Annotated in this window: 50 protein-coding genes (1 of these 50 running past the window's edge); 36 read left to right on the top strand and 14 right to left on the bottom strand. The window is 35.7% G+C overall.

The features are described 5' to 3' along the window. A protein-coding gene (gene treP / locus ACTQ54_RS10530; protein ID WP_441756671.1) for a PTS system trehalose-specific EIIBC component crosses the window boundary here: on the bottom strand, positions 1–1,231 show its 5' portion. Its footprint begins 302 nt before the window's first position; 1,231 of the gene's 1,533 nt are visible here — the first part of the coding sequence; the start codon lies at positions 1,229–1,231; its stop codon lies off the left edge, out of view. Between the two features lie 350 nt (positions 1,232–1,581). On the opposite strand from treP, the gene ACTQ54_RS10525 reads away from it, so the two are divergent. From ACTQ54_RS10525 to ACTQ54_RS10495, 7 genes are all read left to right on the top strand, one after another. Continuing rightward, entirely contained in the window at positions 1,582–3,834 is a 2,253-nt protein-coding gene (locus tag ACTQ54_RS10525; RefSeq protein ID WP_441756669.1) for a helix-turn-helix domain-containing protein, read from the top strand. A gap of 277 nt (positions 3,835–4,111) precedes the next feature. Beyond that, on the top strand, positions 4,112–5,476 hold the full coding sequence (locus ACTQ54_RS10520; RefSeq protein WP_441756667.1) for an alpha-L-fucosidase: 1,365 nt from the start codon (positions 4,112–4,114) through the stop codon (positions 5,474–5,476). Positions 5,477–5,494: 18 nt separating this feature from the next. Continuing rightward, complete coding sequence (locus tag ACTQ54_RS10515) at positions 5,495–6,439, top strand: ABC transporter permease (RefSeq protein WP_441756665.1); 945 nt, start codon at positions 5,495–5,497, stop codon at positions 6,437–6,439. Positions 6,440–6,452: 13 nt separating this feature from the next. Beyond that, positions 6,453–7,361 (top strand): carbohydrate ABC transporter permease, encoded by a 909-nt coding sequence (locus ACTQ54_RS10510; RefSeq protein ID WP_441756663.1) that lies wholly within the window; start codon positions 6,453–6,455, stop codon positions 7,359–7,361. Positions 7,362–7,400: 39 nt separating this feature from the next. Further along, positions 7,401–9,035, top strand: coding sequence for an extracellular solute-binding protein (locus ACTQ54_RS10505; protein ID WP_441756661.1), 1,635 nt, complete (start codon positions 7,401–7,403; stop codon positions 9,033–9,035). Between the two features lie 143 nt (positions 9,036–9,178). Further along, positions 9,179–12,259: an alpha-mannosidase gene (locus ACTQ54_RS10500; protein WP_441756659.1), complete on the top strand. Its 3,081-nt coding sequence runs from the start codon at positions 9,179–9,181 to the stop codon at positions 12,257–12,259. Positions 12,260–12,280: 21 nt separating this feature from the next. Next, entirely contained in the window at positions 12,281–14,524 is a 2,244-nt protein-coding gene (locus ACTQ54_RS10495) for a glycoside hydrolase family 3 N-terminal domain-containing protein (RefSeq protein WP_441756657.1), read from the top strand. 55 nt (positions 14,525–14,579) lie between these two features. Here the strand turns inward: ACTQ54_RS10495 and jag are convergent, their stop codons facing one another. The 4 genes from jag to rpmH form a co-directional block, all read right to left on the bottom strand. Further along, the gene (jag, locus tag ACTQ54_RS10490; RefSeq protein ID WP_441756655.1) at positions 14,580–15,530 is read right to left on the bottom strand and encodes an RNA-binding cell elongation regulator Jag/EloR; all 951 of its coding nucleotides are present in this window, start codon (positions 15,528–15,530) and stop codon (positions 14,580–14,582) included. Between the two features lie 24 nt (positions 15,531–15,554). After that, on the bottom strand, positions 15,555–16,385 hold the full coding sequence (gene yidC, locus ACTQ54_RS10485) for a membrane protein insertase YidC (protein WP_441756653.1): 831 nt from the start codon (positions 16,383–16,385) through the stop codon (positions 15,555–15,557). Positions 16,386–16,401: 16 nt separating this feature from the next. Further along, the gene (gene rnpA / locus ACTQ54_RS10480; RefSeq protein ID WP_441756651.1) at positions 16,402–16,755 is read right to left on the bottom strand and encodes a ribonuclease P protein component; all 354 of its coding nucleotides are present in this window, start codon (positions 16,753–16,755) and stop codon (positions 16,402–16,404) included. 203 nt (positions 16,756–16,958) lie between these two features. After that, entirely contained in the window at positions 16,959–17,093 is a 135-nt protein-coding gene (gene rpmH, locus ACTQ54_RS10475; protein ID WP_313792573.1) for a 50S ribosomal protein L34, read from the bottom strand. Between the two features lie 462 nt (positions 17,094–17,555). On the opposite strand from rpmH, the gene dnaA reads away from it, so the two are divergent. The 6 genes from dnaA (at position 17,556) to gyrA (ending at position 26,348) form a co-directional block, all read left to right on the top strand. Then, entirely contained in the window at positions 17,556–18,896 is a 1,341-nt protein-coding gene (gene dnaA, locus ACTQ54_RS10470) for a chromosomal replication initiator protein DnaA (RefSeq protein WP_441756649.1), read from the top strand. A 185-nt stretch (positions 18,897–19,081) separates the two neighbouring features. Next, complete coding sequence (dnaN, locus tag ACTQ54_RS10465; RefSeq protein ID WP_441756647.1) at positions 19,082–20,236, top strand: DNA polymerase III subunit beta; 1,155 nt, start codon at positions 19,082–19,084, stop codon at positions 20,234–20,236. Positions 20,237–20,403: 167 nt separating this feature from the next. After that, positions 20,404–20,652, top strand: coding sequence for a S4 domain-containing protein YaaA (yaaA, locus tag ACTQ54_RS10460; RefSeq protein ID WP_441756645.1), 249 nt, complete (start codon positions 20,404–20,406; stop codon positions 20,650–20,652). Continuing rightward, entirely contained in the window at positions 20,642–21,757 is a 1,116-nt protein-coding gene (gene recF / locus ACTQ54_RS10455) for a DNA replication/repair protein RecF (RefSeq protein ID WP_441756643.1), read from the top strand. The genes yaaA and recF overlap by 11 nt, the downstream gene beginning before the upstream one ends. A gap of 29 nt (positions 21,758–21,786) precedes the next feature. After that, positions 21,787–23,706 (top strand): DNA topoisomerase (ATP-hydrolyzing) subunit B, encoded by a 1,920-nt coding sequence (gyrB, locus tag ACTQ54_RS10450; protein WP_441756641.1) that lies wholly within the window; start codon positions 21,787–21,789, stop codon positions 23,704–23,706. Positions 23,707–23,738: 32 nt separating this feature from the next. Further along, positions 23,739–26,348 carry a DNA gyrase subunit A gene (gene gyrA, locus ACTQ54_RS10445; protein WP_441756639.1) on the top strand — a complete coding sequence of 870 codons (2,610 nt, stop codon included), beginning with the start codon at positions 23,739–23,741 and terminating at the stop codon, positions 26,346–26,348. 117 nt (positions 26,349–26,465) lie between these two features. Here the strand turns inward: gyrA and ACTQ54_RS10440 are convergent, their stop codons facing one another. Together ACTQ54_RS10440 and proB are read right to left on the bottom strand one after the other, a co-directional pair. Continuing rightward, positions 26,466–27,713 carry a glutamate-5-semialdehyde dehydrogenase gene (locus ACTQ54_RS10440; RefSeq protein WP_441756637.1) on the bottom strand — a complete coding sequence of 416 codons (1,248 nt, stop codon included), beginning with the start codon at positions 27,711–27,713 and terminating at the stop codon, positions 26,466–26,468. A gap of 10 nt (positions 27,714–27,723) precedes the next feature. Then, the gene (proB, locus tag ACTQ54_RS10435; protein WP_441756635.1) at positions 27,724–28,536 is read right to left on the bottom strand and encodes a glutamate 5-kinase; all 813 of its coding nucleotides are present in this window, start codon (positions 28,534–28,536) and stop codon (positions 27,724–27,726) included. 510 nt (positions 28,537–29,046) lie between these two features. On the opposite strand from proB, the gene ACTQ54_RS10430 reads away from it, so the two are divergent. The 10 genes from ACTQ54_RS10430 to dnaB all read left to right on the top strand — a co-directional run bounded on the left by ACTQ54_RS10430 (position 29,047) and on the right by dnaB (position 37,901). Then, entirely contained in the window at positions 29,047–29,766 is a 720-nt protein-coding gene (locus ACTQ54_RS10430; protein ID WP_441756715.1) for an amino acid ABC transporter ATP-binding protein, read from the top strand. A gap of 17 nt (positions 29,767–29,783) precedes the next feature. Then, positions 29,784–30,626: a transporter substrate-binding domain-containing protein gene (locus ACTQ54_RS10425; RefSeq protein ID WP_441756633.1), complete on the top strand. Its 843-nt coding sequence runs from the start codon at positions 29,784–29,786 to the stop codon at positions 30,624–30,626. A gap of 39 nt (positions 30,627–30,665) precedes the next feature. Beyond that, a complete protein-coding gene (locus ACTQ54_RS10420) occupies positions 30,666–31,373 on the top strand; it encodes an amino acid ABC transporter permease (RefSeq protein ID WP_441756632.1) in 708 nt (235 codons plus the stop codon). A 12-nt stretch (positions 31,374–31,385) separates the two neighbouring features. After that, positions 31,386–32,051 carry an amino acid ABC transporter permease gene (locus ACTQ54_RS10415; protein ID WP_441756630.1) on the top strand — a complete coding sequence of 222 codons (666 nt, stop codon included), beginning with the start codon at positions 31,386–31,388 and terminating at the stop codon, positions 32,049–32,051. Positions 32,052–32,596: 545 nt separating this feature from the next. Next, positions 32,597–32,896 carry a 30S ribosomal protein S6 gene (rpsF, locus tag ACTQ54_RS10410; protein WP_441756628.1) on the top strand — a complete coding sequence of 100 codons (300 nt, stop codon included), beginning with the start codon at positions 32,597–32,599 and terminating at the stop codon, positions 32,894–32,896. Between the two features lie 38 nt (positions 32,897–32,934). After that, the gene (gene ssb, locus ACTQ54_RS10405) at positions 32,935–33,483 is read left to right on the top strand and encodes a single-stranded DNA-binding protein (protein WP_441756626.1); all 549 of its coding nucleotides are present in this window, start codon (positions 32,935–32,937) and stop codon (positions 33,481–33,483) included. 25 nt (positions 33,484–33,508) lie between these two features. Then, on the top strand, positions 33,509–33,742 hold the full coding sequence (gene rpsR, locus ACTQ54_RS10400) for a 30S ribosomal protein S18 (RefSeq protein WP_441756624.1): 234 nt from the start codon (positions 33,509–33,511) through the stop codon (positions 33,740–33,742). Positions 33,743–33,978: 236 nt separating this feature from the next. Then, the gene (locus ACTQ54_RS10395) at positions 33,979–35,982 is read left to right on the top strand and encodes a DHH family phosphoesterase (protein ID WP_441756623.1); all 2,004 of its coding nucleotides are present in this window, start codon (positions 33,979–33,981) and stop codon (positions 35,980–35,982) included. 2 nt (positions 35,983–35,984) lie between these two features. Beyond that, positions 35,985–36,437 (top strand): 50S ribosomal protein L9, encoded by a 453-nt coding sequence (gene rplI / locus ACTQ54_RS10390; RefSeq protein ID WP_441756713.1) that lies wholly within the window; start codon positions 35,985–35,987, stop codon positions 36,435–36,437. 84 nt (positions 36,438–36,521) lie between these two features. Further along, positions 36,522–37,901, top strand: a complete 1,380-nt coding sequence (dnaB, locus tag ACTQ54_RS10385; RefSeq protein WP_441756621.1) for a replicative DNA helicase — start codon at positions 36,522–36,524, stop codon at positions 37,899–37,901. A gap of 58 nt (positions 37,902–37,959) precedes the next feature. Here the strand turns inward: dnaB and ACTQ54_RS10380 are convergent, their stop codons facing one another. The 4 genes from ACTQ54_RS10380 to ACTQ54_RS10365 form a co-directional block, all read right to left on the bottom strand. Further along, positions 37,960–39,252 (bottom strand): adenylosuccinate synthase, encoded by a 1,293-nt coding sequence (locus ACTQ54_RS10380; protein ID WP_441756619.1) that lies wholly within the window; start codon positions 39,250–39,252, stop codon positions 37,960–37,962. Positions 39,253–39,279: 27 nt separating this feature from the next. Beyond that, positions 39,280–40,164, bottom strand: coding sequence for a cation diffusion facilitator family transporter (locus tag ACTQ54_RS10375; protein WP_441756617.1), 885 nt, complete (start codon positions 40,162–40,164; stop codon positions 39,280–39,282). Between the two features lie 19 nt (positions 40,165–40,183). Continuing rightward, entirely contained in the window at positions 40,184–41,134 is a 951-nt protein-coding gene (locus ACTQ54_RS10370; protein ID WP_441756615.1) for a C39 family peptidase, read from the bottom strand. A 336-nt stretch (positions 41,135–41,470) separates the two neighbouring features. Continuing rightward, the gene (locus ACTQ54_RS10365) at positions 41,471–41,620 is read right to left on the bottom strand and encodes a hypothetical protein (RefSeq protein WP_441756613.1); all 150 of its coding nucleotides are present in this window, start codon (positions 41,618–41,620) and stop codon (positions 41,471–41,473) included. Positions 41,621–41,759: 139 nt separating this feature from the next. On the opposite strand from ACTQ54_RS10365, the gene ACTQ54_RS10360 reads away from it, so the two are divergent. From ACTQ54_RS10360 to ACTQ54_RS10345, 4 genes are all read left to right on the top strand, one after another. Beyond that, positions 41,760–42,245, top strand: coding sequence for a DUF1275 family protein (locus tag ACTQ54_RS10360; RefSeq protein WP_441756611.1), 486 nt, complete (start codon positions 41,760–41,762; stop codon positions 42,243–42,245). A gap of 272 nt (positions 42,246–42,517) precedes the next feature. Continuing rightward, entirely contained in the window at positions 42,518–42,856 is a 339-nt protein-coding gene (locus ACTQ54_RS10355) for a MerR family transcriptional regulator (protein ID WP_441756609.1), read from the top strand. A 24-nt stretch (positions 42,857–42,880) separates the two neighbouring features. Then, complete coding sequence (gene glnA, locus ACTQ54_RS10350) at positions 42,881–44,218, top strand: type I glutamate--ammonia ligase (RefSeq protein WP_441756608.1); 1,338 nt, start codon at positions 42,881–42,883, stop codon at positions 44,216–44,218. Between the two features lie 113 nt (positions 44,219–44,331). Continuing rightward, entirely contained in the window at positions 44,332–45,795 is a 1,464-nt protein-coding gene (locus ACTQ54_RS10345) for an alpha-amylase (protein WP_441756606.1), read from the top strand. A 626-nt stretch (positions 45,796–46,421) separates the two neighbouring features. Here ACTQ54_RS10345 and ACTQ54_RS10340 read toward each other — a convergent pair. The 3 genes from ACTQ54_RS10340 to ACTQ54_RS10330 form a co-directional block, all read right to left on the bottom strand. Further along, positions 46,422–46,667 (bottom strand): FAD-dependent monooxygenase, encoded by a 246-nt coding sequence (locus tag ACTQ54_RS10340; protein ID WP_441756604.1) that lies wholly within the window; start codon positions 46,665–46,667, stop codon positions 46,422–46,424. Between the two features lie 62 nt (positions 46,668–46,729). Next, the gene (locus tag ACTQ54_RS10335) at positions 46,730–47,599 is read right to left on the bottom strand and encodes an acetamidase/formamidase family protein (protein ID WP_441756602.1); all 870 of its coding nucleotides are present in this window, start codon (positions 47,597–47,599) and stop codon (positions 46,730–46,732) included. A 96-nt stretch (positions 47,600–47,695) separates the two neighbouring features. Then, positions 47,696–48,856, bottom strand: coding sequence for an ABC transporter ATP-binding protein (locus ACTQ54_RS10330; RefSeq protein ID WP_441756600.1), 1,161 nt, complete (start codon positions 48,854–48,856; stop codon positions 47,696–47,698). Positions 48,857–49,043: 187 nt separating this feature from the next. Here ACTQ54_RS10330 and ACTQ54_RS10325 point away from each other — a divergent pair, with 187 nt between their 5' ends. From ACTQ54_RS10325 to ACTQ54_RS10285, 9 genes are all read left to right on the top strand, one after another. Beyond that, complete coding sequence (locus ACTQ54_RS10325) at positions 49,044–49,565, top strand: dUTP diphosphatase (RefSeq protein WP_441756598.1); 522 nt, start codon at positions 49,044–49,046, stop codon at positions 49,563–49,565. 29 nt (positions 49,566–49,594) lie between these two features. Then, a complete protein-coding gene (gene radA / locus ACTQ54_RS10320; RefSeq protein ID WP_441756596.1) occupies positions 49,595–50,977 on the top strand; it encodes a DNA repair protein RadA in 1,383 nt (460 codons plus the stop codon). A gap of 79 nt (positions 50,978–51,056) precedes the next feature. Continuing rightward, on the top strand, positions 51,057–52,181 hold the full coding sequence (locus tag ACTQ54_RS10315; RefSeq protein WP_441756595.1) for a PIN/TRAM domain-containing protein: 1,125 nt from the start codon (positions 51,057–51,059) through the stop codon (positions 52,179–52,181). Positions 52,182–52,211: 30 nt separating this feature from the next. Next, positions 52,212–53,696 (top strand): glutamate--tRNA ligase, encoded by a 1,485-nt coding sequence (gene gltX / locus ACTQ54_RS10310; RefSeq protein ID WP_441756593.1) that lies wholly within the window; start codon positions 52,212–52,214, stop codon positions 53,694–53,696. 113 nt (positions 53,697–53,809) lie between these two features. Further along, positions 53,810–55,237, top strand: a complete 1,428-nt coding sequence (gene cysS, locus ACTQ54_RS10305; protein ID WP_441756591.1) for a cysteine--tRNA ligase — start codon at positions 53,810–53,812, stop codon at positions 55,235–55,237. Next, positions 55,237–55,650: a Mini-ribonuclease 3 gene (locus ACTQ54_RS10300; RefSeq protein ID WP_441756711.1), complete on the top strand. Its 414-nt coding sequence runs from the start codon at positions 55,237–55,239 to the stop codon at positions 55,648–55,650. Before cysS ends, ACTQ54_RS10300 begins: the two co-directional genes overlap by 1 nt. After that, complete coding sequence (gene rlmB / locus ACTQ54_RS10295) at positions 55,634–56,482, top strand: 23S rRNA (guanosine(2251)-2'-O)-methyltransferase RlmB (protein WP_441756589.1); 849 nt, start codon at positions 55,634–55,636, stop codon at positions 56,480–56,482. Before ACTQ54_RS10300 ends, rlmB begins: the two co-directional genes overlap by 17 nt. A 10-nt stretch (positions 56,483–56,492) precedes the next feature. Continuing rightward, on the top strand, positions 56,493–57,032 hold the full coding sequence (locus tag ACTQ54_RS10290) for an NYN domain-containing protein (protein WP_441756587.1): 540 nt from the start codon (positions 56,493–56,495) through the stop codon (positions 57,030–57,032). A gap of 49 nt (positions 57,033–57,081) precedes the next feature. Next, the coding region (locus ACTQ54_RS10285) for a sigma-70 family RNA polymerase sigma factor (RefSeq protein ID WP_441756585.1) at positions 57,082–57,671 on the top strand (590 nt) is incomplete at its 3' end.

The raw sequence follows: 57,671 nt of genomic DNA, 5'->3' as shown, positions 1-57,671 counted from the left end.
ACATAGCCGGTTCTGTAACACCTAGGTAAGCAGAAACAGCCGATGGAATCGTAATTTGAGACTCTTCCTCATCTCTACGTGTTAACCACCAAACAGCTAAAACGGCTGAACCTTGTGCCATATTTGAAAGAGCGATCATTGGCCATAAACCTGTTGAATGTGTATCAGCAATCAATTGAGAGTCGATTGCATTTGTCATATGGTGTAATCCTGTAATAACAAGTGGAGAGTAAAGTGCTCCAAAAAGTAATCCAAATAACCAGCTTAACGGTCCTTCTAATCCTGCTAAAACAACATCAGAAATCAGACTACCTAACCACCAACCGATTGGTCCTAAAACAGTATGTGCTAAAATTACAGCAGGTAAAAGTGATAAGAATGGAACTAAAATCATTGAAACCATCTCTGGAACGACACGACGCCAGAATTTTTCTAGATAAGATAAAGCAATTCCCGCAAACATCGCTGGTAACACTTGAGCTTGGTAACCAATCATATCAAGTTGGAAGATACCGAAGTCCCATTGTGGAACTGTCCCATCTGCCAAAGCACCTGCAGCACCATAAGCATTTAATAATTGTGGGGATACTAAGGTAAGTCCTAAAACGATCCCTAAAATTTGTGTTGTACCTAATTTACGTGTAACCGACCATGTAATCCCAACAGGTAAGAAGTGGAAAATCGCTTCTCCTGGTAACCATAAGAAGTGGTTAACCCCATTCCAGAATGGACTTACATTCACAATTGTATTATAGATAGGTGACCCATCAGCCGTAACCTCAGGTACACCATCAACCACCATTTGACCTAAAGCTGAAAATCCAACACCTTCTAAAATATTACGAAAACCTAAAATAAGTCCCCCAACAATAATTGCCGGAATAATTGGTGCAAAAACTTCTGCTAAAAATGTCATTAAACGTTGCCACCATACTTGGTTAGCTTCTGATGCTTGTTTAACATCTGCCTTACTTGCTTCCTGTACACCTGAAATAGCCGCAAAATCTTTGTAAAATTCTGAAACATTGTTTCCGATAATTACTTGAAATTGTCCTGCCTGTGTAAAACTACCTTTTACCGAAGGAATCTCTTCAATTGCCTTCACATCTGCTTTTGCCGGATCTTTCAATGCAAAACGCATACGCGTTGCACAGTGCGTTGCTGCACTAATATTTTCTGATCCACCAATATGTTCCAAGAGCGCCTTTGCATCTTGTTCAAACTTAGCCATATCCTGACCTCCTTAAATTAGTTGTCTATACAACTTTATTTCATTTTAGTTTGTCTAGGATTATTATGCAATTATTTAGATTAAAATAAATAAAACTTAATCTATTCTTATGCTTTTGTTTGGTCTTTTGGCGAACGGAGGGTTAAATACTAGTTTTTAGTTATCTATTCTATCGGTTTTTTAATTATCCAATAAGAAGAAATACAGCTATATTATTAGCCAAAAAATCATACTTTTTGTCGTTTATTACTATCATTTTGAAATCGCTTGACTAAACGGTGTAGCAAGGTTATTCTTGATATATTAATTAATATTATAAATTAAAATTAACCTTTCTAAGAGGTGAGAGAATGTTTAAGGAATTGCACTATGAGACACTCGCTGATAGAAATATTCGGTCATTTTTTGTACCCTATTTATTAGTTTTTCTTTTACCGTTTTTAATCCTTTCATCTATTTTATTTTATTCATTTTTCAATAATACCCATATACAAATGAAAGAATTAGAATTAAATAAGCTTGAACAAGCAAATCTACAACTTAAAAATGTGAATGATTCATTGAATCAAATTTCATCTCAAATATCATATGATACTACTTTAACGGAAAATTATATTAGAACCCGTGCTGTTACAACTCAAACAAAAGATACCATTCAATCTCATATGAATTCTTTACCTTTTGTCGATGAAATTTTTATTTATTATCCAGAAAGTAGCCGTTTATATTCATCATTAGGACATTACACAGATGATGTTTTTATTTATTCAAAACTTAAATTATTTGATTTACCATTAGTAGAAGCTTTAATGCACTTTAAAGAAAATAGATCACATTTCTTTACATTAAAAAACAGCGATGATAAGAATTATCTCTTTTACTCAACTCCCATCTTGACTTCATCCAAGTCGCCGCATGGGTATCTTATTTATATGCTGAATAAAACCTATCTCGATTATTATTTATCGAGTTCTTCTGATACACAATTCATTTTAATGGATTCAAATAACCAAATTATCACTTACTTATCGGCTGACTTAGATGAAATGAGCAATCATCCTGAAAAGCTTGAGCAAATTGTCAATTTTTCAACTACTATGGACGACTCATATTTATTAGAGTTGAATTCAAATCATCCTTTCCGACTGATTTCTCTAGTTCCTATTTCAACTTTTAACAAACCGTTACGTCGAATGCTCATTGATTTCTTAATCATTGGATTAATTTTAGGTCTGATCGGTTTAATATTCTGTCTCTATTTTGCATTAAGACAATACTTACCGATTAAGAAAATGCGTGAAAAACTAGATGTTATCCCTTTATCATCTATTCAATCACCCGTTCAAACTAATATTGTCAATCAAATTCAATCAACGGTGAGTCGTTTGATAGAAATGAATACTCAGCTTAACGAGTCATTGTATTCTCAACAATACGCTTCAAAATTATCTTGGCTGTTACAGTTGACTGAAGGTAGAAAAATTTCACCTAAAGAATCTGAATTGTTAGCAGCCACCTTTGCTGATTATGATGATGTAGGATTCTTTACAATTTTAGTGGATTATGCATCTGAAAAATCAAAAAATAAAACTAACAATGATAAATCACTATTTGTTAATTCTTTTCCTATTCTTCACCCATCATATGAAGTCGATTGTTTAGAAGTAGAGAATATGAATGATTATTTTATCCTTATTTGCCACTATGATTTGACTCGCTTAGATTCAACAGATGTTGTTTATGGTGTTCAAAAATATATTGAATCCGTACTCAATCTGACATACCCTATTTATGTAGGGCAAACCGTTGAACTTTATGAAGATATCTACTCTTCTTTTACGGATGCTTTATTTTTAAAAGAATACCAACCGAGTGGAGACAAGGATTCTACTATCTTTGTCATGGATGATCAACAAAACATTCCATCTTTTGATTTTGATTATTTTTTTTCAAACCATTTTGTTAAAATTCAAAAATCATTAACTGACGGGAATACTGAACTTTGTCATAAATCACTCAATGAAATGATCGCTTATTTTGAAGAAAATCCGCACAATCGTTCAATGGCACATTTTTATCTATATGAAATCGTTAATTTGTGTCTAAAAGTAAGTAGTCAAATGAATATAACAGTTCCCATTAAGCTAATTAGTCCACTAGAGAGCTATACGCATTTTGATGTTTTTGTTGTAAACCTTAGAGATTTAGTTGACTGGCTATGTAACGCTGTTAATGATAAAAAAGAACAATCCATTTCTACAATGAAATTGAAATTGTTTGATCGTATTGAGGAGTCATTCAGTCAAATTGATTTTACATTGGAAATTTTAGCCATTGAATTTGACTATTCAACAACTTATTTAAATCGTATTATCAAAGATGAAACAGGTTTAACATTTAGTAAATACATTCAAAAATTACGACTTGATTATGTCAAACAAGAATTAATTGAAACAGATAAAACGGCTAAAGATATAATTTTAGAATCTGGTTATCAGGATGTCTCAAATTTTTTCCGCTACTTTAAAAAAACAGTAGGATGTACACCTGGTGACTATCGAATTTTACATCAAAATGCCGAATCTGAATTAAAACATACTTAAAACAAAACCATATTTTTTATTTGTCAGTTACGGATTGATATTTAAAAAATATGGTTTTTTCATTGATACTAAAACGCTCACAAAAAACACATCCTTCTTAAAAAAACATATCATAACAATTTAATAGTACTATTTTTTGATAGTGAACGAAAAAGAAGCTAACTAAAATAAACTTTCGTGACAATAGAAAATAAACATATATGGACAAAAAAAACAAATTGATGATTCTTTTGTATTCGATTACATTGTAAGTATGCTATTAGAAAGAGGTGTATATATGAGTGAAATACGTGGAGATATTGTAGAGGCTTCTATTGATACTGAAGCTAGCGATAAACTTTATCCAGAATCTAAAATGCTTGAGAAAAGATTAGAATGGTTTAAAGATTTAAAGTTAGGTGTATTAATTCACTGGGGCCTATATAGTCAAGCTGGAATTGTAGAATCATGGCAATTGTCTGAAAAAGATGAATGGGCACGTGAACCAAAAGCTTGGCGAGATGATATCGAGACATTAAAACTAGACTATTGGAATTTAATCAGTGAATTTAATCCAACATCATTCGATCCTAATAGATGGGCTGAATTATTTCAATATGCAGGCATTAAATATGGTCTATTCTCTACAAAACATCACGACGGTTTTAATCTATTTAATACCATGGAATCAGAATTTAAGGTATCTGGTAAACAAAGTCCTTTTAAGGTAGATGCAACCCAAAAAGTCTTTGAAGCATTTCGTCAACATGATATTGCAGCAGGCGCATATTATTCAAAAGCAGACTGGTATAGTCCTTATTATTGGATAGATGATGGTTCAATTACTGGTAGACACGCTAATTATGATACTAAGGAATATCCAGAAATATGGGACAAATATGTCACTTTTGTTCATCGGCAAATTCATGAGTTGACACATAATTATGGAAAAGTTGACTTCTTATGGTTAGATGCCGGATGGTGCGGCTATGGGAATGAAAATCTTCAGATGGATCAATTAGCTGAAATAGCACGTGAAGACCAATCCGAATTAATTATTGTTAATCGAGCAATGGGTGGTCGCCATGAAAACTATGTAACTCCAGAAAGACGGATACCAAATTGGGATGAAATTCCTTCTAAAGCCTGGGAAAGTAATATTCCCTTAGGTAATGACTGGGGTTATGTTCCTACTGATGTGTTTAAACCAAGTTCAATGATAATCAAAAATCTTGTTGATGTAGTCTCAAAAGGTGGTAACCTTGTTATCGGCGTTGGCCCTACTCCTGAAGGAACCATTACTCAAGAAGAAACAACCATCTTGACTGATTTGGGAGATTGGATGGCTATTTATAGCGAAGGTATTTATTCTACGCGACCATTGATTGAAGTTAATAAACAGCAAACAGACTTCAAAATTGTTCATCGTGATAATGATTATTATCTATATTTTGATGTGGATAAAATGCCAAATACTGGTCCATTTGCTTTAAATCAATTACTAGATAAACATTTAGATAAATTAGATGTGACACTCTTTGACTTGGCAAATCAAAAAGAAATAGATTTAAACCAAGATCAAAATGGTAACGTTTTATTCAATATCCCTCAATTACATCCAAATGTTTTAGGTATGTATGGCTTAAAAGCAACAATCAATTAACCGAAGGAGGTAGCATAAATGCAACAAGTCATATCAAAACCAACAAAAACATCTACCTTTAAAAGTTATAGAAAAAGAATATATAAAAGCCGCGTATTATACCTGTTTGTATTACCTGCATTTATAACTTTTTTTGTCTTTTCATACATCCCTATGTATGGAATTACCATAGCATTTAAAGATTATATGCCTTCATTAGGTATTGTCGGAAGTCCTTGGGTAGGTTTTAAACATTTTCAAAGGTTTTTTAACTCATACTATTTCTGGGATCTGATTAAAAATACACTTGGAATCAGTCTATATCAACTAATCGTAGGATTTCCACTTCCTATTTTACTCGCTCTCTTCTTAAATGAAGTAAAAGACGGTTTTTTCAAGAAATTTACTCAAACGGCAACGTATGCACCAAATTTTATTTCAGTTGTAGTCGTCTCTGGTATGTTAATTTCTTTTTTATCACCGAGTACGGGTATTATTAATCATTTACTTGATTTCTTAGGTTTTGAACGAATTGCTTTTCTTCAAGAACCACGTTTTTTTAAAACAGTTTATGTTTTATCCGGAGTTTGGCAGTCAACGGGTTGGGGTTCTGTTATTTATTTTGCTGCTCTTGCTGGTGTTGATGTGCAGCTTCATGAAGCAGCAATTATTGACGGAGCAACTCGTGTTCAAAGAACTTGGTATATTAATATTCCAACTATTTTACCAACAATGGTCATTTTATTGATTATGAACTTTGGATCAATTATGGCAACTGGATATGAAAAAATTCTATTATTGCAAAATCCACTTAATATGGACGCTTCAAAAGTAATCGCAACTTTCGTTTATCAGCAAGGTCTTCTTGATGCTCAATACAGTTTTGCGGCTGCAGTAGGTGTCTTTGAGGCAGTTATAAATGCATCCTTACTGTTATGTGTCAACTGGATTGCTAAAAAAGTCGGCGAAACAAGTCTATTTTAGTGAGGTGACTGAAATGAAAAATCAAAAAATGTTATTACAAGATAAGATTTATTTAGGGATTGTCTATATCTTTTTAATTATTGCCTTAATTTTAGTGCTTTATCCCCTGATTTATATTTTAAGTGCCTCCATCAGTGATCCTCAGTCTGTTAACTCAGGAGAAATGTGGTTATTACCAAAGAATATTACTTGGGAAGGTTATCAAACGATTTTTGAAAATGATCAAATTTGGCGAGGATATTTAAATACAATTATTTATACACTTGTAGGAACAAGTATCAACCTATTTGTTACTTTACCTTGTGCTTATGCTCTTTCTCGACAAGATTTTTTTGGTAGAAAAGTCTTTATGAACTTTATGATCGTAACAATGTTTGTAAGTGGTGGACTTATTCCAAGTTACTTATTAATTCGTAGCCTTGGAATCTTAGATACGATGTGGGCTTTGGTACTTCCAGGAGCAGCATCTGTTTATAATATAGTCGTTACCCGAACATTCTTTGAAACTACTATTCCCACCGAATTAGAAGAAGCAGCAATTATTGACGGAGCAGGTGATTTTACGCTTTTCCTCAAAGTGGTTCTCCCTCTTTCCGTTCCAATCATTGCAGTAATGGGATTATTTTATGGCGTTGGCCATTGGAACAGTTACTTTGGTGCTTTAATTTATTTATCAGATAAGTCTAAATATCCGCTACAAATGGTCTTGAGAGAAATACTTGTTTTACAAGACCTATCTTCCACAGGGACTGCTCAAAATACATCGAGTTCAATGGCAACCTTGATGTATAGTAAGCAGCAATTATCAGAAGTTATCAAGTACGGGGTGATGATTGTGTCCACTTTACCAATTATCATGGTGTATCCGTTCTTACAACGTTATTTTGTAAAGGGGGTATTGGTTGGTTCATTGAAAGGTTAATCGCAAAAAGTCAAAAAAATAAAAAAAGGAGATTTACATATGAAAAAATCATTAACAAAATTTGTCAGCTCACTTGCCATTACAACATTTTTAGTTGGTTCAGTTGCTAGCAGTAGCCAAATGGTTTTAGCACAAGAAGATGATGAGGCCAGAACACTAACAACTTTCCCAATTGTTGAAGAGCCAATTCAGTTAAGCTTAATCGCTCCAGGTACAGGTATGGCCGAATGGAAAGATATGCCAGTTCTTCAAGAAATGACAAGATTAACAAATATTGAATGGGAATATATTACTCCTCCAATGTCTGACTTTAGTACACGTTTAAACTTAGCTTTTGCGAGTGGTGATCTTCCTGATGTAATTTTTGCAGCTGGTTCTTCCAACTTAACACGTGGTATGGAAATTGATTATGGTTCACAAGGAATTTTAATCCCATTGGAAGATTACTTAGAAGAAAATGCGCCTAATTTAAGTGCAATCTTAGACGAGAATCCAGATATTAGGAAATCAATCACAGCACCAGATGGTCATATCTATAGTTTACCTGTTATTAACCGTGGTTCATACAGTATCTGGCCTTTAGGTCCAATGTGGTATAACGGGGCATGGATGGAAGCATTAGGTGTTGATACAGTTCCTACTACAACAGATGAGTTTTATGATTTACTCGTTAGAATGAAAGAAGAAGATCCTAACGGTAATGGTGAAGCCGATGAAATTCCATTAACCGACGTGGCGTTAAACACAATTCGTTTATATATGATGGCTAGTTTCGGTTTGAAGTCAAACAGCATTGATGAAGTAGATGGCGTTGTTCGCTTCACTCCAATCACAGATAACTATCGTGCCTATTTAGAATATATGAACCGTCTACATGTGGATGGCTTACTTGACCCAGAAACATTCTCTCAATCAAATGAACAGAAAAAAGCTAAAGGTCAAAACAACCAAATTGGTGTTTTCCAAGATTACTTCTCATTCTTTACACTAGGTGGTTCAGAAAAAGAAGCAGTTGCAAACCCAATGTTCCAAGTCTTAACAAGCGAATATTCCCCTGAAACTTTAGCAGTAGCGAGTCCTCGTATTCAAACAGGAACATTTGCTATTACCTCACAAAATGAGTATCCTGCCGAATCTATCCAATGGGTAGACTACTTCTATTCAGAAGAAGGATATGAATTATTAAACCAAGGTCCTGAAGGTGCTTTATGGAACTACGCTGAAAATGATGAAGGTGAACAAGTTAAAATATTTAATTTAGATAATGTAAACTTGGACAATACAGAGGATTACCGTGGACAAATTACGCCTGCTTATGGAATCCCAGTACCTGCTCTTGAAATTGACTTAGATCCAATCTATGCAGACCCAAATCAAGAGGTAGATACTACATTCTTTGATTTCTTAGTTGCAGAAACAGCTGAAAAAGTTACACCATATGCTGAAGTACCTTACCCAATTACATATTTAACAGTTGAAGAACAAGATATCATCAGTATTAATGCAACTGACTTAGCAACATTTGTAACTGAAATGGAAGCAAAATTCATAACAGGTGTTGAAGAGTTAAATGATGACACATGGCAAAATTACTTAAACATCATTGATTCAATGGGTGTTGAAGAATATATCCAAATCTATCAAGATGCATATGACCGTTGGGCAAATTCATAAAAGCTTTTAATTAAATATCACTGATTTAAGCCATATCATCTTCTTCGTGATTCAAAATATATGTAGGTGTAGATTGTTAATATCACACATTATTTATATCTTCACGAAGAAGATGTTTTATTGTAAAGAAGGGATTGTATGTTATGCATGAAAGAGAATATGTTAGAAAACAAACCTATCGCTTAAAACAATTATCTACTAAAAAGATAATTCCTCTAACTGATCTAACACTTCATTCAGATGAGGGTAGCGCTCCCTATACACAAGGAAATTATTTTGGTACAAAAAATACTTACTATTCATTAACTGGAACGATCTCATTTCCAGAAGTTAAGAACAATGAACAGCTTGTTCTACAATGTTTTTCATCTTTAACCGAATCTGATAGCACAACAAATCCTCAATTAAAATGTTACTTAGATGGGGAATTAGTTCAAGCAATGGATGTCAATCATCGCGATATTTTTTTAGATGAGTCATTCAGTGGAAAACAAAACGTTGCTTTTAATCTTGAGCTTTTTAGTGGTAGAGAAGAAAAACAATTTCCAATGTATTTAAATATCGCTATTATTGATAAATTAACTTTTGAAATTTATTGGGATTTTGCTGTTGCTTTAGATGGTTGGAGAGCAGTTTTAAATGAAACTGATGTGGCGGCTTATTACTTAAAAAACATGTACCATGCAGCTTTATTACTTGATTTGCGTCAACCTTATTCATCTACCTATTCAAAGAGTCTTCTTGAAGCACAAAAGGTTTTAAAAGAAACCTTATACACTCATTCAGATTTTAATTTACCTGTTGAAGTTTCTGTCGTGGGACATACGCATATTGATATTGCTTGGCTTTGGACAGTTGAACAAGCCATTGAAAAAGGAGAACGGTCATTTTCAACTGTCGTAAAGTTTATGGAAGAATATCCAGATTACACCTTTATCCAGAGTCAACCTCAGCTTTATATCTATATTAAAGAGCGATATCCTGAATTATATGAAAATATAAAAAAGAAAATTGAAGAGAAGCGTTGGCAACCTGAAGGTGCATTATGGGTCGAGTCCGATATAAACCTTATCTCCGGTGAATCTTTAGTACGTCAATTTTTATATGGTAAACGCTTTTTAAAGAATGAATTTGGTATCGAAAGTAAAGTCGCTTGGTTACCGGATGTTTTTGGCTACTCAGCCACGTTACCTCAAATCATGAAGAAAACAAATACACCTTACTTTATGACAACTAAATTATCCTGGAATGATCGCAATCAAATCCCGCATGATACTTTCTATTGGCGCGGTCTTGATGGAAGTGAAGTACTAACCCACTTTATTACAACAATCAGTGAAGGTTATAGCCCTACACCCCATTATACAACCTATAACGGCATGCTAGATCCTTATACATTAAAAAATAGTTGGCATCGATATGTTGATAAGTCTCTAAATAATACCATTTTAAATGCCTATGGTTATGGTGATGGAGGTGGAGGACCTACACGCGGAATGTTGGAAACTGCTAAACGATTAAAAAATGGTCTTCCGGGCATCCCAAAAGTTAAAAACAGTACAGGTCTTGATTTTTTTGTAGATTTAGAAAAACAAATTTCTGACAAAGATGTTGCACGGTGGACAGGAGAATTATATTTTGAGTATCATCGAGGAACCTATACCTCAATAGCCAAAAACAAGAAAAATAATCGTCAAAGTGAATTTCTAATCCAAACACTAGAAAAATTAAATGTCATCTTAAATCGCTCTAATTATCCACGAGAAGAGATTGAACAAATATGGAAGAAAATTTTATTGCTTCAATTCCATGATATTTTACCAGGTAGTTCAATAAAAGAAGTATACGATGATTCTGATCGTGACTATGAATGGATTTTTGAAAAAGCCCAATATTTAATTGAAGCTGCTTTTACATCAAGTAATAGTGACGAGACAACTCTATCAGATAATAGAGAATATTATCTCTTCAACCCACTTGCACACAGCCGTCAATCTATTTTAAAGCTTCCTATCCAATCAAACGAAACAGTCTGGTTTAATGATGAAAAAATTGAAGTACAAGCAGTAAATGACTTAGTATCTCTTGTAAAAATTGATCATATCCCAGCCTTAGCAGGAGGAATCTTACGTGTTCAAACACAAGATGAAAAAGAAAAAGAACTGATATCTGAATTGAATCTTTCTGCAAAAGAATTTGAAACAACTTTCTATCACATCATTTTAGATGAGGTTGGTAGATTCACTTCACTCTACGATAAAGTGAATAGACGTGAGATTATTACTGAAGATGGTTTATTCAACCAGCTAACAGTTTATGAAGATACCCCATTAAGTTATGACGCATGGGATATTGACGCATTTTATAAAGATAAAGCGTGGGATGTGAACCAACTAAAAGAAATTCATTGGATATGTAACGGCCCAATTCGTCAGAGTTTAGAATTATCATATACTTATTTAGATTCAACAATTAAACAAACCATTCATTTTTATAATCATACTCCAAGAATTGATTTTGAAACAGAAGTTGATTGGCATCAACATCAACAATTATTAAAGGTTGAATTTGATGTAGATATTCATACAAACAAAGCGGTCTTTGATACACAATTTGGGAACTTAGAAAGACCTATTCATCGCAATACTTCTTGGGATGAAGCACGATTTGAAGTTTCAGGTCATAAATGGATGGATTTATCTGAAGGTGATTACGGAGTTAGTTTAATTACAGATAGTAAATATGGCTATAATGTATCCTATAAGAAGATGGGAATTTCACTTATTAAATCTCCTATCGATCCATACCCTGAAGCAGATCAAGGTTATCACTCATTTACTTATGCTTTTTATCCGCATAAAGGCAGCTGGCAAAATTCTAAATTAATTCAAGAAGCACATGAATTAAATGTACCTATCATCGTTCAACCAACTAATGATACAACTCAATCACTAAGAACAGAACCTTGGGCATATGTTGAGCAAGATAATATCCAGATAGATAGTATTAAATTAGCTGAAGATAGCCAAGATATTATCATTCGTTTATTTGAATTTCAAAATATGCGAACAACAGCTTATTTAAAAGTGGATGATTCTTTCACTGAAGCCTATCTGTGTGATTTACTAGAAAATAATTTGTATTCATTAGAAGTAAATGAAGAAGGATATATTGTAGTTCCATTCAATCCTTATGAAATTCAAACAATAAAATTAATTGTATAATGAAAAGAAAGGGAATCAATTGTGCAGAATTTATTAAATAAAATGTCTTTGAGAGAAAAAGTTGGTCAATTAAATCAGCGACTTTATGGTTGGCAAATATATGAAAAGACAGAAAATGGAATTGAACTAACAGATCTCTTTAAAGAAGAAGTTGCTAGATTTGACGGGATTGGTTTTATTTACGGTGTCTTTCGGTCCGATCCATGGTCAGGAAAAAACTTACAAAACGGATTAAATGCTGAAGAAGCATTCATCGTAAGTAAAATAATCCAAAAGTATTTAAAAGAAGAAACTACTTTGGGTATTCCTGCCTTACTGTCAGAAGAATCACCTCATGGACATCAAGGTTTAGATTCTCTATCAACACCTACTAATTATTCTGTTGGTAATAGCTGGAATCCTGAACTTTATAAACAGTTACAAAAAATAGTAGCTAACGATATTCGTCAAAAAGGAGCCCATTTAGGACTCATATCAACTTTAGATGTGAGTCGTGATCCGCGCTGGGGTAGAACAGAAGAATGTTTTAGTGAAGATCCTTATTTAACAGCTATTTTCTCAGAAGCAGCTGTCGAAGGTTTACAAGGAACTTCGTCCATTGTTGATTTTAAACAAAAAATATCATCTTCCAATGTTGGTGCTGTATTAAAACATTTTGCTGGTCAAGGTTCTGCCATGGGAGGACATAATTCTGCCCCTGTAAATATTGGTCTAAGAGAACTACATGAAATACACTTACTAGCCATGAAACGTTCCATTAAAAAAGGAGCATTCTTAACAATGGCTGCTTACAACGATATTGATGGTATCTTATGCCATGGAAATGATTATTTATTAAATACGATTCTTCGAGATGAAATGAAGTTCGAGGGAGCAGTGATGGCAGATGGTGTTGCTCTAGGTCGATTAGCAGATATCAGTAATAGTCCAGTAGAAGCAGCCGCTTGGGCACTGGAAAGCGGAGTGGATATTAGTTTATGGGATAATATTTTTCCATATTTAGAAGAAGCAGTTAATCAGAATTTAGTATCGATTGAAAAATTAGATCAAGCTGTTTTAAGAGTACTTAATATTAAACAAAAACTAGGCTTATTCGAAAATCCTAGTCCAATTGTTCAAGGAGTTTCACTTGAAGAAAAAGAGAAACTTAATGTTAAAATGGCAACTGAATCAATTGTTTTACTAAAGAACAATCAAAATATCTTACCGTTAAACAAAAATAAATTAAATAAAGTAGCAATCATTGGACCAAATGCGCATCATCTATATAATCAATTAGGTGATTATACTCCTTTTAAAGATGAAAAAAATACGATAACTGTCTATGAAGGTATTAAAAGTTATTTAAAAGAAGATTCAGTGGAAGTCGTTTATGAACAAGGCTCCATGCTGACTTCATCTATTGAAAATGGTATTGATAAAGCCAAGGAAGCAGTCAAAGAAGCAGACACTATCGTCCTAGTATTAGGTGGAGCAAGTGCTCGTGATTTCAGTACAGTTTTTGATGAGAATGGTGCTGCACTAAGTGGTTCAAATGAAATGACAAGTGGAGAAAATATCGATTTAGCTAGCTTAGAACTACCACAAGCACAAGTTGATTTATTCAATGCTCTAGTGGAATTGAATATTCCAATTGTAACAGTCCTTATTCAAGGTAGACCTCATGTTATCCAAGCAATCGATAATGATTCAGAGGCAATATTACTTGCAGGGTATATCGGAGATCATGGTGGAAGTTCTATTGCCAATATTCTTTTCGGTGAAGATACACCAAGTGGAAAACTAGCTCAATCAATACCACTTTCAACTGGACAATTACCAGTGTATTATAACTACCGCCAAACATATTTTAAAAAAGATTATGCTGATTTACCAGGTCATGCGCATTATCCATTTGGTTACGGTCTTTCATACACAACTTTCAGTATAGAAGGTCTCGATATAGAACAAAAACAATCAAATAATAAAATAACATTATTGATTAAAGGACAATTAACAAATAAAGGCTCACATTCAGGATCAGAAGTTATTCAAGTGTATATTCATGCACATCATCCAAGAGTGGTACCACGCGTTAAATCATTAGTTGCATTTGAAAAAATTCATCTTGAAAGCAAACAAAGTGAAGATTTTCAAATTAAACTAGATGCAGCAGATTTAAGTGGCTATACTGCTGATATGAAAGAAGAAAGTTATGAAGAATTTACCTTGATAATTGAAGCTCATAATTTCAAAGAAGAATTTAAAATTAATCTTTCAAAATAATTTAATCAAAAAACACCTATTCCAGTCTCCAACTAGAATAGGTGTTTTTTTCATCTTAATAATCTAATTTGTTATCATACTCAACAACTAAGTAACGGTTAGGATCTTTTCCTTCTGAGTGTGTTTTCACGCGATCAACTTTACTTAAGTAAGCATGGATTTGTTTACGTTCATAAGCAGGTAGAGGGTCAAGAATCACCGCTTGTTTCGTGCGTAGAACTTCATTTGCTGTTCGTTCAGCAATTTGCTCTAACACACTCGCTCGGCGGTTGCGATAATCGCCCACATTTAAAATAACAGAAACACGACGACGATTATAGCGATGCAATAAAATCTGCGCTAAGGTTTGCAAGGCATTAATGATTTTACCATGTTTACCAATAACTAAGCCTGATTTATCGGTATCAATGTTGAAAATAATTTGATAACCATTATCTTCAACCGTAATATCAGCTTCTGCCCCGTATTCAAGAATGACTTTTTGTAAGTAAGTGGCTACTTTTTGATTAGCTTCAGCACGTCTTTGCGCTTTCGTTTCAGCATTTTCAACATTATCATCAGCGTCTTCTACGTCTTCTTCTTCATCATCTTCGTCAGACTCATCATCAAAATAGCTGTCTTCTTCAGCTTTGTCATCTAAATCAGTATCTTCAATCGCCACTTCTTTTTCTTCAACTTCAACCGATTCAGCAATTACTTCAACTTCTTCTTCTGGTTCCACAACTGTTTCAACAACTGTTTGTGTTTTTGCTTCTTCTGTTTGAATATTTGAAACAGTTTCAGCCTTTGTTTCATGATCAAGTTGATCCATGATTTGACCAATACTCTTAGTCTTTTTAGCAGTGACTTCTACAATAGCATCTTGCTTACCAAAACCAAACAAGCCTTTTTTACCTTCACTAATGATATTAATTTCAGCTTCATCACGGCTTAAATTTAATTTTGTTAGGGCAATATTGACGGCTTTTTCAACTGTTTCGGCTCTTACTGTTGTACTCTCTTGCATAGAATAAATTCCTTTCCTAAAAATCTAACGGCGCTTAGCACGCTTGAGGGCTCGGCGTAACTCACGTTGACGTTCTTTTTCTGCTTCTGCCTTAGCTTCCCGTTCCGCAATTAATTTATACGGATTATTGAAAATTAAAGTCTGCGCAACTGTAAAGGCATTTGAAACCACCCAATATAAAGTAATCGCACTTGGTAATCCAATCGAAATAAGTAAAATCATTACTGGCATTACATAAATCATAATTTTACTTGCCGAATTTTGCGTAGGATTAGCCTTCATCGTTAAGTAAGTATTAGCTAGAGTGAAAGCAGCAGCTAATATCGGAAGAATAAAGTAAGGATCTCTTTCACCTAGGTTTGTCCATAAGAAAGTTCCCTCTCTTAAGAGATCAGTTCTTAAAATAGACTGATACAAGGCCATCATAACTGGCAATTGAATAAGCATTGGGAGTAAACCAGCAAATTGATTCACACCACGTTCATCTAATAAAGCTTGCTGCTCTCTTTGCATCGCTTCCATTGAATCACGGTCACGATTCGGATATCTATCTCGTATAGCATTCAATTCCGGTTGAATTTCCAACATTTTACGTTGTGATCTGGTTTGGATATTATTTAATGGTATTAAGATTATACGAATAATGATGGTAAATAAAATAATACCAAGAGCATAACTGCCTCCCATAAGATTCGATAACCAGATAATAAATTGAGACAAGTTATAAATAATATAGCGATCCCACAGACCTGTCGATTCTGAAGTAATAGGTTCATTAATATTACCACAGGCAGACATAAACAAGACGATTCCAAGTAAAATAACTATTTGGATCCATTTACGATTTTTTTTCATTCTTACCTCCTAGACATTATTTAAGTGCTGATTTATCGATGATTTTTGCTAAACTCATTACATGAATGACAGATTGCTTCACCTGTGCAAAAGTTTTTTCTTTAATATCAGGGCGAGCAATGAGTAAAAAATCTATTTCAGGATCAATCACATCTTGTAATTCATGCAGAGCTTGACGCAAGTAGCGTTTTACTTGATTACGCTTAACAGCATTCCCAATTTTTTTGCCGACCGATAATCCTACACGAAAATGTTCTTGTTCAGGTTTAGGATACACATAAAGAACTAACTGGCGGTTAGCAATAGATTCTCCTTTGCGGAAAACCAATTGGAATTCTTTTTCAGATTTTACGCGATATTTTTTTTTCAAAAAATCCCTCATTTTCTACTTACAATCTCTACGACACAATAACAAACCATCAAATTGATAATCAGCAATCAATAGTTAAATTATAGTACAATTTATTGAATAAATTAAGTCCTAACAACAATAAAAGCTCAAAAACAATGAATGTAATCGGTTAAATTATTGCTAAAAAAATAAAGGTACCGAAAGGTTACCTTTATCAAAAATTAAGCTGTTAAAGATTTTCTACCTTTAAGACGGCGGTTTCTTAATACGCGACGTCCATTTTTAGTGCTCATTCTTTTACGGAATCCGTGAACTTTTTTGCGTGTACGTTTTTTCGGTTGGTATGTTCTTTTCATAAATCGCACCTCCTCAACTTTTCAATGTAAATACCTAGAATATATTATAGAAAATAATGCATAAAGTCAAGCAATTCCTACCATTTCACGCTAAATAATTATGCACAGCTTATCCACAATCTATAATTAAACTGTTTATAACTTCTTCTCTTAAATAAATATCCACAAACATACTCTTAGTTTATGCACTTATCAACAATTGTCAACAATAGATAAAAATTATCCACAAAAACTGTGCATAAGTCTAATAAATGTGATAAAATCAATAAGTAATTATACACAACAGATGTTAAATATAGATTAATTATTGAACTTATTCACAGCCTTTATGCAGTTGTGCATAAGTTCAATGTTGATGTGTGGACAAGTTATTTTCTTCCTTGAAAATTTGTCCACAGTCGTAACTATGTTAAAATACAACTATACGAAAATACTTATCCACAAGAGAGGTGAAACGAATAAATGGATGAAAAAGATCGCTTTTGGTTAGAGATTACTAACTATTTAAAAGAGATATTAAGCGAAAATGCCTACTCCACTTGGGTAGAACCTGTTAAACCAACGCGTATTGGACATCAATCCATTTCACTTTCTGTGCCGAATGCCTTAACAAAGAAGCATTGGGAACGTCATTTAGCCGGCTATATATTGCAATATAGCTTGGAGAATTATGGCATGGAATACGTACCAACTTTTATTATCGTTCCACAAGATAGCCAGCAAACGGAAGTTGTGCCGGCTAATAATCAAATAACAGCTAGTACTGACGATAGTTTCAGAGATTCACAACTGAATCCTAACTATACCTTTGAAACCTTTGTTGTTGGTGAGGACAATAAGATGGCAAATGGGGCAGCTTTGGCTGTTAGCGATAATCCAGGGCAAACTTACAACCCATTTTTAATTTATGGAGGAGTTGGTTTAGGTAAAACCCACCTCATGCAAGCGATTGGGAATGAAATACTTAGCAAAAATCCTGATGCTAAAATTAAATATGCAACCAGTGAATCCTTTACCAATGATTTTATTACCAGTATTCAAAATGGATCTCAAATTGCATTTCGTGAGATGTACCGTAGTATTGATGTCTTATTAATAGATGATATTCAGTTTCTATCCAATAAAGATAAAACCCAAGAAGAATTTTTCCATACATTTAATGCCCTTTATAACAATAATAAACAGATTGTTTTAACTAGTGATCGCCTGCCTAATAATATTGATAATTTAGAGGAAAGGTTGATTAGTCGTTTTAAATGGGGGTTATCCACAGATATAACACCTCCTGACTTGGAAACTCGGATTGCGATTTTAAGGAAGAAAGCGAGTAATGACCGCCTCGATATCAATCCTGAGACTCTCACCTATATCGCTAATAATATAGATACTAATATTCGTGAATTAGAAGGTGCATTGGTCCGTGTCATAGCCTATGCAGCGATCCAAGGTAAGGAAATTACTACGTCACTTGCAGCTGAAGCTTTACGTAATATGGTAGGATCTGAGGAGAAGAAACCCTTAAGTATCAACGAAATCATTAATCAAGTGGCACATTACTACCAAATCACTAGCCAAGATATTAAAGGAAGAAAACGGACTAAAAACATTGTTTACCCACGGCAAATCGCCATGTATCTGGCCCGTGAATTGACCGATATTTCTTTTCCTAAGATTGGTGAGGCTTTTGGAAACAAAAATCATACGACAGTTATTCATGCCTACGAAAAAATTAGCGAAGATTTAAAAACATCACCTACTTTAGACAATGAAATGACCCAGTTAAAGAATCGCTTAAAAACATAAAATTGTCGCTTAATTTTCTGCCTTGTGCATAAGTATTTTTTTATCAACTGAATGATTCACAACTAATCCACAAGCAAAAGCGTGAATATGTCAATTAAAATTCAACTTATGCCCGTTATCAACAAGCCCTACTACTAAGACTTACTTTATTTATTTATATATTTAATTATTAGGAGTGTTTATCAATGAAATTTGTGATTCAAAAACAAGCATTTATTCAGCAATTAAATCATGTCGCACGTGCAATTCCTGCTAAATCAACCATTACTATTTTACAAGGTATTAAGATAACAGCTACAAATGAAGGTTTAACACTTATTGGTAGTGATGCTGATATTTCTATTGAAAGTTTCCTAGCTGTTGATAACGAAGATTTTGGTTTAACCATTGAAGAAGAAGGTAGTATTGTCTTACCTGCACGCTTATTTAATGACATCATTAAAAAATTACCTAAAGATGATATAACGATTGAAAGTGATGAACTATATCATGCAACCATTACATCAGGAAATGCTACTTTTAATGTAAATGGTCAAGATAGCCAAGCTTATCCACGTTTACCTGAAATTGAAATTAATCAACAACATGATCTACCACCTTTATTATTTAAACAAATGGTAGACCAAACGGTATTTGCAACTTCTAACCAAGAAAGTCGTCCTGTATTAACAGGTATTCATTTAACAGCTAATGAATCCAGTATGACTGCTGCTGCAACTGACAGTCACCGTTTAAGTATGCGTGAAATTCCAGTTAAATTTGAAAATAATGAAGGAGCATTTCAACCTATTACAATTCCTAAAAAGACGATGGTTGAATTAACCCGTATGATTGATGATAATGGTAAATTAGCTTTTGCAGTGACGGAACAACAAGTGATTTTCTTCTTAGATAATTTAACGATTTTCTCTCGCCTGCTTGAAGGAAATTATCCAGATGTGAAACGTTTGATTCCAGCGAGTCATCAAACTGAATTGGTATTGAATGCTAATGATTTCTTACAAGCGATTGATCGGGCATCCTTGATGTCTCATGTAAGTAATAATAATGTTGTTCAATTAGAAATAAATGAAGCTAATGTGGAATTATCTGTTAGAGGCACACAAGTAGGGCATGTGGCAGAGGAGATTAATTATAAAAAAGCTGAGGGTGATGCCGTTGTGATTTCATTTAACCCTGATTATATGAAAGATGCGCTTAAATCTTTTGGTGATGTTGATGTAAAAATTCAATTCCAAACAGCTATTCGTCCGCTATTAATTAGTCATGCACAAGAAGCAGAAACACCTAATAGTCAATTATTACAATTATTAACTCCGATTCGGACCCATCATTCATAATATATTCGCTTTAAATGGAAAAAATAGCCTTTAGGGGCTATTTTTTTGCTTATGAGTAGGTTTATATTATTTATTGGAATTTTCGCTTATATTAGCCTAAATTTGAATTTTAACTGAAAAAAGTGTATAATATAATAAGAAGATTAAAGTGAGGATGGTGATTAATAATGCAACAAAAGATACTGAAGATTAATGAAGATTATATTACATTAGGACAGTTACTTAAATTAGAAAGTTATATTCCCAGTGGTGGAATGGCTAAGTGGTATTTGAGTGAGTTTGAAGTCTACTTAAATAACGAATTAGAGCAAAGACGCGGGAAAAAATTGTATTCTGGTGACAAAATTTTCTTACCTAATGAAGATATGACGATAACCATCCAACAAATATCACCAGCTAAATCGAATGAGACTTAATCAACTTGAATTAATTAATTTTAGAAATTACGCCCAATTGGATTTGACCTTTGACCAAAGTTTAACCATCTTTACCGGTGAAAATGCCCAAGGAAAGACCAATATCCTTGAGGCGATTTTTTTGTTGTCTTTAGCTAAAAGTCATCGAACCAATCATGATCAAGAAATGATCCGTTGGTCAACGTCACAAGCAATTATTAAAGGCAATGTTGAAACGCGACATTATCATTTTCCCCTAGAATTACAATTAAATAAAAAAGGGAAAATCGCCAAGTTTAATCATTTGGAGCAGGCTAAATTAAGTCATTTTATCGGTAAATTAAATGTTATTTTATTTGCTCCTGAAGATCTTCAATTAATTAAAGGTTCTCCAGCCTTACGGCGACGTTTTCTTGATGTAGAATTAGGCCAATCTCACCCAGTCTATTTAAATGAACTTCTTGAATATAATCGTATCTTAAAGCAGCGCAATGCTTACTTAAAACAATTGGGACAGCAGTCAAAATTTGATGATATTTATTTTGAGGTTTTAACGGATCAATTAATTGACAAGGCGGTTAATGTGATTAAATATCGGATTGATTTTGTCCAGCAATTAACGGAATTAGCGCAACCGATTCATCATCGGTTATCGAATCAAGCGGATCATTTACAGATTACATATAAAAGTTCGAGTTCACGTTTAGATTATCTTAATCTGGATACTCTAAGTGATCAATTTAAGCAATTACTTAAGCAAAATATTAAGCGTGAAAAAGACCTAGGTAATACATTATATGGGCCTCATCGTGATGATTTAGAATTTATTTTAAATGAAAAATCGGCGCAATTATATGGTTCACAAGGCCAACAACGAACGATTATTTTAAGTTTAAAACTAGCAGAGATTGATTTAATGTATCAGCTCACTTCTGAATATCCTATTTTGCTACTGGATGATGTTTTATCCGAATTGGATGATAATCGCCAACATATATTGATGAGTTACATTGAATCAAAAGTCCAAACCTTTTTAACAACTGCTTCTATTAGTGGCTTGAAAATAGCTGAATTAAAGCAAGCGAAAATATATCAGGTTAAAAAAGGCACGATTAACGAACCATAAAGTCACACATGGAAGGAAGAGGATGCTTTGTGACCAAAAAAGAATATACTAACAATTATAATGCTGATCAAATTCAAGTATTAGAAGGTTTAGAAGCTGTACGTAAACGTCCGGGAATGTACATCGGATCAACCAGTAGTTTAGGTTTACACCACTTAGTTTGGGAAATTGTCGATAATGCGATTGATGAGGCGTTAGCTGGTTATTGTGATCATATCGAATTATTTATTGAAGCTGATGGAAGTATTACAGTTGTTGATAATGGACGTGGGATTCCAGTTGATATTCAAGCTAAAACCGGTCGTCCTGCAGTTGAAACCGTCTTTACGGTTCTACACGCGGGAGGTAAATTTGGTGGCGGAGGCTATAAAGTATCCGGTGGTTTACACGGGGTAGGTGCGTCTGTCGTTAATGCTTTATCGACTGAACTGAGGGTTCAAGTTGCTCGTAATGGTAATATTTATGAACAAGTATTTGAGCGTGGAAAAGTTGTTAAAGATTTAGAAATTATTGGGACAACCGATATAACTGGTTCAAAAGTGAACTTTACACCAGATCCGACGATATTTACTGAAACAACGGATTTTGATTATGGTATTTTGATGCGTCGTATTCAAGAATTATCTTTCTTAAATAAAGGTTTACGTATTTCGATTGAAGATCGTCGTGTGGACCGTGAAAAATCTGAAAGTTTCTATTCTGAAGGTGGCTTAAGTGAGTATGTCATCTTTTTAAATCAAGAAAAAACACATATTTTTGAAGAGCCAATCTATATGGAAGATGAAATTGATGGTATTCAAGTAGAGATTGCTTTCCAGTACACGGATTCCTATCATACCAATATTTTATCTTATGCTAATAATATTGTAACTCATGAAGGTGGAACGCATGAGTCTGGTTTTAAGAGTGCCTTGACCCGTGTTGTGAATGATTATGCTCGTAAAATGAATATTATTAAAGAAAATGAAGATAATTTATCGGGTGAGGATGTCCGTGAAGGTTTAACGACTGTGCTTTCAGTTAAACACCCAGATCCACAATTCGAAGGACAAACCAAAACCAAATTAGGTAACTCTGAAGTTCGAGGCATTACAGACCGTATTTTCTCGATGCATTTAGAGTCTTATTTAATGGAAAATCCTAAAGTGGCACGTCTGATCGTCGATAAAGGTATTTTAGCTTCAAAAGCGCGTTTGGCAGCTAAGCGTGCACGTGAGATTACACGTAAGAAAAGTGGTTTAGAAATTTCGAATTTACCAGGTAAATTAGCCGATTGTTCAAGTAAAGATCCTGAACAATGTGAGTTATTTATTGTCGAGGGGGATTCTGCGGGTGGATCGGCTAAGCAAGGTCGTTCGCGGATGTTCCAAGCAATTTTACCGATTCGTGGTAAAATTTTAAACGTTGAAAAAGCGACTATGGATCGTATTTTAAAAAATGAAGAGATTCGTTCTCTCTTTACAGCTATGGGAACAGGATTTGGTGAAGAGTTTGATGTTTCTAAAGTGCGCTACCACAAATTAATTTTAATGACGGATGCGGATGTCGATGGTGCGCATATTCGAACCTTATTGTTAACCTTGATTTTCCGTTATATGCGTCCTTTACTGGAAGTGGGATATGTCTATATTGCCCAACCACCTTTGTATCAAATTAAGCAAGGGAAAAAGGAATTGTATCTCGATACAGAGGAGCAGTTAAGACAATGGCAACAAGAAAACCCTAATGCCCGTTACTCTATTCAACGCTATAAAGGTTTAGGGGAAATGAATGATGATCAACTTTGGGAAACCACTATGAACCCTGAGAATCGTCGTTTGTTAAAAGTTTCAGTTGAAGATGCTGAAGAAGCTGATCAAGTAATGCAAATGTTAATGGGTGAAGACGTTGAGCCACGCCGTGAATTTATTGAAGAAAATGCGGTTTATGTTCAAAATCTTGATGTTTAATGCCTAGTTTACCTAGAAAGGAAGTAAGTTAGATGAGTGAAACATTCGGAGGAACACCTAGAGATGTTGAAGTAATCAATCTTCCCGATGAAATGCGAACATCATTTTTAGACTATGCGATGAGTGTTATTGTCGCACGGGCTTTACCGGATGTTCGTGACGGTTTAAAGCCAGTTCATCGTCGTATTTTATATGGGATGAATGAATTAGGTGTCACCCCAGATAAGCCGCATAAGAAATCTGCCAGAATCGTTGGGGATGTTATGGGGAAATACCATCCACACGGAGATAGTGCGATTTACGAAGCCATGGTTCGGATGGCACAGCCATTTTCTTACCGTCAAATGTTAGTTGACGGTCACGGAAACTATGGGTCTGTCGATGGTGACGGTGCCGCGGCTATGCGTTATACCGAAGCTAGAATGAGTAAAATTGCTTTGGAAATGTTAAAAGATATCAACAAAGACACGGTTGATTTCCAAGACAACTATTCACAAGAAGAAACTGAACCAGTTGTATTACCAGCACGTTTTCCAAACTTATTAGTTAATGGAGCTTCTGGGATTGCAGTTGGTATGGCAACCAATATTCCACCACACAATTTAGGTGAAGTCATTGATGCTTTAATTCTTTTGATGAAAGATCCTGATGTGACCATTTCAGAAATTATGGAAGTTTTACCAGGACCTGACTTTCCAACAGGTGGTATTGTCTTAGGTAAATCTGGTATTCGTAAAGCCTATCAAACGGGTAAAGGTAAAATTATTGTTCGCAGTAAAGTTGAAATTGAACCGATTGGTAAAGATCGTGAACGTATTGTCATTACTGAAATTCCGTACGGTGCCAACAAAGCTAAAATTGTTGAGCGGATTGCAGAATTAGCCCGCGAGAAGAAAATCGAAGGCATTACCTACGTGGCTGATGAATCAGGTCGTGAAGGAATGCGAATTGTTATTGAAGTGCGCCGTGACATGAGTGCGAGCATTGTCATTAATAATTTATTTAAATATACTGCTCTCCAAAGTACATTTGGAATGAATATGTTGGCGATTGACAAAGGCATTCCTAAAATACTTGGTCTAAAAGATATTTTAAGTAAATACCTTGACCACCAAGTTGAAGTAATCCGTCGTCGAACAGCTTTTGAAAAACGTAAAGCTGAAGAACGTGCCCATATTTTAGAAGGTTTACGGATTGCCCTTGATGTCATTGATGAAATTATTGCCATCATTCGAGGCTCTCAAGAAGCCGATACGGCTCGTAATACCTTAATAGAGCGTTTTGATTTAACAAGTATCCAAGCACAAGCTATCTTAGATATGCGTTTAGTTCGTTTAACCGGCTTGGAACGTGAAAAAATTGAACAAGAATACCAAGATTTATTAGCGTTAATAAGTCGCTTGAATGAAATCCTATCCAGCGAAGTGCGTGTTTTTGAAATCATTGAAGATGAATTAACTGATATTAAAAATCGCTATAATGACGAAAGACGTACCCAATTAATGGTGGGTGAATTAACTGATATCGATGATGAAGATTTAATTGAAGAAGAAGAATCATTAATTGTATTAACGAAAAATGGCTATATTAAGCGAATGGTTGAAGATGAATTCCAAGTTCAAAATCGTGGTGGACGTGGCGTGAAGGGAATGGGCGTTTCGCAAGATGACTCGATTCAAATGATGCTATCTTGTTCAACCCATGATATCTTGCTCTACTTTACAAACCTTGGAAAAGTTTATCAAACCAAAGGATATGAAGTACCAGAGTATGGTCGAACAGCCAAAGGTATTCCAATCATTAATTTGTTAAACTTGGATAAAGATGAAGAAGTTCGTGATATTGTTCGCGTTAACCCTGAAAATCAAGAAAATATCAATGATTTTTTAATGTTTGTAACTAAAAAGGGTATCGTTAAGCGTTCGAAAGCATCCGACTACTTTAACATCCGTAAAAATGGTTTGATTGCCATTAAATTAAATGACGACGATAAGCTAATCAATGTCCTAGTAACGGATGATAGTAAAAACATTATTATCGGTACACGTAAAGGATATGCAGCCACCTTTAAAGAAACGGATGTTCGACCAATGGGCCGTACGGCTACAGGTGTTCGTGGTATTCGATTACGCGAAGATGACTTTGTCATTGGAGCGGCTATTCTGAATGAAAATGACGAAGTACTAGTCGTAAGTGAAAAAGGCTTCGGTAAACGAACAAATGCCAGCGAATATGTGGTAAAAAATCGCGGTGGTAAAGGTGTTAGAACCTTAAAAATTACAGATAAAAATGGTGAGTTAGCCGGCATTACGACAACCGATGGTAGTGAAGATCTGATGATTATGACCGACCAAGGTACCGTTATTCGCTTCAATATTGCCAGCATTTCAAAAACAGGTCGCCAAGCTTTAGGTGTTCGCATGATTCGATTAACAGATGATGCACTTGTTAGCTCTATTACTAAGATTGAATATTCAGAAGATGAAGAAATCGCAGAGATTCCAGAACCCGATGAGGACGATTTTTTAGACGACAGCCTTGAGTTCGATGATGATGAGGATATGGATGAGGACGATTTTGACGATGAAGATTTAGATGAAGAATTCGATGAAGACTCTCAAGAAGAGGACGAAGACGAATAAATATCACCCTATAAAATTCCATAAGATCTTTTGATGAATTTCTATTTAAAAAATCCGACCATTTAGATTACTGTTGAACGGACGTAATCTAAATGATCGGATTTTTGTTTTTCTATTTTACTCTCGTATTTGTCCATCGCCTTCAATAACATATTTATAGGATGTTAAAGCTTCTAGACCAAGTGGACCACGCGCATGTAATTTTTGAGTGCTAATGCCAATCTCGCCACCAAAACCAAATACTTCACCATCAGAAAAACGCGTCGATGCATTCACATACACACAAGCCGCATCAATATCATTTAAAAAGTTTTGTGCAATGGAATAGTCTTGCGTAATAATTGCCTCTGAATGCCCTGTTGAGTATTTTTCAATATGAGCAATGGCTTCAGCATAGTTATCCACAACCTTAATGGCAATCTTGTTATCAAGAAATTCAGTCGCATAATCCAAATCAGTCGCTAATTCAGCTTGAGGAACGAATTCTAAAACAGATTCATCCCCCATAATGGCTACACCTGCTTCGATTAGACCTTGCAAGCTTTCTTCTAAAAATTCTTTAGCAATTGCTCGATCAATTACCAAATTTTCCAAAGCATTACATACCGAAGGGCGTTGTAATTTTCCATTGTCTAAAATTCGCCTCGCCATCTTAAAATCAGCTGCCTCATGGACATATAAATGACAATTTCCTACACCCGTTTCAATGATAGGAATGGTCGCTTGATTTAAAACAGCTTGAATTAAACCTGCGCCACCACGTGGGATTAAACAATCCACATATTGGTTTAAGCGCATAAATTGACTGGCCAATTCCCGTGTCGGATCTGTAATCAATTGGACAGCTGTTTGCGGAACGTTTGTAGTAGCTAATCCTTTTTGTAAAGCTGCTAAAATTGCCTGGTTAGAATTTAAGGCCTCTTTTCCACCCCGTAAAATAACAGCATTCCCAGCTTTTAAACATAAAGCCGTCGCATCCACCGTTACATTTGGACGTGATTCGTAAATAATTCCGATAACTCCCAAAGGAACGCGGCGACGACTAATCCGCAATTGATTGTTATTAATCCATTGCCTATCCGTTTTCAAAGTAGGATCTTCTAAACTAGCAATTTGCTTTAGACCACTCACCATTCCTTGGATTCGCTTTTCCGTTAATGCCAGGCGATCTAATAAAGCCTCCGTCAAACCATTTTCCTTACCATTTTCCAAATCGATTTGATTAGCAACCATAATGTCATCTTGAAAAGCCAACACAGCATCCGCCATGGCCAATAAAGCGGTATTTTTTTCGGAGGCTTTCAATAAACTTAATACAGCTGCAGCTTTTTTCGCTTCCATCCCTAAGGTTTCTAAATAAGTCACTTTACCCCTCCTAATTAAATATCTCTTTTTTAAACAATGTGCCAATATTCTCCCCATCTAATATATCAAATAATATAGATGGTTGATCTCCCTGCGTAATAATCATCGCTTTATTGGCTTCCAGTATATTTTCCGCAGCTTTAATTTTAGTTAACATACCGCCTTTAGAAAATTCAGACCCTTTGCCACTTGCCATATAAATGATTTCATCGGTAATTTCACTAACATGATCAATTTTAACAGCATCAGGATTTCGCATTGGATTATCCGTAAACAATCCATCGACATCACTCATAATTACCAATAAATCAGCGTTAATAATGGTTGCAACAACAGATGAGAGGGTGTCATTGTCACCGAATTTTGTTAGATGATTTAATTCATCAATCGCAACAGCATCGTTTTCATTAATAATAGGGATGATATTTTTTAGAAGTAAGCTATTAATCGCCGTTCTCACATTTTTTAAAGATTCGGGAAAATCCACCACATCACGGGTCAGTAAAATTTGAGCGACATTTTGATTGTAATATTGAAAAAAGCGACTGTAGTGCCCCATCAAAATGCTTTGACCAAAGGCAGCTAATGCTTGTTGATCGCCGATTGAAGTAGGATAAACCTCATAGCCTAAAGAGGTCGCCCCTACTGCAATGGCTCCAGATGTCACAATAATGATTTCTTTACCCGCTTGTTGTAAGCTTGAGCACACATAAGCGAGCCGGTCGATAAATTGATAATCCACCTTCATTTTCGATTGCATGATGGTATTTGTTCCTATTTTAATGACAATTCTTTTTGAATCTTTAATAAATATCCGCTTCATCTAAAATTCTCCTCATGACTTGAATATGCTCATTATACATTAATCACTTAATAATTCTACTGCCTATTGAACTACATTTTCTAATTATATTTTAATGTATAATGTATATTTTCAAAAAATATCAGTATTTTCTATCTCAATAAGGATTTATCTGTATTTAATACATTAATTTTTGAAATTATTTTTGAAAAAATTAACTGATGATAAAAGTTGACATCAAAATCTATAAAACTCTTTGTCTTAAGGAAAAGTTAACAATTCAGATTGAATTTTGAAGATAAATTAGTGGCATCAAATAAAGGATTTAATAATAAAAGCCCTTTGTGTTTTGAATTTATAAAAATATTTATGTAATAAAATCTAACATAAGCTGTTAAGCAAAAATAGAATATCATCATAATAAATTAAAACAAACATTATAATAAGATGAAAATTACACTATTCAAGATTAAAAGTTTATGGTAATCTTAATTGGAATCTAATATAAGGAGGTGCTGTTAATTGATTCACATGAAGAATGTCAACAAATATTTTGATAACAATCATGTCTTGAAAGATATCAATCTTGATATTGAAGAAGGTGAAAAAGTGGTTATCATTGGTCCGTCAGGATCAGGTAAAAGTACATTGATTCGCTGTATGAATCGATTAGAAGAAGTGAGTGATGGCGTTGCAACAGTTTATGGAGTTGATTTAACTCAGCAGAAGGCACCCATTCAAAAGGTTCGACAGAAAGTTGCCATGGTGTTTCAGAATTTCAACCTATACGGACATAAAACCGTTCTAGATAATATTACGCTTGCCCCCATAAAAGTGCAAGGTGTCAACAAAAAACAAGCAGAAGAAAATGGTATGGAATATTTAGAACGTGTTGGACTAGCGGATAAAGCTAAGGCATACCCTGCCCAGCTATCAGGTGGACAACAACAGCGTGTCGCAATTGCCCGTGCATTGAATATGCATCCAGAAGTTATTTTGTTTGATGAACCGACTTCAGCTTTAGACCCTGAGATGATACAAGAAGTATTAGACGTGATGATTAAGTTATCGGATTCCAATATTACAATGGTTGTCGTAACACATGAAATGGGATTTGCGCGTTCCGTAGCCGATAGAATTATTTTTATGGATCGTGGTTCGATTATTGAAGAAGGCGAACCAGAATCATTCTTTACACAAACGACAAATCCAAGAGCTAAAGAATTTTTAAGTAAAATTATTTCACACTAATAAGGAGTAGATTATTTATGAAAAAAACTTTTAAATATTTATTGAGTGGTTTATTAATGTTATCAACTTTAGTGACAGCATCAAATGTTAGCATGGTTTCAGCAGAAGAGGAACTACCTGCTCAAGTACAAGTTTTAAAGGATCGAGGAGTCTTGCGGATTGGGATTAAAGAAGATGTTCCGCACTTTGGTTTCTTAAATCCAGATACCAATGTACATGAAGGTTTTGAAATTGATTTAGCCCGTTTAATAGCTGAAGAAATTACGGGAAGTGCAGACAATATTGAGTTTACTGGTGTAACAGCTAAGACACGTGGTTTGTTATTAGATAATGGTGAAATTGATATGGTTATTGCTACTTTTACTATTACTGAGGAAAGAAAATTAACGTATAACTTTACGGATGCTTATTTTACCGATGAAGTTGGCTTTTTAGTTAAAAAAGAAGCAGGCTACACGGACTTAGCTAGTTTAGATGGCACAACCATCGGAGTTGCTCAAACAGCTACTACCAGACAATTAATTGAAGAAGAAGGCGCTAAAGATGGTTTAACATTTAACTTTAGTGAGTTAGCAACTTATCCAGAATTGAAAACAGCTCTGACTTCTAACCGTATTAATGTGTTCTCTGTGGATAAATCGATTTTAGCAGGTTATGTAGATGAAGATACTGAAATTTTAGACATTGGTTTTGCGCCGCAAGAATATGGAATTGCGACGGCTTTAAGTAATGACGAGTTACATAATTACTTAAATGATTTAATTAAACAATGGTATGAAGATGGAACGATTGAAAAACTATTAGTTGATAATGGTTTAGCAGATGCTGGTGATGAAGAAACTGAAGACGAATCAGAGTAAGTGAGTTCTTAATTCATTTTCACGAGGAGGAATTTAAACATGTCTTATGTGTTTGCAGTCTCGTGGCTACAGGAAGGACCATTTGCATTGAGAAGATGGGCAGCCCTTTTCGAAGATCTGCCCCTTTTCATTCAATCTTTTTTCTATACCATTGGACTATCAATCGGCGCATTAATCATTGCATTTATTCTAGGGGTTATTATTGGAATTAGTTCAGCTGCCAATAATCGTTTTATTCGAACGCTGATGCGTATTTATGTTGAATTTTTCCAAAATACCCCTTTACTAATCCAAGTCTTTTTTGTCTACTATGGTTTACCTTTAGTTGGCATTATTTTGGATACTTATACAACAGGCATCTTGTGTGTTGGTTTATATCATGCTGCTTATATCGCAGAAGTGATTCGTTCTGGAATTGGCTCAGTTAATAAAGGCCAGTTTGAAGCTGGGCAATCACAAGGATTTAGCTATTGGGAGACGATGTGGTATATTGTTTTACCTCAAGCCATTAACCCGATGCTTCCCCCAATAACCAACCAAGTTGTTAATTTAATTAAAAACACGTCGACAATTGCGGTTATTTCTGGAGCAGACATTATGTTTACGGCCAATAGCTGGTCATCGTTTAACTTAAATTATGTCCCTGCTTTTGCAACAGCTGCTTTTCTATACTTTATATTATGTTTCCCACTTACTAAATTATCCACTTATTTAGAGAAACGTAATAAAGAAGCTTATACTCGATAAGGGGGCTTTGGCATGACTTTTCTTGAACAAATGAGTGAAGTTTTTACCTATAATAATATGCGATTTATTTTTGAAGGTGTTTTACTCACCCTCTATATTTCGTTTTTCGCAATTGTATTAAGTACCATTTTCGGAACCATTTTAGCTATTATGCGGAATCAAAATAATCAAATCTTAAAATGGTTAGCCGCAACTTATATCGAAATTGTGCGAAATGTTCCGAATATTTTATGGATTTTTGTTATTTTCCTGATTTTTCGTTTAAAATCTGTTGATGCAGGTGTTGTCAGTTTTACCGTCTTTACAACAGCAGCTCTGGCTGAAATCATTCGTGGGGGCTTAAATAGTGTGAACCCAGGACAAATTGAAGCCGCACAATCGCAAGGTTTTTCATCTGGACAAATTTTATGGTATATCGTTTTACCACAAGCATTCCAAAATATGTTACCAGCGATCATTTCACAATTTGTCACCGTTGTAAAAGATACGAGCTTTTTGTATGCCGTCATTGCCTTACAAGAGATGCTAGGTAAAGCAAGTATCCTAATGGGACGTTATACAGCAACCTCGCAAGTATTCGTTTTATACGGTCTTTTAGCGGTTATTTATTTTGTCATTAATTATTCAATCTCTTCTTTTGCCCGTTATCTAGCGAAGCGGAACAAACAAGTGAGATAAAGATTAAACAGGAATCAAAACTGATTTCTGTTTTTTTTATGTTATAATTATAGAAATAGACAGATAAGGAGTGATATTTATTTTTTATCGACTTTTAAGAATAATTTCTATCATTGCGGTTCTAGCTGCTATTATAGGACTATATTCCTATTTCACTGTAGACACTGCCAATTATGGAGAAGCCTATTTTCCATTGTTACTAGCGATTATTACTCATGGACTAGCTTTAGAATTTTCAATAGCTAATTTAAGTAAATATCTCTTCTACGGCTCTTTATCACTTACCGTCATCTATGCTCTTATTTATTTTACACAGTCACTAGCGTTAATAAAACCCTACCCTGCTTCGCCATATACTGATCTGGGTTCATTGATATTTATTAGTGTTTTAACCGTCATTTTTTATTTTTTATATCGGTCGAAAAAGGATTGAAGAAACAAATAGATTATGCTATAATCTTATGATGTGAGTATTGGGAATTCCCCCTACTCTCCTTGCTCTTTATCATTAAGGAGCCAAAAGTCCAAAAGGAGGTGCTGGTCTAATGAATGAATCAACAAAATATGAAATCTTATATATTATTCGTCCTGACATCAACGATGATGCTAAGAAAGAATTAGTGGAACGTTTCGATAGTATTTTGACAAATAATGGTAGCGAGATCGTTGACTCAAAAGACTGGGCGAAAAAACGTTTAGCATATGAAATCAATGACTACCGCGAAGGTGTTTATCACCTAATTAACGTAGTTGCTGAAGATTCAAATGGTATCGATGAGTTTGATCGTCTAGCTCGAATTAACCGTGACATTTTACGTCACATGATCGTTAAGAAAGAAGACTAATTGTTTCACGTGAAACACACTTAGAGGAGGAAGTAAAAATGAACTCAGTGCAGTTAATTGGACGCCTTACAAAAGAAGTCGATTTAAGATTCACTTCAAATGGCGTAGCCGTTGGATCATTTACTTTAGCTGTCAATCGATCTTTTACTAACCAACAAGGTGAGCGTGAGGCAGATTTCATTCAATGTGTTATTTGGAGAAAAGCAGCGGAAAACTTTGCGAATTTCACTCGTAAAGGTTCTCAAGTGGGTGTTGAAGGTAGAATTCAAACACGAAACTATGATAACCAACAAGGACAACGTGTTTATGTAACGGAAGTGGTAGTTGATAATTTCCATCTTCTAGAAGCAAAATCAGTTACGGAACAACGTCCTCAAAATACAAGTGGAAATCAACAAAGTCAAGTTAGTTACAATAATAATAATTACCAACAAAACCAAAGCTATAATAATAGTTCAAATAATTCAAATAACAATAATGATAATCAAAACAATTTTTCATTCAATAACGATTTTAATCAACAATCGTCACCATTTATGGATGATGATCGTCAAATAGATATTTCTGAAGACGATCTACCATTTTAATTAAAATACTAAAGGAGGAATAACCGTGGGACAACGCCGTGGCGGAAGACGCAGAAAAAAAGTTTGTTATTTCTGTGCAAACCATATTGACCATCCTGATTACAAAGATACTGACTTATTAAAACGTTTTGTATCTGAAAAAGGTAAAATTTTACCTCGTCGTGTAACAGGTGCTTGTGCAAAACACCAACGTGCTTTAACTAATGCAATCAAACGTTCTCGTATTATGGCTCTATTACCATTTACAGTACAAGACTAATTGAAACTGTTTTGGAGTTGGATGAAGCCTTGCGATAATCGCATAAATGTAAGCATTCAAAACAAATAAATAAATATGAGCCCGTAAGTTCAAGCTTTATGCTTGTAACCTACGGGCTCATCTGTTTATTTACGAAAATGTTTCACGTGAAACATTGCTGTTTTACTAAGTTAGTAATCTAACTCAAAATATGATAAAATTAGCTAATGATTTAGTTAAAATTTAAGAGGTGTATTGTGATAAACTTTGAAAAAATCAAAGAATTTTTTCGTTCATTTAATGAACTGAATATTAGTTGGCAAATTTATAGTCTACTATTTTTCTATGTTCTAATGATGATAGCAACATTTTTTATAAGCTGGCCAATTGCTTTGTTGCAGCTATTTCTGTTGGCAGTATTTTGTTTTATCTTTTTAAATAACATTAATCATTTAATAAGGATTTTCAATACTCTAAGTCCTAAACTTTCAACAACTATTGAAGAAGTTCAACATGATTCTTTATTTAGATCGCCAATTGCAGCCATTATCTATGATGATAGCTTACGTATACGTTGGGTTAATCCAGCCATGCAAAGGATCTTTGGTAATACAGATATTTTAGGTGAGTCTATTGTTGAAGTAGATAGTCAGTTTTCAAAATTTTTGGATATCCCTTCAGACCGTAAATGGCATGAAGCTAAATTAAAGAAGAAACAATATAAGGTTATGCATCAAAAAGAAAATAATTCATTTTATCTGATTGATGTAACGAAGGAATATAAGATTATTGAAAATCGCAAATATGATCGTTTAGTATTTGGTTATTTATTATTGGAAGAATATGATGAAATAGTTCAATCTATGGATGATCAACAATCAACATCATTTGATGCTGATATCGTGAGTGAATTAACCAATTGGGCTGTGTCCAATGATATTTTCTTAAAACGTTTATCAGATGAAAAGTTTATAATGATATTTAATCAAGCAGTCTTAGAAAAATTAGAAAAGGATGGCTTTAAATATTTTGATCATTTTAAAAAACAACCTTTCCTGACAAATGTGCCGGTTACGATTAGTATTGGTATTGCTAGTTCTCAAAAAAATACTTATCATATAGATGATTTAGCTAAGCAGGCGCAGCTTAATCTAGATTTAGCCTTAGGACGAGGCGGTGATCAAATTGTGGTCAAGGTTGACGATCAACGGGCCCGTTTCTATGGTGGGAAAACTAATCCAAGCGAGAAAAGAACGAATGTACGATCTAAGTTAGTCTATCAAGCCTTAGCTAATTTAATTGAACAAGCAGACCAAGTCTTTATTTCTGGACATAAGATACCTGATTTAGATTCCATTGGCTCTGCCATTGGTATACTAAGTATCGTCCGTCAATTCAAAAGAGTTGGTAAGATTATCATTAATCCAGAACAGTTGAATCAGGATATTCAACAACTGCTCCTTTATGCAACCAATGATTTGAATCTGAATAAATCACTGATTGATATCCAACAAGCGAAAAATCAATTAACTGAAAAGACTTTGATTATTATGGTCGACCATCACCGACCTTCCTTAAGTGAAGCTGAAGCATTGCTTGAAGATAATCGGATTGTTATTATCGATCACCACCGTCGTGGTGAAGATTTTCCAAAACAAACAGAATTGGTTTATATTGAACCTTATGCATCTTCAACCGCTGAACTTGTAACCGAATTTTTCATTAATAACCGTACAAACAAAAATCTAAATAAATTTGAAGCAACGGCTCTAATGGCTGGTATCGTTGTCGATACCAATAACTTTTCTTCGCGAGTAGGATCGAAAACATTCGATGTAGCAAGTTATTTAAAAATGCGTGGAGCGGATTCGAATCAAATCAACCGTATTTTAAAAGAAGATTTTCACTATATCGTTTCACGTAATGCTTTATTTGCCAAAACAGAATATTTAGGGAATGGCTTTGCTGTTTCACGTGGAACAAATGAGGAAATTATCGATAATGTAACAGCTGCACAAACCGCTGATATGATGTTAGATGTGGCTAATGTAGAAGCTTCATTTGTTATCTACCGTCGTAGTGTTAATTCAATTGGTATTAGTGCTCGTAGTTTAGGTAAAGTAAATGTTCAAACGATTATGGAAGAATTAGGTGGCGGTGGCCACTTGTCGAATGCTGCTACCCAAATAGAGGATGCAAGTATTGATGATGTTTATAAATTACTGAAATTAGTATTAATCATAAATGAGGAGGAAGAATGACGATGAAAGTTATTTTACTACAAGATGTTAAGAAGCAAGGGAAAAAAGGCCAAGTGATTGAAGTATCTGATGGTTATGGACGTAATTATTTAATTAAAAATAATTTAGCAAAATTAGCCGACAATAGTGCTATGAGTCAATTAAATGCTGAAAAACAAGCAAAACAACGTCTAGCAGAAGAAGAATTACAAGATGCAAAAGACTTGAAAGAAAAGATTGAAGACAAAAAGACCGTTGTTAAAATCTACGCTAAGAGTGGTGAAGATGGACGTCTATTTGGAACGATTCCATCTAAACAAATTGCTGACGAATTAAAAAAACAATATAAAATAGAAATTGATCGTCGTAAAATAAATCTAAGTCAAAATCTTTCTTCTTTAGGCTTTCATAATGTAGAAGTTAAATTACATCCTGAAGTTACTGCTACCATTCGTGTTAATGTAGAAGCACAATAATAAGATCTACAATTGCAATTAATAACATAGCTTATTTTTAAGCTATGTTGTATTAATTGCTTTTTTAAAAAAGAAGGTGAATTTTTGGAAATAAATCAAAATGAACGGACATTACCGTTTAGTGAAGAAGCTGAAATGTCAGTTTTAGGGTCTCTTATGATTGATAATTCAAAAATGGCAGCCGTTCAAACTGTTATTATTGCTGAAGACTTTTATAAACAACGCCATCAAACGATTTTTAATGCGATGGAGAAGGTCTATGATAAGACGGGTTCAATTGATATTGTTCAATTAATATATCAGCTTGATGCTTATGATGAATTAGAAAATGTTGGTGGAAGTGAATATTTAGTTGTTATTTCTAACTACACACCGACAGCACATAATGTGGAAGAATATGCTCGGATTGTAAAAGAAAAAGCTATTTTGCGTCGCTTAATCAATGCCAGTCAAAAGATTTCAAGTGATGCCTATAATGAAGGCGATGATGTTGAAAACATCATTGACCGTAGTGAGAAATTGATTCTTTCAATTGGTGAAAATAGTCAAAGTAATGAGCCTATACCAATGAGTAAGTTAATATCAGAAGCCTTTGATAACATCATTAAGCTATCGGAAGAAAAACGTGACGTCGTTGGTTTACCTACTGGATTTATCGAATTAGACCGGGTAACCAGTGGCTTACAACCGGATCAATTGATTATTATTGCTGCACGTCCATCCGTTGGTAAAACGGCCTTCGCCTTAAATATCGCTCAAAATGTCGGAACCAAATCAAAGGTTCCAGTCGTTGTCTTCTCATTAGAAATGGGAGCGATTGACCTGGTCTACCGGATGATTTGTTCTGAAGGTATTATTAATGCGTCGCATTTAAAAACAGGTCAATTAACGGATGACGAATGGAATAGCTTTACGGTTGCGACTAATACATTGAAGGATGCACCGATATTTATTGATGATTCAGCTGGGATTAAAGTTTCTGAAATTCGTGCGAAATGCCGTCGTCTAAAACAACAAAATCCTGATTTAGGTCTTATTGTGATTGATTATTTACAATTAATTGAAGGAAATGGTCGTGAAAACAGACAACAGGAAGTTTCAGAGATTTCACGTCAACTTAAAAAGCTAGCCAAGGAACTGTCGGTTCCAGTTATTGCCTTATCTCAACTTTCTCGTGGTTTGGAACAACGTCAAAACAAACGTCCAATTTTGAGTGATATTCGGGAATCGGGATCGATTGAGCAAGATGCGGATATTGTTGCTTTCTTATATCGTGAAGATTATCATCAACATGAAGGTGACGATCCAGACGAAGGTTTCGATGACGAATTACCGGATAATACGGTTGAAGTTATTTTGGCTAAAAACCGGAGTGGAGCACGTGAAACAGTTAATTTGTTATTTAAAAAAGAATACAATAAGTTTTCAAGTTTATCCTATGCAGCAGAACCGACGGGATATTAATAGACATAGAAAAACCTTTCATCATTTTATATGACGAAAGGTTTTTTTATACTTATAGTTAGATTGCCCAGATTGAATCTAGGATCATTGTTTGAGAGCGGTCTGGACCAACTGATAAGGTTGAAATTCCTACACCAACTAGTTCTTGGATACGACGCACATAGTTTTGAGCATTTAGAGGAAGATCTTCAAAACGTTTAGCAGAAGTAATATCTTCATCCCAACCTGGTAGTTCTTCATAAACAGGTGTACAAGATGCTAAAACTTTTAAGCTTGCAGGATAATGTTCAATAAGTTCGCCGTTTGGTAATTGATAAGCGGTACAAATTTTAATGGTATCTAAATTACTTAACACATCAATACTGTTTAATGACAAGTTTGTAATACCTGAAACACGTTTAGAGTGGCGCATGACAACACTGTCAAACCAACCAACACGACGAGGGCGGCCAGTTGTTGTACCATATTCACGACCTACTTCACGAATTTGATGACCAGTTTCATCGAATAATTCAGTTGGGAAAGGTCCATCACCTACTCTAGAAGTGTAAGCTTTACATACACCCACAACTTTATTTATTTTTGAAGGCCCAACACCACTACCAATCGTTACCCCGCCAGCAACTGGGTTTGAAGAAGTTACATAAGGATATGTTCCTTGGTCGATGTCTAACATTACCCCTTGTGCCCCTTCAAAAAGGACACGTTTGCCTTGGTCTAAGGCATCATTTAAAATAACCGACGTATCAGTCACATATTTAGCGATTTCTTGCCCATAAGCATAGTATTCTTCGAAAATACTATCAAAATCTAAGGCTTCACCTTGGTAAACTTTAATAATCAATTCGTTTTTATCGCGAATATTTTGTTCTAAACGTTCGGCAAAGATTTGTTCGTCCAATAAATCGGCAATACGGATACCAATACGGGCAGCTTTGTCCATATAGGCTGGTCCAATCCCTTTTATCGTTGTACCAATTTTATTATCGCCTTTAGCTTCTTCTTGTAGACGGTCTAATTCAATATGATAAGGAAGAATCACATGTGCACGGTCTGAAATTCTTAAATTTTCAGTTGAAATGCCTTCTTCTTTTAAGTAATTTAACTCTTTGACCAATGATTTAGGGTTAATTACCACACCATTACCAATCACACTGATTTTGTCGGAAGCAAAAATACCAGAAGGGATAAGATGCAATTTATAAGTTTTGTTATCAAAAGCAATTGTATGCCCTGCATTGTCACCACCTTGGTAACGAGCAATAACTTCAGCATTTTCACTTAAAAAATCCGTTATCTTTCCTTTACCTTCATCGCCCCACTGTGTCCCAACAACAACGACAGATGTCATATAAAAACTCCTCTACTTTATATAATTTTAAGCATCGATTGGTTCAACATGAATGTCTGCATCAAAAATATTGAACTTATATGCTAAAACCTGTTCAATCTCTTCTGTAACATGGTGAGATTCAGTGACAGATAAATGACCATCAATTTTAATCGTTACGTCTAAGTATACCATTTGTCCGCTTAAACGACCACGTATTTCGGAAACTTCAAGGACTTTTGGATGTTTTAAAATAAATATCCGATATTCATTCAGTAATTCTTGATCAAAACCATCGGATAATATAAAGGTACTTTCTAAGAACACCTCAATAGCTGCTTTGATAATTAATATTCCGACTCCAATAGCAATAATCGTATCGACAATAGGATAACCATTGGTACTGGCAACAGTACTTACGACCGTACTTAAACTAATTAAAATATCATTGCGCATATCCTTGGCCGTTGCAGTTAAACCCATGCTTCTGGTCTTGACAGCGATATTTTTTATATAAAGATAAGTTAAGAATAGGACTAAAGCTGAAAATAAGGTAATCCATATAATAGTGACATCGGAAACCAGAAATTCTTGCGTTCTAAAACGCTGAACACCTGAATTAATGATGTCATAACCTACTATAAACATTAGTAAGGAGATGAGGAAGCTGGCAATGGGTTCGTATTTGTTATGACCGAAGTGGTGGTTTTTATCAGCAGGTCGATTGGCCAGCCAAAGACCGACGAAAATCGTAATGGAAGAAATCGTATCGGTTAAGTTATTCAAACCATCGGCTAACATGGTGGACGAATGGAATAGATTGGCTGAAGAAATTTTAGTCACGGCTAAAAATAAATAAACAATGATTCCAGCTAAGGAACCTTTAGAGGCTTCTTTACTGGAATCATTGCGATTTTGGTACATTGTTGACATTATTTAATTATCCCTCTTTTTAGTTTGTATAAGACCAATAGTTTACGCCTTCACTTAAGAAGACAGATGCATCAATCCCTTGAACACTATACATTTTATCAGGGTCATCATTTGGATCATTGACATAAACTTTACCGTCTTGATAACCACGAATTACTAAGATATGGCCCACATCTGTAAAGTAACCTGGTAAAACGGATGCAACTACAATATCACCATTTTGAACGGCTTCCATAGCAGAATAGAATTGATTACCATGGTTAGTAAAACCATAACCATATTGAGTGGCGAAATCACCAAAGATATTCCAAGAAGTACCATGATTATCAACATAATAATTTTCTTGGCTCCATTCAAGAATATCCATCGGTGTATAGGATGAATCAGATAAATATTGATGGACCATTGCCAACGATAATATCGCACATCCGGTATCACCCATTAACTCATTTGTATCGTTACCGTATTTTTGATTGCGCCATTGAGGATCTTTTTGTGTGAGTAAGGGAACATCAAGTTGGTTAATGTTTTCTAAGCTAGATATTTGTGCGGGATTTTCAGGTAAGAACAAAGCACCCATTTCCTCCGCATCTAGATTTTGTTCTTCTATCGCAGAAAGAATATCGTCTTGAGCGAGTAAAATATTATCGCTATAGTCTTCGCTGATAATATTAGTGATTATTTGCTTACTCACTTCTTGGTTTTCAGCTGGATTTGCTAATACCGTGTTGAAATTAACTTCTTCAACTTCTTCTTCAATAGTTTCTACTTCTTCATTTGTGATAGTAGCTGATTCTAAACTTTCAGCTTCTGTTAAGTTAGAACTACTGGTCACTGTTGCATTATCTGCATTAATGATGTTATTTTGAGAGGTTAAGTCACCTAAACGCACGATTAAATAGACTCCTAGAACAATTAAAACAATTGAAATGGATGATGCGATTAGATTTATTTTATTATTAGATGGCATATGTTAAGCCCCTTTTAAATAAGATTACTTCTCACATTCTAACATAAATAGGAATAAAAACAGAGAAATAATTGTATCCTTAACTAAAATTATAAAATTGTTACATAAAAGCCATAAGAAGACTTATCGTTACTTCATTGACAGCTTCTTATGGCTTTATTAATGTTTTAAACTAATCAGCCGTTAAAAAATGCAAAATAACAGCTACAACGGATGTCAGACCACCGGTAATTAAGGTGTAAATCAATCCAGGACGCATAATTTGCGATTGCTCTTCATCTGGCACTTCTGCCGTACTCGCTCCATTCACAATATTGGACGGAGCGATCGCATTTCCTATAACACTACCAACAAAATGTCCAGTCCAGAAATAAGTCCTTCAAGCTTTAAGGAATCAATTTCGCTCCCCCGTGTCCGACCATATAACCATCTCGGTTGATCAATGGCTTGTTGAATATTGTAGCCAAAGTCAATTACCCGAGTCACAATAGCCGCTTGCGTCTGCCGTTTTGTGGTAAAATAAAATGTCAATTAATTGCTATAATGTTCATGCATTGTGTATCTGTTTAAAGGAGATGGTTGTTTGAAACATGAAAAATAAAATAAAGAATTATCATATTGGGTTTTGTTACTAAGATTTATTGCAGATTATGTGAATGTTATGACGATTTTGTTATTTGCTCAGATGCTGGCAGGACATACTGGAAGTTTAACCAATGCAGCCATTTTGTTTGCAGATGGTGATTTAGATGCTATGTTCTGTTTATTGTGGATATCATTTAGTTTTTTAGTGGGTCTGTTATTAGTAGTATTTTTTCCGACAGATCGCTTTCAACCTCGTTTACACTATGGAAGTTTCCTAATTGTGATGGGTCTTATTTTACTGCTATTCAATTTTATGGGTTACAATAACTGGTATTTCTTAACGTATGTTGCTCTTACGTTAGGGATTCAAAATGGGATGTTTGTGTTTTACCGTGGTCTAGTTATTCGAACAACAGCCCTTACAGGAACAATTACAGATATTGGGGTAGAGGTTGGTCGTATGATTCGTGGTGTGTCTAATGATGAATGGAAAGTGGCTTTTCATACGGCGAATGTGATTGCTTAATGCTAGAAGCCAGTATTGCTTCCGCCATTCATTTGTGCACTAATTAGAGTCTTTTAGTTGTAGCAGCGATATTTGATTTTTTAGGCGGTATTTATTTTTTACTCTTAGTGAAGATATGATTGAATCGATTCGTGACAGTTTAACGAAATAAATATTGTAAATTGTCTATTGCTTCTTTTATGATGTTAGAAAATATAACATGGAATGTTATTAAAACATTGACGTATATAATCTACCATTTTATAATAAAAAAGTATTTTAGGGGTGAGAAAATGACTGAAAAAGAATTCAGACGTTCATTGGCTGTATTTCCGATTGGAACAGTGATGGAATTGACCGGTTTGACTGCAAGGCAAATTCGCTACTATGAAGAATTTAAGCTGATCCATCCAGAGCGAACTTCAACCAATCGACGTCGCTACTCCTTAAATGATGTAGATCGTCTATTAGAAATTGGTGATTTACTTGCTGATGGAACGACACTTAAAGGCATTCAGAAACGGTTTATGCAGGCGCAAAGAGATGAAGAGGAAGCAAAAAGACAACAACTGACGGATCAAGATGTTCGACGTATTTTACGCGAAGAGATTGAGAATCAAGGTGGATTTTAAAATTTAAGAAACGAAGGTGAAAGTATGAAATGGACTAACGAATCAATACTTCAAGATGCAAAGGATAAAGATGTTAGATATATACGCTTAATGTTTTCAGATATAAATGGAACCATTAAAAACGTAGAAATACCAATAGCTCAATTACCTAAGGCGCTAGATGGTAAAATGATGTTTGACGGATCCTCAATTGAAGGATTTGTGCGAATTGAAGAAAGTGATATGTATCTAAAACCTGATTTGGATACTTGGTTAATCTTCAACTGGGAAGAAGGCAATCATATTGGACGCGTTGCACGTTTGATTTGTGATGTCTATACACCTGAAGGCGAAGTTTTCGCAGGGGATCCTCGTTCAAACCTTAAACGTGTCTTGAAAAAAATGGAAGATATGGGCTTTACTTCATTTAACTTAGGACCAGAACCTGAATTCTTCTTATTCAAATTAGATGAAAAAGGTAATCCAACTAAAGAATTAAATGATAACGGTCATTATTTTGATTTAGCGCCAAATGATTTAGCTGAAAACTGTCGTCGTGATATTGTTTTGGAATTAGAAGCGCTTGGTTTTGATATTGAAGCAAGTCACCATGAAGTTGCTCCTGGACAACATGAGATTGATTGGCAATATTCTGATGCTGTAACAGCTTGTGATAATATCCAAACCTTTAAATTAATTGTTAAGTCAGTGGCTCGTCGTCATAATTTGCATGCAACATTTATGCCAAAACCAATTTTTGGTATCAATGGTTCTGGTATGCATTGTAACCTGTCATTATTTAATGAAGATGGCAATGCATTCTATGATCCACAAGGTGAAGGCGAATTATCGGAAACAGCGATGTACTTTATTGGTGGGATTATGAAGTATGCAAGAAGTTTTACCGCTATTTGTAACCCAACCGTTAACTCATACAAACGGTTAGTTCCTGGTTATGAAGCACCGGTTTATATTGCGTGGTCATCTAAAAATCGTTCACCTTTAATTAGAATTCCTGCAGCACGTGGTAATTCGACTCGTATTGAAGTACGTAGTGTTGATCCTTCAACTAATCCATATTTAGCCATGAGTGTGTTATTAACAGCTGGTCTTAAAGGTATTGAGGATAAATTAACACCACCACCTGCAGTTGATCGCAACATCTACTCAATGACTCGTGAAGAACGTTTAGCTGAAGGTGTTAACGATTTACCAGGTTCTTTAAGAGAAGCTTTAAAAGAATTAAAAAATGAACCTTTAATGACTGAGGCATTAAGTGATCATATTGAGCAAAACTTTATTGCTGAAAAGACACATGAATACTTCTCTTATCAAAAACAAATTACTGGGTGGGAATTAGAAAAATACTTTACGCAATACTAAGAATAAGACTTGATATAATTGTGAGTTGGAAATTTATTGCAATTATTTCCTATAATCGATATGATAAACTTACCGAAGGCTACTTAGGTAAGTTTTTTTTTAAGGAGATAATAATGGTAAATAGCGTAGTTATGCAATATTTCGAATGGTATCTACCGGATGATGGTCAGCATTGGCAACGATTACGTGATGATGCGCAACATCTTGCTGAAATTGGAATCACATCTGTTTGGATGCCACCAGCTTTTAAAGCAACGAGTTCAGGTGACATTGGTTATGGCGTTTATGATATCTTTGATTTAGGTGAATTTGATCAACATGGAACAGTTCGTACTAAATATGGGACTAAAGATGAATACTTAGAAGCAATTCAAAGTTTAAAAGATCATGGCATTAAACCTTTCGCTGACGTGGTTTTAAATCACAAGGCTAATGGTGATAATATCGAGAAGTTTAAAGTGTTAAAAATGGATCCGGATAATCGTCAAGTGCCTATTTCTGAACCATATGAAATTGAAGCCTGGACGAATTTCACTTTCCCAGGGCGTCAAGGTCAATACAATGACTTTAATTGGCATTGGTATCATTTTTCTGGTATAGATTTTGATGCCAAAAACAATGAAACTGGCGTGTTTATGATTCTAGGTGAGAATAAAGGTTGGGCTGATGACGATACGGTCGATACTGAAAAGGGTAACTTTGATTATTTAATGTTCTCAGATATTGATTTTGACCATCCTGAAGTTCGCCAAAATGTCAGAGATTGGGCAAAGTGGTTTCTTGATAGTACCGATATTGAAGGCTTCCGTTTAGATGCGATTAAGCATATCGATGCGGATTTTATGCGTGAATTTATTCAGCTGGTCAAAGAATATAAAGGCGAGGACTTTTACGTTTTTGGTGAGTATTGGAATACATCCTATGATTCTAAAAGCACCTATCTTGATAATATTGGTTATCAATTTGATATTGTCGATGTTGGTTTGCATATGAACTTTCATACTGCTAGCAAAATGGGTAAAGATTATGATATGCGCAACCTTTTTGATGGGTCATTAATCCGTGAGAATCCATGGAATGCGGTGACCTTTGTTGAAAATCATGATACGCAAAGAGGTCAATCATTGGAATCGGTCGTAGAGGATTGGTTTAAGCCATTGGCTTATGGGCTTATTTTATTACGTCAAGTGGGTCTTCCAACGGTATTTTATGGCGATTATTATGGCGTACATCAAGAAGGTGTTGAGATGGCAAGCTTCCAAACGGTCATTGATCAACTCTTATTTTTACGTCAAAATTATGCTTATGGAGACGAACAATTATACTTTGACCATCCACGTACCATTGGTTTTACGCGTTTAGGAACTGAAGAATTTCCTAATACCTTAGCTGTTGTCTTATCTAATGGCGAAGATGGTTGGAAAGATATGTATGTCGGCCATCAACATGCAGGTAAGATTTACATCGATTATTTAAATGGTCGCCAAGACCGTGTTGAGATTAATCAAGATGGTGTAGGTAGTTTCCCGGTTAACGGGGGATCTATTGCAGCTTATGTGGATGAGAGTACGTTGTAATTTCGATTAAATCAGTCAGTGTTTTGGAAAATTAATAGAGTATTATTGTTACTTCGAAAAGCTGGACTTTTAGATGATAGTGGAACCGTCGTGAGTATTGTAGCTAGCGGAAGCTGTAATTTAAAAGTGGTTCAGTTTTAAGTTAACATATACACAGGAATAGCTGTTCGTAGCTGAATAGACGAAAGTCAGGTCTGTAACTGTCTGATTGGTAGCTGAATAGACGAAATTCGAGGCACAAACTGTCAGATTGGTAGCTGAATAGACAAAAGTCAGGTCTTCAACTGTCTATTTAACAGCTAATTAGACAGAAAATAGTCCTTCAACTGTCTAAATCAAAAAGCTATCAGCTGTTCTTCAAAGCGCTTCAATTTGACAAAATTATAGTGGTCAGTTTTCAATTGCAATTTACCTGAAAACTGGCCACTTTTAATTTGTATATACTTTCACGTCAGAACCCAAATTTACCTCTTAATATAGGTCTCTCGCTAATCGCTAGCTCCTTTACCCATCAATCATCCCAAACAAGTCATTCAATGCTTCACTCATTGTAGGATGGGTGTAAATTTGATCGTGTAAGACGGTATAAGCTAATTGTGCATTCACGGCAGTAGCCACAATGTTAATCATTTCACAGAAATTAAGACCGCATCGGCTGTGATCGAATTTTCCGATCCATTTTGCTGGTACGTTAGCATTCCTCGTCCATTTTGATTTGATGCTTTTGTTGGTTGGATAGTTAAGGTACGGGAATCAATAAAGTAAGCAAAGCCGTCAATGACAGCAACTGTCTCACCCTTTTTACTTAGGAAGCCTGCTAATGTTTTTCCAGCCTTTCCAAAACCGATAATTAAAGTGTCAAATTTTTCCATTGTCATCCTCCGATTCTTGATAGCTATACTCTTACCTTTAACCTACTTAGTTCATTTGACAACTATAAGACATCTTTTGGAAGTTCCATACGGAAAGTGACATTAGGATTGACAACTTGAGAGCTAATTAAATTCCCTACTAATGACATTAACATCCCTGCTTGGATTAAAGTTAAATCAGATTTTTCCATAATTAAATTAGCCATATTATTAATAGCGATTTGGCTAGCCTCTTCAAAATCTTGATGCGAACCTATTGTGACCCAAAAATCATCGGTTTCAACTAATGGAAGTGGCAGAGTAAAATCTTTTAGGACCTCTACTGTCACGGTAACTTCACCGGCTATTTCTAATCCAGCCCCCATAATCTCGCCGTCACCCATCGTTGCATGCAAATCCCCGAGAGCTAGGAGCGCTCCTTCAACATTGACAGGTAAATACAAGCTAGCCCCTTCTGTAATACGAGTTGTATCCAAGTTACCACCATGAGCATCCGGTGTTCCAGTATTGATCCCTTCAGCTGATGGTGCCGTACCAATTACACCAATCATTTTTCGTAATGGAATTTGGATACCTTTAAAATCAACATGCGTATCTGAAACAGGACAAATAATCGTCTCCTCTACTTGAACTTGATCAGCTAAACGACCGAGACCTGGCGCTGTCACTATAACACCGTGGTCAGCTAATTTAATGGCATCAATCGTCACTTTTAAAACATCACCTATTTCTGCCCCTTCAACAAATAAAGGGCCTGTGGCAGGATTGACCTGACTAAAATCAATCGAACTCACTAAATCTTCTTCGCTTTTTACGGTATTTGAGAAGCAATCCAGTGTTTCAAATACAACGGTCGAACCACTTTTGACGGTTAAGGCAGGGGTATTTATTTGGTTCATTTCAAAAATAATGTGATCGCTAGAAATTCTCATGTTTTTTCCTCCTAATATGATATCAATAAAGCCCACAACTTTTGGCAAACAGAAAGTTGTGGGTCGTTACATGGGAATTATTTAGTTGTTGGGCAATTATGCTGTTACAGCATTGTTTGTTGCTGATGTATTGGTAGATCCTGGCTCAACATCAACGCGGATAACTTCTTCAGTTTGTGGGTCAAAGAAGTGTGCTTTGTTCATGTTGAATCCTAATTCAATTCTGTCACCTGGTTTGTGGTAGTCACGTGCATCTACACGAGCGATGAATTCAGTTGTTCCAACAGTACAGTAAAGCATTGTTTCAGCACCTAGTAACTCAGAAACCACAACTTCAGAGTTTACAATTGCTTCAGGGTTAGTATCTAAGAATACTTGTTCAGTTTGGATATCTTCTGGACGAATCGCAAAGATAATATCTTTACCATTGTAGCCACGCTCATCTAATAGACGTCTTTGTGGTTCGTTCACTCTTAATTCAATGCCATCATTGTTTGTGATTACACCGTTATTGTAACGAACATTGAAGAAGTTGGCAGCAGGTGATCCGATAAAGCCAGCAACGAAAGTATTAACTGGTGAATCATAAACTTCTGCAGGTGTACCGATTTGTTGGATAAATCCGTCTTTCATGATAACGATACGAGACGCCATGGTCATCGCTTCCGTTTGGTCGTGCGTTACGTAAATAGTTGTTGTATTTAAACGTTGGTGTAATTTAGCGATTTCAGCACGCATTTGTACACGTAGTTTCGCATCCAAGTTAGATAAAGGCTCATCCATCAAGAACACTTTAGCGTCACGAACGATTGCACGTCCAAGAGCCACACGTTGACGTTGACCCCCTGAAAGAGCGGCTGGTTTACGGTCTAAGTATTGTGTTAAACCTAAAATTTCAGCTGCATCGTTTACACGAGCTTTAATTTCGTCTTTTTTGTATTTTCTAAGTTTCAAACCGAATGCCATGTTATCGTAAACAGTCATATGTGGGTAAAGCGCGTAGTTTTGGAAAACCATTGCGATATCACGGTCTTTTGGAGCCACGTCGTTCATTAGACGGTCGCCAATGTATAATTCACCTTTAGAAATATCTTCCAAACCAGCGATCATACGTAAAGTTGTTGATTTACCACACCCTGAAGGTCCAACGAAAACGATGAACTCACGGTCTTTAATGTCTAAAGTGAAGTCTGTAACAGAGTAGAAGTCAGAACCTTCGTACTGTTTGTGAATAGAATCTAATTTAATATCTACCATTTTTGCAAATTCCTCTCTCTTTTAATAGGATAACTTAATAATAGTTGAAAGCGATTTACAATTCTATTGACAGCTTGCACAAATTCCTTCGGCAATTTGTATAACAAATTGTTTTATCCTATATAAACCCTTATAATAAAAGACATACGAATAAATATCACTGACAAAACAAAAGAAAGAGGCCCTTATGAAATCAGAACGTCTACGAGGATTCGAAGTCATCACTGCCTATCAAGATGCAGACATCAATTTACCTAAAAGAGCAACCTACCATGCAGCAGGCTATGATATTGAAGCAGCAGAAACCATTGTTTTACCCAGTTTTTGGAAGCAAGTAGTGAAATATTTAACCAACATGAACAAAAATGAAGAAGAAGCAAAAAAGATTTTAAAACCTACACTGGTGCCAACCGGCTTAAAATCTTATATGCAAGATGACGAATATTTACAAATTGTGAACCGGTCAAGTAATCCTTTAAAACGTTTTTTAAATTTACCCAATGGGATAGGCATTATTGATGCGGATTATTATAATAACGCAAAAAATGAAGGGCATATCCATGTACAACTCATCAACTTCGGTCTTTTAGACCAAACAATTAACAAAGGTGACCGAATTGCGCAAGGCATTTTCATGTCATTTCTAAAAACGGATCAAGACGAAGGTGGTTTAGAAGAACGACAAGGTGGTTTTGGTTCGTCCGACTGAGATATTTATTTTAAAAAGGAGAAGGATCTGTGGCAAGAAAGAAAGTAATGTATGAATGTATGGCGTGTGGTTATGAATCGCCCAAATGGCTTGGTAAATGCCCGAACTGCGGATCTTGGAATCAAATGGAAGAGCAACTCGTCACAAGTACAGCTAGCGTTTCTTCGCCAGTTCAAATTACGACATCACGTTCGAGTGGTTCGTCAAAGGCTGTGACATTGGATCAAATTGCGATGGAAAATGAAGAACGAATGGAAACGTCCTTCCAAGAATTCAACCGTGTGCTAGGAGGCGGAGTGGTCCCAGGTTCCTTAATTTTAATTGGGGGCGACCCTGGGATAGGAAAGTCTACTTTATTGCTGCAAGTGTCAATGCAATTAGCCGAAGCACAAAAAGTCCTCTATGTGTCGGGAGAAGAAAGTTTATCGCAAATCAAAATGCGTGCGAGTCGCTTAGGGACGCAAGCGGATGTATTTTATTTGTTATCTGAAACGGATTTAACACTGGTTGCCAGTGAAATCCAGCGCTTGGAACCGACCATTGTGGTCATTGATTCGATTCAAACGATGCAGATGCCGGATCAAACGGGGGTTGCAGGTGGAGCAGGGCAATTGCGGCAAGCCACCAGTGTTTTAATGCGGATTGCTAAGGAAAATCAGATTGCTATTTTTATTGTGGGACATGTGACTAAAGAAGGCAATATCGCTGGACCTAGAATGTTGGAGCATATGGTGGACACGGTCTTGTATTTTGAAGGGGAGCGTCATAATCGTTTCCGTATGTTACGAGCAGTTAAAAACCGTTTTGGGTCTACCAATGAGCTCGGTGTGTTTGAAATGATGGACATTGGCTTGCAAGAAGTCTCAAATCCTTCGGAATTGTTTTTAGAAGAACGAATTGTAGGTGCAGTTGGCTCAACAGTAGTTGCAGCCTTAGAAGGAACACGGACGATTTTAGCTGAAGTACAGTCTTTAATGACGCCTACCGTATATGGGAATGCCAAAAGGACGGCAAGCGGAATTGATTATCAGCGGGTATCCTTATTATTGGCAGTGATGGAGAAACATTGCGGTTTGCTTTTACAAAATCAAGATGCCTTCTTTAAAATTACCGGCGGGGTTAAATTGGATGAGCCTGCCATTGACTTAGCGATTGCGATTAGTATTGCCTCCAGTTATTGGAATCGCCCAACCAATATTGATGATTGCTTTATCGGTGAAATTGGTCTAACCGGTGAGATTAGACGGGTGAGCCAAATTAAAGAGCGGATTAAAGAAGTTCAAAAATTAGGTTTTAAACGGGTCTTTATTCCGAAAAATAATTATGCCCAATTAGACGAAATGGATCAGCTGCAAGTGATTCCAGTAGCGACAATAAAAGAAGCAGTTTATAAAATATTTCCTCAACTTTAATGATTAAGGATTGCTAAGCGAATTAAATTAAATTAAGATAGTTATAACAATATAGTTAGTTTTTAAAGGAGGTGAATACATGTTTAAACGATTTGTATTGCTATTTTCTTTTATTATTGGTTTTTCTTTCGGTTTTAGTGTAGGCCCTTATATTTGGCGAGCGATTAATGTCAATCAAGCAGTCATAGTCAATCCTTTTGTTAATGGAATTATTTTTGCATTTATTTTTATGTTGATCGGATGGTTTGCTTCCCCCTATATTTCTTTATTTATTCGACGGATTATAGCATTCTTTAATCAACAATCGATTGTCAATATCTTTTTGGGTGTGGTAGGTGCCTTAGCTGGGTTGTTATTAGGTTATTTATTTTCATTACCTTTCTCGAATTTATCCATTCCTTTTATTTCATCCACTTTACCCCTTATTTTAGCCGTTATTCTTGCTGTTATTGGTTATCAAGTGGTGATGTCACGTTCAGATGAATGGCAAAAGTTTTTCCAACGGCAACCAGCCAGCCCCAAAGCAAACAAATTGTCACATCAAGTTGAAAATGAATCTTTTGTCAATTTTAAACAATATAAATTATTAGATACAAGTGTTATTATAGATGGGCGGATTGCCGATATTATAAAAACAAATTTCATTGAGGGGACCATTATTATCCCGAACTTTGTCTTGCAGGAATTGCAATATATCGCTGATTCTTCCGATAGCCTAAAAAGGGCTAAAGGTCGACGCGGCTTAGATATTTTAAATACTTTGCAAAAAGATGGACAAATGCCAATCGAATCTTACGAAGGTGTTTTAGAAGAAGGAACCGATGTGGATGGTCAATTAATTAAATTAGCCAAAACACTTGATGCAGCCATTGTCACGAATGACTATAATTTAAATAAAGTCTGTGAATTCCAAAATGTACGGGTATTTAATATTAATGAATTGGCCAATTCGATTAAGCCGGTCGTGATACCTGGTGAAGAGTTGACGATTCAAGTGATTAAACCGGGTACGGAGCGTAAGCAAGGGGTAGCTTATTTAGAAGATGGGACAATGATTGTCGTGGAAGATGGTCAATACCATATGAATGAATGGATTAATGTTGTGGTAACAAGCGCATTACAAACGGCGGCCGGACGGATGATTTTTGCCCGTCCTGTTGAGGAAACAAGCCGTGGTTATGAAGATCAAATGGTAGTAGAATAATTATTTAGGGAAGATAAAGGAGATTTATTAATGAGTGAAACAGTCAGAGTCAGATATGCACCGAGCCCAACTGGGGAATTACATATAGGAAATGCTCGTACGGCTTTATTTAATTATTTATTTGCGAGAAGCCAAGGTGGGAGTTTTATTATCCGTACCGAAGATACCGACTTAAAAAGAAATTTAGAGCATGGTGAAGAAAGTCAATTTGCTAATTTAGCTTGGTTAGGAATTGATTGGGATGAGGCTGCAGATAAACCAGGCGAATTTGGCCCTTATCGACAATCTGAGCGTTTACATATCTATCGTCCTCTTATCGATCAATTATTAGAAGAAGACAAGGCTTACCGCTGCTATATGACGGAAGAAGAGTTAGAAACAGAACGTGAAGCTCAAAGAGCGCGTGGGGAAATGCCACACTATGGCGGTCAACATGCCAATTTAACCGCTGAAGAAGAAGCAGCTTTTATAGCTGAAGGTCGCGAACCGGTCGTTCGTATTCGTGTCCCTCAAGATCTAACTTATGTGTTTGAAGATATGGTAAAAGGTAAAATTACGTTTGAATCTCAAAGTATTTCTGGTGACTGGGTGATCTTAAAACGTGATGGCATGCCAACCTATAATTTTGCCGTAGCCGTTGATGACCATTTAATGGAAATCACCCATGTCCTACGTGGAGACGACCATATTGCCAATACACCGAAACAAATGATGGTTTACGATGCCTTTGGGTGGGATATTCCAACATTTGGCCATATGACCTTAATCGTCAGCCCAGAAACCAATAAAAAATTAAGTAAGCGTGACTCGTCTTATATTCAATTCATTGAACAATATCGTAACTTAGGTTACCTACCTGAGGCTATGTTTAACTTTATTTCACTCTTAGGTTGGTCACCAAAAGGTGAGGAAGAAATTTATAACCGTGAAGAATTGATTGAAATTTTCGATGCTGACCGCTTATCAACTTCACCGGCCGCTTTTGACAGCAAAAAATTAGAGTGGATCAACAACACTTACATGAAGAAAGCAGACTTAGATACGGTGGTTGAATTAGCCATACCCCACCTTATTTTAGCTGAAAAAGTTAGTCAAGAACCAACAGAAGCTGAATTAACTTGGGTACGTAAGTTAGTGAGCCTTTACCACGATCAAATGTCTTACGGAGCTGAAATCGTTCAACTGTCTGAAGTCTTCTTTGTGAGTGAAATTCATTTAGACGACGATAGCCGTGAAGTCATGGCAGCTGACACAGCTATAACCGTTGTCGAAGCCATGCAAGCCAAATTGGAAGCCTTAAGCGATGAAGAATTTGTAGCTGAAAACATCAAGCCATTGACTAAAGAAATTCAAAAAGAGACCGGCATTAAAGGCCGCAACCTCTTCATGCCAATCCGTATCGCTGTCAGCGGGCAAATGCACGGTCCAGAGCTACCAAACCTGATCGAAGTGTTAGGCAAAGAAAAAGCTCTAAACCACATCGAACAAGTTAAAAACCAAATGACTCAAGCCTAAAATAAATATCACTGCTAAAAGAGTAGGTTTCTCTTATCCAATGGAGAAAGCTACTTTTTTACTCTTTTTTAGCCTATAATAGTAACAAATTAGTTTTTTAAAGGAGGCAACTTATGCCGTTGCAAATATATAATACCCTAAGTCGGTCTAAAGAAGTTTTTGTACCTTTAGTAGAAGATCACATTTCCTTTTACCTATGCGGACCGACTGTTTACAACTATATTCATATTGGGAATGCTCGTTCGACGGTTGCGTTTGATACGATTCGACGTTATTTAGAATACCGTGGTTACCATGTGAACTACATCAGTAACTTTACGGATGTCGATGACAAAATTATAAAAGCAGCCAATGAAGAAGGCGTTTCTGCTGAAGAAATTGCTAATAAATATATTCAGGCTTTTTACGAAGATACCAGCCAATTGAATGTGAAGCAAGCAACCAAAAATCCGCGTGTGATGGAAAATATTCCGGATATTATTGAATTTATTAGCGATCTTGTTGATAAAGGCTTTGCCTACGAGAGTGCTGGTGATATTTATTTTCGGACGGAAAAATTTGAAGATTATGGTAAATTGTCAAATAAGTCGTTGGATGAATTGTTGCATGGGGCCAGTGGACGCCTAGAAGATGATTTGAGTGACCGCAAGGAAAGTCCGATTGATTTTGCTTTATGGAAGGCGGTCAAATCGGAGGATGAAGTGAGTTGGGTGTCACCGTGGGGCACTGGGCGCCCAGGCTGGCATATCGAATGTTCGGTGATGGCGACCAAATATTTAGGGGCTACCATTGATATTCATGCTGGAGGTCAAGACTTAGAATTCCCCCACCATGAAAATGAAATTGCCCAGTCGGAAAGTCATACCGGCCATACCTTTGCCAACTATTGGATGCATAATGGGTTTGTGACCTTTGGGGACGCTGGCGATAAGATGAGTAAGTCTTTAGGAAACTTTATCTTATTGCGTGATTTGTTGAAAGAAGTCGATCCGATGGTGGTGCGTTACCTGTTAACGAGTGTTCATTACCGCCGTCCGCTCCGCTATGATGAGACGGCTTTAAATGATGCCAAACACCAAGTAGCCCGTTTAAGTGAAGTGGTGCGTAAGCTAAATTATCGCTTAGGCCAAGAAAATGCAGTCACACAAGCTAGCGATGACCAAGTTCAAGCCATGTTAGACCAAGCGGTGGCTGGATTTACAACAACAATGGATGACGATTTCCAAGTCGGCAATGCCCTAACAGTCATCTTTGAATTGGTCAAACAAATAAATATCTACTTGGAACAACTGGAAGTCAGCCAAACCAGCTTAAATGCGATTAAAACAACTTTTGTTGAATTGTTGGGGATTTTTGGCTTAGATTTGGATGTTGAAGATGTGGTGGAAGAAGATATCCAAGCCTTAATTGATGAACGTAATCAAGCGCGGAAAGACCGAAACTTTGCACGCGCAGATGAAATCCGGGATGAATTGAAGCAAAAGGGTATCATTCTCGATGATACCCCTCAGGGGACACAATGGAAACGAGTGGATGAATGATGATGAATCCAGAACTACTCAACGGGGCTGCCTTAGCCTATATGGGAGACGCGGTTTATGAACAATTTGTCCGTACCTATGTCTTAAAAAGTGGCAAGACCCATCCGAATCGGCTACACCGGTCAGCCATTAAATATGTGGAAGCAGCTGGCCAAGCCTATGCTATGCAAGCTTGGATTGCTGAAGATGACTTTTTATCCGCTGAAGAAATTGATATGTATCGGCGTGGGCGAAACCATAAGGCGAATACTAAGGCAAAAAATGCCAGTATTCAAGATTACCGCCAAGCGACAGGCTTTGAAGCCTTAATTGGCTGGCTCTATTTAAGCCAACAAGAAGAACGATTAACTGTATTAATGCAAGATGCGATAGACCGCATCGAAAGGAGGGGACAAAATGAGCCAAAAGCCTAATCGTGGAAGAAATTTTAAGGGAAAAAATAACGGAAAATCAACAAAACGATCGCAAACACCGCAAAATAATGAGGATACAGAACAAAATAATGAGTTTTATTATGGAAAACATGCTGTTTTGAGTATTTTAGAAGAAAAAAAACCAATAAATAAAGTTTTTTTACAAGCGGGGATAGCCGGAAAAGGCATCAGCGATATACTGGATTTAGTGAAACAGCAAAAGATTGTCTATCAAGAAGTACCTAAAAGTAAATTGGATGATATGACCAATGGTGCCAACCATCAAGGGGTTGTCATCTCCATGTCGCCAATTCCATATTCTGATTTAGAAGATGGTTTCGCCTTGGCAGAAAGCCGCAATGAGGATCCCTTCTTTATTATTTTAGATGGGATTGAAGATCCGCATAACTTAGGGTCAATTATTCGGACGGCGGATGCTACAGGAGCTCACGGGATTATTATTCCAAAACGCCGTGCCGTCGGTTTAACCGCTGTGGTCGCTAAAACCTCAGCCGGAGCCATTGAACGCGTTCCAATTATCCGTGTGACCAACTTAAGTCAGACCATGGATCAATTAAAAGAACGTGGCATCTGGATTTTTGCGACGACGATGGATGGTGAAGACATGCGTCAATGGTCAACACAAGGACCAATCGCTATCATTATCGGTAATGAAGGCCAAGGCGTATCGCCGAATATCATTGCCAAATCTGACGGAACAGTCACCATTCCAATGGTCGGTAAAATCCAAAGTCTTAATGCCAGTGTCGCAGCGGCTGTCGTGATGTATGAGGTCGCTCGATCACGGATCGATCTTCCTTCTAAGAAGTGAGGTTTGTCGTATGAGACGCAAAGATATGCTGATTGTGGATGGCTATAATATGATTGGGTCATGGCCAGAATTGGTTGCCTTAAAGAATCGCGATGAAATACAAGAAGCCCGGGACTTACTCTTATTTGAACTATCCAACTACCGTAAATATCGTAAAATCGATGTGATCGTTGTTTTTGATGCTCAATTCGTTCCGGGTATTACCAGTACTTTTGAAGAATATGAAATCCAAGTTGTTTTCACTAAAGAAGGAGAGACGGCGGATAGTTATATCGAACGCGAAGTCAGTCGCTATATTAATCCCATCACGCGCGTCATCGTCGCCACCAGTGATTTGGCAGAACAATGGTTGATTTTTCAAAGAGGCGCCTTACGCCAATCGGCAGCGGAATTAAAGCTGGAGATTGATTATGCTAAAAAACAAATCCGACAAGAAATCAAAAGCCATCACAATGCGACCATTAGACGCCGCAGCCCATGGGAACTCGATCAGTTAGAACAACTTGAAGCATTCAGACGGTATTTGGATGAATTTTCGGGGGAAGAATAAGTAACCATAACAGCCCTCTCTCTTTACATCGGTGAAGAGGAGTGACGACTTGTTGGAAGAGGCTAGAAGGTCAAATGAGAAGTTAGTGTTACAGTTACAAAAGTCATTCGATCCAGATGTTTTTGAGGAACTATTTTTATGTTATAAGCCATTGTTTTTAAAATATAGCACTTTATTTTATATTCCCTTTTTTGATACCGATGATTTTTTGCAAGAAGGACGGATTACATTATTAAAAGTCATTGATTCATATGATCCTGATAAAACACCTTATTTATCTTCTTTTATCCAAAAGGTATACCGTAATCAAGTCATCAATTTGTTACGTGAAAGTTATAGTCTAGATAAAGAAAATAATCTCAATATAGTAGGATTCAGTGGTTATCATACTTTAAGCAAGAACAATGATACTTCAGCTGATATTGATGGATTAAATATCATTGAAAACAAATACTTTCTTATGCCCTATAAACTCTTTGAGATTCGCGAAAAATCAAGTTACTATTTAGAAAATTTGTCTACATTGGAAAGAACAATTTTATATCTTTTTTTAGAAAATTATTCTAACGAGGATATCTCTCTAATGACTAACATCCGAATGGATCAAGTTCAAAATACCTTTGATCGTTTACGTAGGAA

The organism is Fundicoccus sp. Sow4_H7, assembly GCF_052115865.1.
Classification (GTDB): Bacteria; Bacillota; Bacilli; order Lactobacillales; family Aerococcaceae; genus Fundicoccus_A.
This window is presented reverse-complemented; position numbering and strand designations above follow the sequence as displayed.

Bases quoted from the DNA above. Each gene is read 5' to 3' on its own strand.
- ACTQ54_RS10525 (WP_441756669.1), top strand. From the start codon at position 1,582: ATGTTTAAGGAATTGCACTATGAGACACTCGCTGATAGAAATATTCGG.
- ACTQ54_RS10520 (WP_441756667.1), top strand. From the start codon at position 4,112: ATGAGTGAAATACGTGGAGATATTGTAGAGGCTTCTATTGATACTGAA.
- ACTQ54_RS10515 (WP_441756665.1), top strand. From the start codon at position 5,495: ATGCAACAAGTCATATCAAAACCAACAAAAACATCTACCTTTAAAAGT.
- ACTQ54_RS10510 (WP_441756663.1), top strand. From the start codon at position 6,453: ATGAAAAATCAAAAAATGTTATTACAAGATAAGATTTATTTAGGGATT.
- ACTQ54_RS10505 (WP_441756661.1), top strand. From the start codon at position 7,401: ATGAAAAAATCATTAACAAAATTTGTCAGCTCACTTGCCATTACAACA.
- ACTQ54_RS10500 (WP_441756659.1), top strand. From the start codon at position 9,179: ATGCATGAAAGAGAATATGTTAGAAAACAAACCTATCGCTTAAAACAA.
- jag (WP_441756655.1), bottom strand. From the start codon at position 15,530: ATGCAAGAGAGTACAACAGTAAGAGCCGAAACAGTTGAAAAAGCCGTC.
- yidC (WP_441756653.1), bottom strand. From the start codon at position 16,385: ATGAAAAAAAATCGTAAATGGATCCAAATAGTTATTTTACTTGGAATC.
- rpmH (WP_313792573.1), bottom strand. From the start codon at position 17,093: ATGAAAAGAACATACCAACCGAAAAAACGTACACGCAAAAAAGTTCAC.
- dnaA (WP_441756649.1), top strand. From the start codon at position 17,556: ATGGATGAAAAAGATCGCTTTTGGTTAGAGATTACTAACTATTTAAAA.
- dnaN (WP_441756647.1), top strand. From the start codon at position 19,082: ATGAAATTTGTGATTCAAAAACAAGCATTTATTCAGCAATTAAATCAT.
- yaaA (WP_441756645.1), top strand. From the start codon at position 20,404: ATGCAACAAAAGATACTGAAGATTAATGAAGATTATATTACATTAGGA.
- recF (WP_441756643.1), top strand. From the start codon at position 20,642: ATGAGACTTAATCAACTTGAATTAATTAATTTTAGAAATTACGCCCAA.
- gyrA (WP_441756639.1), top strand. From the start codon at position 23,739: ATGAGTGAAACATTCGGAGGAACACCTAGAGATGTTGAAGTAATCAAT.
- proB (WP_441756635.1), bottom strand. From the start codon at position 28,536: ATGAAGCGGATATTTATTAAAGATTCAAAAAGAATTGTCATTAAAATA.
- ACTQ54_RS10430 (WP_441756715.1), top strand. From the start codon at position 29,047: ATGAAGAATGTCAACAAATATTTTGATAACAATCATGTCTTGAAAGAT.
- ACTQ54_RS10425 (WP_441756633.1), top strand. From the start codon at position 29,784: ATGAAAAAAACTTTTAAATATTTATTGAGTGGTTTATTAATGTTATCA.
- ACTQ54_RS10420 (WP_441756632.1), top strand. From the start codon at position 30,666: ATGTCTTATGTGTTTGCAGTCTCGTGGCTACAGGAAGGACCATTTGCA.
- ACTQ54_RS10415 (WP_441756630.1), top strand. From the start codon at position 31,386: ATGACTTTTCTTGAACAAATGAGTGAAGTTTTTACCTATAATAATATG.
- rpsF (WP_441756628.1), top strand. From the start codon at position 32,597: ATGAATGAATCAACAAAATATGAAATCTTATATATTATTCGTCCTGAC.
- ssb (WP_441756626.1), top strand. From the start codon at position 32,935: ATGAACTCAGTGCAGTTAATTGGACGCCTTACAAAAGAAGTCGATTTA.
- rplI (WP_441756713.1), top strand. From the start codon at position 35,985: ATGAAAGTTATTTTACTACAAGATGTTAAGAAGCAAGGGAAAAAAGGC.
- ACTQ54_RS10380 (WP_441756619.1), bottom strand. From the start codon at position 39,252: ATGACATCTGTCGTTGTTGTTGGGACACAGTGGGGCGATGAAGGTAAA.
- ACTQ54_RS10375 (WP_441756617.1), bottom strand. From the start codon at position 40,164: ATGTCAACAATGTACCAAAATCGCAATGATTCCAGTAAAGAAGCCTCT.
- ACTQ54_RS10370 (WP_441756615.1), bottom strand. From the start codon at position 41,134: ATGCCATCTAATAATAAAATAAATCTAATCGCATCATCCATTTCAATT.
- ACTQ54_RS10355 (WP_441756609.1), top strand. From the start codon at position 42,518: ATGACTGAAAAAGAATTCAGACGTTCATTGGCTGTATTTCCGATTGGA.
- glnA (WP_441756608.1), top strand. From the start codon at position 42,881: ATGAAATGGACTAACGAATCAATACTTCAAGATGCAAAGGATAAAGAT.
- ACTQ54_RS10345 (WP_441756606.1), top strand. From the start codon at position 44,332: ATGGTAAATAGCGTAGTTATGCAATATTTCGAATGGTATCTACCGGAT.
- ACTQ54_RS10340 (WP_441756604.1), bottom strand. From the start codon at position 46,667: ATGGAAAAATTTGACACTTTAATTATCGGTTTTGGAAAGGCTGGAAAA.
- ACTQ54_RS10335 (WP_441756602.1), bottom strand. From the start codon at position 47,599: ATGAGAATTTCTAGCGATCACATTATTTTTGAAATGAACCAAATAAAT.
- ACTQ54_RS10330 (WP_441756600.1), bottom strand. From the start codon at position 48,856: ATGGTAGATATTAAATTAGATTCTATTCACAAACAGTACGAAGGTTCT.
- ACTQ54_RS10325 (WP_441756598.1), top strand. From the start codon at position 49,044: ATGAAATCAGAACGTCTACGAGGATTCGAAGTCATCACTGCCTATCAA.
- ACTQ54_RS10315 (WP_441756595.1), top strand. From the start codon at position 51,057: ATGTTTAAACGATTTGTATTGCTATTTTCTTTTATTATTGGTTTTTCT.
- gltX (WP_441756593.1), top strand. From the start codon at position 52,212: ATGAGTGAAACAGTCAGAGTCAGATATGCACCGAGCCCAACTGGGGAA.
- cysS (WP_441756591.1), top strand. From the start codon at position 53,810: ATGCCGTTGCAAATATATAATACCCTAAGTCGGTCTAAAGAAGTTTTT.
- ACTQ54_RS10300 (WP_441756711.1), top strand. From the start codon at position 55,237: ATGATGAATCCAGAACTACTCAACGGGGCTGCCTTAGCCTATATGGGA.
- rlmB (WP_441756589.1), top strand. From the start codon at position 55,634: ATGAGCCAAAAGCCTAATCGTGGAAGAAATTTTAAGGGAAAAAATAAC.
- ACTQ54_RS10290 (WP_441756587.1), top strand. From the start codon at position 56,493: ATGAGACGCAAAGATATGCTGATTGTGGATGGCTATAATATGATTGGG.